The following is a 55,707-nucleotide window of genomic DNA, read 5'->3' on the forward strand; positions in this document are numbered from 1 at the left end:
CAGCGACCGCGATCTTGCACGGCTCGGCCGCCGTGACCTATGGCGAGCTCGACCTGCGCGCCAGGGCGCTGGCGGAGCGGCTGCTGGCGCTGGGGGTCTCTCCGGGAGACACGGTGCTGGTATGCCTGCCGCGCGAACCGACACTGGTGGCCGCCCTGCTTGCGGTCATGGCCGTCGGCGCGGCCTATGTGCCGGTCGATCCGGCCTATCCGCAGGACCGCAGGCGCATTGTGCTGGAAGACAGCGGCGCCCGGGTCATGATCTGCCTGCCGGATCGGCTTCCAGGCGATGTCCCGTCCGATGTCGCGCTGCTCGATCCCTCGGCCCTGCGCAGCGGGGCGCCGGCGGAGTGGCCGGAGCTGTCCGCCGACACGGGGCCGAACGATGTCGCCTGGGTCCTCTATACGTCGGGGTCCACCGGCAGGCCGAAAGGCGTCGAGATTCGCCATGGCGGTGCGGCCGCGCTGGTCCACTGGGCGCGTCAAGCCTATTCGGAGCGCGAACTGGCCGGCGTTCTCGCCGGAACCTCGGTGTGTTTCGATCTGTCCGTCTTCGAGCTCTTCGTTCCCCTGTGCGGCGGCCACACGGTCATTCTCGCCAACAGTCCTCTCGACCTGTTCGACCTGCCCGGCCGCGACCGAGTGACGCTGATCAACACCGTGCCCTCGGTCATGCGCACGCTGCTGGCGGTCCAGGGGGCGAGGTTTCCCGCCGGCCTGCAGACCGTCAATCTCGCCGGTGAACCGCTGAGCACCGAGCTGGTGAACGCGGTCCAGGCCCGGACCGGCGCGGCCAGGGTCTATGATCTGTACGGGCCGACCGAGGCGACCACCTATGCAACGCGCAAATTGCGGACAGGAACCGGCCCCCCGTCGATCGGCACGCCGATTGCCGGAACCCGCGCCTATGTGCTGGACCCGTCCGGCATGCCGCTGCCGCCGGGGGCGACGGGCGAACTCTTCCTTGCCGGCGAGACCCTGGCACGCGGCTATCTCGGCCGGCTGGACCTTACCGCGGAGCGGTTCGCCGCCCCGGCCGCGGACTGCATTCCGGAGGCGCGCCTGTACCGGACCGGCGATCTCGTCCATTACACAGGCGAGGGCGAACTGGTCTATGTCGGCCGGTGCGACGACCAGCTCAAGATCCGGGGCTATCGCATCGAACCCGGCGAGGTGCGGATGGCGTTGCTCGCCGTCGACGGTGTCGAAGACGCCGTCGTGACCGGTTCCCGCGACGACGGCGGCAACCTTTTCCTGGCCGCCTATGTGATCGGAGCGCCCGAGGCCGTGACCGCGCGACGGCTTCGCAGCGAGCTTGCCGGGGTGCTGCCCGATTTCATGGTTCCGAGCTTTTTCACGCGGGTGGATCGGTTTCCGCTGACGCCCAACGGCAAGGTCGACCTGGCGCGCCTGTCGCCGGACACGCGCCGTCCTGAACCGATTGCCGCCGCACCGCAAACCGCGACCGAACAGGCGATCGCCGAGATCATGACAGAGCTGCTGGGCCGCGAGGTCGGCCGGCACGACCACTTCTTCGAGAGTGGCGGCACGTCGATGTCGGCCATGTTGCTGATCGGCCGGATCAATGCCCGCTTCGAAACGCAATTGCCCCTGCGCGCGCTGTTCGAGCAGCCGAGCGTGGAGGCCCTGGCACGGCTGGTGGAGCATGCACCGCGCCGCAACTCGCTGCGTCCCGACGGGTCCTTCGAGGCCGCGAACGTGCCGATGACCTTGCTGCAACGTCATCTCTGGCTCGTTCACCGGGCCGCCGTCAATCCTGCCTTCCTGAACCTCTGGCAGACGATGCCGCTGTCGGGACCGCTGGACCGCGAGGCGTTCCGGAAGGCGCTGGCAACGGTCGTCGAACGGCATCCGATATTGAGCGCCCGGTTTCCCGTCGTCGAGACCTACGTGCGCCAGTCCTACCAAGGCACGGTTCCGACGCCGAGCGAACTCGACCTGTGCGGGATTGCCGATGAGGAGACCCGCCGCAAGCGGTTCGACGATTTCTGCTATCGGCTCGGGGCGCCGTTCGACCTCGAGGCGGGGCCGTGCCTGCGTATGGGGATCGTCGAGCTGTCGCCGGACCGTCAGCTCGTTCTGATCATCGTTCATCACATCATCGTCGATGAATGGTCGCTGGCCCGCCTTGCCGGCGAGATCCGCGATCATTATCTCGCCGGCCGCGAGGGCCGCCCGGCGCCGCCGGCGAAATCCTCGGTGAGGTTCGCCGACCATGCGCTCTGGGAGAGCCGGAGCCGCGCCGAAGGCCGCTTCGAGGACGAAATGGCCGCCTGGGCCGCCTATCTCAAGCGGCCGCTCGCGCGCCTTCCCCTGGACTGGACGCAAGAGGCCGATCCGGCCCTGGGCGGAACCTACCGGTTCGCGGTGCCGGCCGAGCTCTGGCAAGACCTCAAGGATCTCGCCGCCCGCGAGCGCTGCTCGCTGTTCGTTCTGACGCTCGCCATGCTGATGCTGCTCCTGCGCAGGCGCACCGGCGAGGCGGATATCCGCGTGTGCACAAACATCTCGCGCCGGCATCAGCATGACTTCGAGGGCACGATCGGGCCGCTCACCGATTCCCTGATCGTTCGCGGTATGCTGGAGGGTTCCGAGGCGCCCGAGGCCCTGCGTCTGGTGCGCGATAGCCTGCTCGACGTCTATACGATCCTGGCCATCCCGTTCGAGGAGATGGCGACCCGGCTGGCCCGGCAGCACGGGATCGCCCGCAGCGAGTTGGCGCAGGTGTTCTTCCTGCTGCATGAGGAGGACACGCCGGTCTCCTCGATGGCCTCCTCGTCGTCCGCGGACGACACGCCCGCGCTGCGCATGAGCCCCGATTTCTTTTCCAGTGCCGACCACGCCTATGACCTGGTGCTGTATCTGTCCCGGCTCGACGACAGGGTTGAAGGACATTTGACGCTGAAGGGCGGCGGGCTGGCGGTGCACGAGGCGATCGCGGCCGACTATCTCGATCTGCTGCGCGAACTGGTTCGGACCAAGGGACCGGGATGATGTTGCGGGAGCCCTTGACCGACAACGGAGTGGCCGGCCGAGGACTGGCGGATACGGCGGTGTTCCACGAGCGCCTGATGTCGGCCAGCCAGGAGGATCGCGGCCTGCCGCAAGCGGTGGCGGAGCTCTTCGGCGTGGCACCGGACGACACGCTCGACTATCGGGACTGGCGCCGGATCTCGGCGGGCTACACGCGCGAGGCCGGCGGCGACATGGACCCCTGCCAGGCGAGCCGACATGCCGCAGCCGTGTTCGACGCCCTGCGGGCCCCGCCGGTGCCGGCGACCGTGGCGGATCTGGTGCACAAGACCGAACAGCTTTATGCCGCAGCCGCCGACGATCTGTCCGATCTGGCGATTGCCTTCGTGAAATGGGCAATGGAGACGAGCGAAAGGCAACGGGCATCGGATCTGATGTTTCTGGCCCGCGACGCCATTCCCTTCTACGTGGTCGCCTGCCAGTTACAGGCCCGTGGCGTTGTCTGCGGCCGGCTGTCCCTGCTGGCGCTGAACCGGACCATGATGCCGCGCTCGCCTCTCGACGAGGCGTTTCCCGGCGACCTGCGCGGCACCGATGTCGAGCAGTTTCTGGCCGCCGCCTTCGCCACCCGGCACCGGCCGCTCCTCATCGACACCGGTCTCTACGGAACGCTGATCCAGCCGATCCTTGGATCGGCGGCCTTACCTGATCCATCCGTCGTGTTCCTGGCTTCGAAAAATCCGCGTATCGCCGGCTACTTGAACCACCTTGACGCGCCCGACAAAAAGACGGGTCACGCCCCCCTCGGGCCGCTCGGCGAAGCGTGCTGCGATGTGCTGGAAAACTGGCCCAAACCCTATACCCGGCCGCGCCTGTGGGAGCGCGACGGGGGCTGGGTCGCGGCTGCGCGGCTGACGGACCCGGTCTCCGCGACAGCCGCGCTGGTGCTCTACCGCACCCTTGCCCGGCGCGCCCGGACGCGCGATCTCGAGACGCTGGATCCGCACGCAGCGCTGCGGCGGGTCGCCGCGCTGTCCGGCCCGCGATTCCTGACCGAGAGCCTGCCCCGCTGGCCCCATGCGGACAGGTGGCAGGCGGCATGGTCGCACGGGTCCGTCGCCCCCCTGGGATCACGGTCGTGACCGGCTTCGACCTTGGCGAAGCCCTTGACAGACTCGACGCAGATCTCGCCGGCGCCCCTGCCGCCGCGAGGCACCTCCTTCGCGCCCTCGGATCGGGCAGCATCGGACCGCCCGGCGCGTGCCGGCCCGACCGCGCCGAGGCGGCCCGGATCGAGGATCTCGAGGACGGTCTGCGGACACGGTATGGCGCCGAGTTCGCCGATCCGGGCTGGCACGGACCGACCTCATTTCAGCGCCTTGTCTGGCAGGACACCCAGACGGCGGCGACATTCGCCCGCTCGGGCGCGGTTCGGGCGCTGCTGCGGCGGCGCGCGGACGGTTCCGAGCCTGTCCTTGCCCCAGGCATGACCCTGAGCAGGGCACTGATCGGTGGCCTTGCGCGCAATCGCCCGTCCTATCTTCTGTCCGCCTGCCCCAATTGGCGCAGCCGCCCGGCGCTGCTCCCGTTCGATCGCCTTGAGGACATGGCCGTCGGCGACCGGCTCCAGCACGCGCCCTACATGGTCGAGGCGGAGCGGCTGGACGCGGCACGCGCCCTGGCCCGTTGCGTCGTGGCCTGCTCCTGGGGCGAAGAGGAGGGGGCGGGGGCAGGGATCGAAGACGGCGAGGCCGAGGCGGGTTTCGGGAGGGCTTTGCGGTCGGCTTCGACCGCCGCCGTGCTGTCGGCGCTGGAGCGGCTTTGCACGCCCCGGATCGCCGCAAGACTGATGACGGGGGCGGACAACCCCAGCGTGACGCTGCCGCGCATGAACGGCCAGTGCCTGGAAGTGATGGCGGAGTATAACGACCTTGTCGCGGCCTGCGGCGGCGACCACGCAAGAGCACTGGGCTACGGCCTCGTCTCGCATGCGCTCGACGCCAAACATCTCATCGCGGTGCTTGCGGCGGCATCGGCCGGACCGACGGCCGCAGGCGCCACGGGCGGCACGGCCCATGCCCATGCCCGCGATAGCGTGCAGCGGCTCCTGCGTGGGGCGGCGCAAGGCACGCTCGGCGCGCAGGCCGGAGCGCTGATGCGGGCCCGCCTGCAGCAGGGCCTGTTTCTGCTGTGGCAGGACAGGAAAGACCTCGGCCTGCCGCAGGCCGATCTGGAGGACGCGCTCGCCTTGCCCGTCGGTAAGCCCCTGTGACGCGAGGCAACAGCGGCCGCCAGCAACGGCCGGGCGGCGCGAGGCACCCGCCGGCCTATCCCAAGGCGCGACGGCCGTGCCTCATCATGCGCTGCGCGGTGCCTCAGGACAGCGGCGCGGCAGCGGCCATCACCCGGTCGAGATGGGCGATGGTGGCATCCGCGAAACGCTCGCAGCCCGCGACCCGGTCGGCATGGGTGCAATGGTCGCTCATGGACTCGATCAGCGCGTCCACGATCTGGATGTGCTGGTCTTCGGACTCGCCCCCCTCCGTCATCAGGTGTTCGCACAGATAGGGCCACCACAATTCGGTGAAGCTCTTTCCGGTGAGCACCGCCCATTGGGCGACGAATTCGCCGATCCAGGCAGTTGTGAGCGGAGCGATCGACTCGATCATCTCGCAATAGCCCAGCACCTGCCCGACGCCGTTCTGATCAATGCCGAGATCGTCCAGATACCTGCGCTCGACAAGTTGATCCGCGGCCACCGCCCGGCCGGTGACGGCCGCCACGGTGCGCAGATAGGACTCCGCGTGATTGACTCCGGAAAACAGTTCCACGAACGCGTGGTCGCCGTTTTCGATTTCCTCGATCTGGCCCGCAAGTTTTTTCGCGTCCATGTAACCGTGATCGCCGGCGAAGGTCGCGACCCTGCCGAACGCCATCGGAGAGGACCGCGAAATCGGATGGAAGCCGTTCACGATAGCCTCGATGAAGCGTTGCTGCCGGTCTTCCGGCCCCTCCAGAACCGTCTTGAAATGGGTGTTTCCCTTCGGGGCGATCCGCATCAAGGACCAGAAAGGATGAGACAGAATACGGCCTGCTTCGGTTCCGACGTTTGCGTCAACGATGGCGGCTGTCTGCGGCATTACAGAACTCCTCCTCAAAGCAGCAAAACTATACTCCGGCAACTTAGAGTATTTGATTTCGGCGAGCCAGAGAAAACTCCCGATTGCAGGTCGCAGGCGATACTCGCGTGCCCGCAGGGGCGGCGGCCGAACACCTGGAGGCGAAAAATTGCTCGAGAACAATCTTGCCGCGTCATTGCGGATGGTTCACGTTTGGGTAGGCGCGGGGTTCCCGATGCATCGCCAGGCCTGGATGAAACCACGTGGAGGTTGAGATGCCCGAAGCAGCCTCAGGGGAATTCTGGAGCGACATCAAGCCGATCGAGGTCAATTTCAAGCCGGATGCCTTGCCCGCGCTGTTCCTGCGCGACCCGGCCGGCTATGACGAACGCTATGCCTTTCCGATCAGCGAAACCGTCTCAGCCATCCCCTTGTGGATCTCGCTCGACCGGAACATGTGGTCCAACATCCTGATTGCCCGATCCGCCGGCCTCGTGAACCGGCATTATCATCCGCACCCGGTCTTCGCCTATACGATTTCCGGAAAGTGGGGCTATCTCGAACATGAGTGGACGGCCCAGAAAGGGGATTTCGTCTACGAGCCTCCCGGCAGCAGCCATACGCTCGTCTGCTACGAGGCCGAGGAACCCATGCGCACACTGTTCATCCTGACCGGACCGCTGATCTGGCTCAACGAGGACGGCCGGACCATCGGTCACTATGACGTCCACGACTTTGTCAGCGACGCCCGCGCGCATTACGAGGCGAACGGACTGGGGGCGAGCCATGTCGAGTCCCTGTTCCGGTGACGGGCGCGCGCCACCCCCTGGGCGCGGCCCGGTGGGGACAGGGCGCCCGCAATGAGCACGCTCGGGCAGTTCGATATCGCCGGCCGCTCGGCGCTTGTCACCGGCGCGGCGTCCGGCTTGGGACTGGCCTATGCCGAGGTCCTTGCCGAGGCCGGCGCGGCTGTCACTCTGAGCGACATCGACGGGGCGAGGGCCTTTGAGGAAGCCGAGCGGCTCCGCAGCGAGGGCCGCGAGGTGCGAGCAGCGACGCTTGACGTCGCCGACCGCCGGGCCACGCAAGCGGCAGTCGCGGCGCATGTGGCCGCCTATGGCGGCCTCGACATCGCCTTTGCCAACGCGGGCATCGATTCCGGCGACGGCTTCTGGAACCCGGATGGACATCGCAATCCGGACGCCCAGATCGACACGCTCGACCCGGCCTGGTGGGACCGCACCCTTGCGGTCAACCTGACCGGAGTGTTCAACACCCTTCGCGAGGCGGCGCGGGTCATGAAGGATGCCGGCAAGGGCGGCTCGATTGTCGTCACCTCGTCGAACGCGGCGCAGATCAACGTGCCGGTCGTCGGGCTGGCCTATATGCCGGCCAAGGCCGGCCTCGCCCATCTGGTGCGTCATGCGGCGCTGGAACTCGCCGAATTCCGCATTCGCGTCAATGCGATCGCCCCCGGTCCCTTCGTCACAAACATCGGCGGCGGCAAGGTCAAGACCGATCCCGCCGCAAGGGCCTTCTGGGACCGCCAGATCCCGCTCGGCTCCATAGCCGTGACCGAACAGATAAAACCGCTCGCCCTCTTGCTGGCCTCGGACGCCTCAAGCTACATGACGGGATCTCACGTGGTCATAGACGGCGGCATGCAACTCGGCAATTTCCGCTAGGCGGCATCCTCTTGCCGGACACCGGCGAACGGCTGCACCGGTGTCGCTTGATGAGAGTTCCGTGGCAGGTTACCCCATTTGCGCAGCACAGTCTCCCGAACGTCGAAGTCACAGGCGGCCTGGACCACCGCAACACCTCGCTCCTTGACCAACTTCACCGCCTGAAGCTTGAACTCGCGGCTGAACTAGCTTCTTCGCATTCCCCCTCTCCAGTTCCGTCAAACACTTTATCTCGATGTTCACGAAACCGGCAGCAGGCCATTCCTCCCGAATCTACCAAGAAGCTTCAAGAACAAACGCCAAAATCAGTTATGAGTGGGGCGTTTGTGGCCGCTTCGCGATCTCCCATAGCGTATTGATGCTCCAGAAGGCGCTCAGTCCTTCCATTCGCTGCGGCGCGTCGCCCAGGGTGCTGAGGAGAACTGTGTCTACGCCATAGCCCTCCTTCCGCCAGCTTCGCACCCAGGATTTCAGCAAACCCGCGAAGTGTCCCGCTGCATAAAGCGGCCGGCGAAGGGGGCTCCACGCAGACGGGCAAAGTTTGAAGGTCTTAGACCAGCACTCGATGAGCTTGACTGATTGAGTGCTGGTCAAGCCCGTGCGGCGCATGAGCAATTTCAAGGCGTGATGCGTCCGCATCGAAAGCCTTGGTATTGAATGGCGCCGGCTGCGGAGTGCCCGCTTCAGGACGAGACGGCACGAAAGCTGCCGCTCGAATTCCCGCCCCGCGCGCAGATGCCTGCATGGCCGCCATGAGTGAGGCCACGGAGGAATGCCCCGCCCCCTGCAAGCACCTGCCAAATCGGCAGCTCCCACTGAGGGATTGCGTGCAGTTGAACGATCTTCATTGCCTACATATCCGGCTGGCTGGTTGCCGCGAAAGCCGTGACCACTGTATCGATCACCGCCTGAAGTCGCGGCTCCAGATCCAGACCAGCCGCGACGGCCTGCTCCACATGAGCAGGATGGACGAAGACCGTAACCGCGTCGCGCACCACACCGGCAGCCATGTCGAGGTCGGGGATACGGAACTCGCCCCGCGCTATCCCGTCTTGCAATATCTGCCGCACGAGCCCGGTCATCCGTCGCGCATAGTCGCCGACGAGGTCCGGGCGCTCTGCCATGATCCGGCGGTAGAGACCGTGGATCTCCGGATCGTCACCCAGCTTGGCCCGCTTGCTGCGGTGGAGCGCCAGGACAAGGCCGCGAAGCCGCTCTGCCGCCGGACCATCGGCCATTGCAAAGCGGGCCGCCAGATCGGCCTCCTCGGCCATCGTCCGCGCCGCAAGGGCGTCGAAGATCTCCGCTTTCGACCGGAAGTGCCGATAGAGCGCCGAATGCGACAGGCCCATGGCCTTGGCGATGTCGACGACGTTTGTCTTGGCCTCGCCGAACCGGCGGACCTGTTCGGCGGCGGTGTCCAGAATGCGATCGCGATGATCGTGGGCGTCGTTCGTCATGCGCAGCTTTTAGCCGACACATCGCAGGCGCACAACATGTAACAGATTTCATATTTTGTATTGTGTAACACCTTTGGATGTGACACGTTGGGACAACCGACGTTCAGGAGACAGTCATGAGCCAGTTCCCTTCCCCGCATACGCCCCGCCTCGCTCTCGTCACCGGAGGCTCCGGTTTCGTCGGCGGGCATCTCATCCGCCGCCTGCTGTCCGATGGCTGGCGCGTCCGCGCGCCTGGCCGCAGCGCCGAGGCGCGGGCGGAGGTTGAGGCGCTCGGCGCCGAACCGGTTGAAGGCGACCTCCTGGACTGCGCGGCGCTGGCCCGCGCGATGGACGGGGTCGAGGTGGTGTTCCACGTCGCGGCACATTTCAAGCTCTGGGGGCCGATGTCCCTGTTCCGCCGGATCAACGTGGAGGGCACGCGCAATGTCGTCGAGGCGGCGGAGCGGGCCGGCGTGCGCCGCATCGTCTATGTCAGCGCCGCCGCCGTCGTCATGGGCCGCCCCGAACCGATGCGTGGCGTGACCGAGGACATGCCCCTGCACAAGATGCCGTTTGCCCCTTACGCCGCATCCAAGGCCGAAGCGGAGGAAGTGCTGCTGGCGGCGAATGGCCGCCGTGCCGGCTTCTCCACGGTGGCCGTCCGGCCGCCTTTCATCTGGGGTCCGGACATGCCGGCGCTTGACCGCATGGTCGAGACCGTTCGCGCAGGGCAGTTCCAATGGGTTGCCGGCGGCGAACAGGCGCTTTCCACCTGCCATGTCGACAACCTGTGCCACGCGCTGATCCTCGCCGCCGATCGCGGGTCAGGCGGAGAGGCCTTCTTTGTGAGCGATGGCGAGGACACGACGCTGAAGTCGTTCCTGACGCGCCTGCTTGGCAGCCGCGGCGTGACGCCCAAGGACCGCGCCGTGCCGTTTGGCATTGCCTGGACGATGGCGGGTGTGATGGGTGCGGTCTGGCGGGTCTTCCGCCGCAAGGGCGAGCCGCCGGTCACCCGGCAGATGCTGCGGTTCATCGGCAAGGATTTCACCATCGACGTGAGCCGTGCGCGAAATCAACTCGGCTATGCTCCGGTCACCTCGACGGCTGACGGCATGCGCGCAATGCAGGCGAACAACCTTCGCTGACCTCAGCTTGCACCCTCGTCCCGAAACGGATGCTGCCTCTCCAATTCCGATGTTTCCGATCTTCCGGTACATCCCTTCGCGGATGGGCAGGGGCCCTATAGCAATTCTCGATGAGCTTGGCTCATCGAGAATTGGTCAAGCCCGTGCGGCGCCTGAGCAATTTCAAGGCGTGGTGCATCAGCAGCGACAGCCATGGCCTCACATCGTAACGAGCCGGAAGTTCGGGCCGGGCCGGTTAGCCACCTCTGTCAGCCATACATGCGAATGCGCAACACGCTGGAAGCCCCATCGCACTTGTGTCTTCTCACCAGCATGGCGAGCGGCCTTCGCCCGCTCCGCCCGCGAACGACTTCGGCTGGGAAATGACGGCTATCGCCGCGATCACCTGCGCGCCTTGGCGCAGCGTGTCGAGGTCGCGGACGACGAGGTTCGCATCATGGGATCGAAGTCGGAACTGCTCCGTACGCTCGTCGCCGCTTCAAGCGGGCAAACGGCGGCGTTCGGCGTTCAGAGTTCTGTACTGAAATGGCGCACCCGACAGGATTCGAACCTGTGACCTCTGCCTTCGGAGGGCAGCGCTCTATCCAGCTGAGCTACGGGTGCTTCCGGCGGGGGTGGGCCCGCGGACGCGGTGCCTGTTCGGCACCGGGGATGCGAAGCGTTCTTACAGGATCGCGCCAGCCGCTTCAACCAGCGAATTGGCCCCTCCCGCCGCACGGGATAACCGGCGGCACGCCGCCATGCCGCGCGGGCTGCGGCAAGGCCGGCAGGCGGACTGCCGTGGCCGGGCAGAACGACCGGCCAAGGCCCGCAGGGACCCCCCCCCTACAGATCAAGGACGATGCGGCCGCGGCCGCGGGAGACGCAGGGCATCAGCCGGGTCTTCCGGCGCCTCGTATCCAGCACCACGTCGCGGTGGACGATCTCGCCTTGCAGATAGCCGCATTCGCACGAGCCGCAGACGCCGGATTCGCACGAGGTCGGCAGCGCGATGCCGCCTTCCGCCAGCACGGCAACGAGGCTGCGCTCCGCCGGAACGGCAAGGACCGCGCCGGTGGAGGCAATCACCGCCTCGAAGGGCTCGGGCACGAGATCGCCAGCGGGAAGCGCCGCGAACCGCTCGGTATGGAAACACTCCGCCGGCCAGCCGCGCGCCGCCACCGCCGCCTCGACGGCCTCGGCCAGGCGCTGCGGCCCGCAGACGAGAACATCGGCCTCGGCAGGTTCGCCAGCGAGGAGGGCGGACGCATCGAACCGGCGCCCCTCATCCGGGAGCCAGGTGACGAGACGGGAGCCGCAGACGGCCGCGACCTCACTCAGCAGCGGGGCGGCGGCGCGCGACCTTGCGCAATAGTGGAAGGCGAAGTCGGCGTTCTGATGGGTGTTTTGGCGGGCGTTGTGGTGGGCGAGCCGGCGCGCCATCGCCAGCAGCGGCGTGACGCCGATGCCGCCGGCAACGAGAAGCGTGCGGCGGGGCACCTCCGGCAGCTCGAAATGGTTGCGCGGGGCAGCGACCGTCAGCAGCGCACCCAGTTCCAGCGCCTCATGCAGCCAGGCGGAGCCGCCGCGTCCGGCCTCCTCCCGCCGCACGGCGATATGATAGTGGCTGCGGTCGTCCGGATCGCCCCAGAGCGAATAGTGCCGCACGCCGAGCCCGGGCACATGCACATCCACATGCGCCCCGGCGGTCCACGCCGGCAATTGCGGCCGGCGCGGATGTTCCAGGCGGATCGCAAGGACATCGCCCGCCTCCCGGCGCAGCTCCGCGACCCGGAGCTTCATGACAAGCCTCGCGACCATGGCTCAGTCCAGCATCTCGATGGTGTCGCCGGGGCGGATGGTGCCGCCCTGCTCGATGCCGCAATTGAGGCCGGAGCGGTTGTAGAGCGGCAGGAAGACCTCCATGCCCAGCAGCGTCTCCAGATATTTGCACGGAAAGTTGAGCCGGCCGCCGCGCAGGATCACCTCGCCGACGCGAAAGCGCCGGCCGACCAGATGGTTGAGCGGCACGCCGCGCACCGTGAGATTGCGGCGGTGGTCGACCGGCTCCAGCACGAGCGGGCCGGACTGGAGCGGGGGATCGTTGCGGGCGAGCGCATCCAGCGCCTCCTGCTCGATCAATGTCACCTCGCGCACATCGGGACGGGCGGAATAGGTACCGGTGCCGAGGAAGTAGCGGTCGCCCTCGATGCCGCGCCCGGCAACGCAGACCGCCTCGTCCAGCTCCTCCATCTCGAAGCTGGCTTGCGGCGCGATGTGGATGTGCAGCAGCTCACCGGTCCAGCCGGTGACGCCGCCCTGCCGGCCCCGCGCCTCGATGGCGGCCGGATGACTGAAGGCTTCGACCATGTCGGGCTTCATTTCGGGTGCTTCGCTTGCCATGACGGACCTCATTCCGAGCTGCGGCGGCGAACCGGAGAAGGTGCCTGCCATCTTGCATCTGACCGTGGCAGCCTCAGCCTTTGCCACGGTCACGAACACGGTCGTCGCCAGACGCGCGATCGCGGCTTCATGCAGAGGTCCGGTGATCTTCATGTGGGCCGGTCCCCTGCGCGTCCGATTTTAGACAACGTTGTCTAATAGACAATCATAGAATCGACCGCCGGGCGTCCTCAAGGCCGATAGGCAGGATGAGCAAGGGACGTGAGGGACCTGCCGCGGTCCACCCCTCTGGGCATTGCAGACATCGTTGCCTATCGGACAAGGCTGGTGATTCGCCCGGTTCGGCGCGAACACCGCCGCGTCTGTTTTTCCGGCCGGGTGCCAGTATATTGGCCAGGGCCACGGGCTGCCCCGCAAGGAGGCGACCGATCCGGCAGGAGAGGATGACGTTTTCCATGGCACGCGATGCGGCAGAAAAGCTGACCCTGCCGACCGGGATCGGTCTCGGCAGGGCGATCAGGACGCTGCGGCAGGAGAAGAACCTGTCGCTGTCGCAGTTGGCGCTCGATGCAACGCTCGACAAGGGTTACCTGTCGCGGGTCGAGCGCGGCATCAAGGTGCCGTCGATCGCCATCATCCTGCGCATCGCGGCGGCGCTGGACGTCTCCGTCGCCCAGCTTTTCGGCGCGGCGGAGGAGCACAGGCTGGTCTTCGTCACACGCGCCGACGCGCGCGACGAGCTGACCGCCCGCGACGACAGCTATCACATGCGGCTGCTGACCCAGAGCCACGGCAACTCGGGGCTGGAAGTGTTCCTGATGTATCCGCCGGACGCGCCGCGCGAGGAGCCCGAGGCCGAGCACCGGGGCGAGGAACTGCTGTTCGTCGTCTCCGGGCGGGTGGAGATCTCCTTCCCGGAGGAGAACATCGTGCTGGGCACGGGAGACTCGGTGCAGTTTCCCGGCCCGCTGCGCCACCAGGTGCGGCGGCTGGAGGACAACACCTGCGTGCTGATCGCCGTCAGCGGCCCCTGAGCAGGCGCTTCGGCAGCGGACATACGAAGGCCCCGGCGACGGTCTCGCCGGGGCCTTTTTTTTCAAGGAACGATCAAGGGGATTACAGGTCGAAGCCGAGCAGCTTGCCGACCGTGAACACGTCCTTGTCGCCGCGCCCGCACAGGTTCATGACGATGATCTGGTCCTTGTCCATGGTCGGCGCCAGCTTCATCACCTGGGCCAGCGCATGGGCCGGCTCCAGCGCCGGGATGATGCCCTCGACGCGGGTCAGCAACTGGAAGGCCGCCATCGCCTCGTCGTCGGTCGCCGGCACATAGGTGACGCGGCCGGTGTCGCGCAGCCAGGAATGCTCCGGCCCGATGCCAGGATAGTCGAGGCCGGCGGAGATCGAGTGTCCCTCGAGGATCTGGCCGTCGTCGTCCTGCAGCAGATAGGTGCGGTTGCCATGCAGCACGCCGGGCTTGCCGGCATTGAGCGAGGCGCAGTGCTCGTCGCCATCCAGCCCCTTGCCGCCCGCCTCGACGCCGTAAATGGCGACGGCGGACTCGTCGAGGAAGGGATGGAACAGGCCGATGGCGTTGGAGCCGCCGCCGACGGCGGCGACGAGAGCATCCGGCAGCCGGCCTTCCGCCTGCAGGATCTGCTCGCGCGTCTCCGTGCCGATCACCGACTGGAAGTCGCGCACCATCTCCGGATAGGGATGGGGTCCGGCGGCGGTGCCGATCAGGTAATAGGTGTCGGCGACATTGGTCACCCAGTCGCGCAGCGCCTCGTTCATCGCGTCCTTCAGCGTGCCGGCACCGGCGGTGACCGGCACCACTTCCGCGCCGAGCAGCTTCATGCGGAAGACGTTGGGCTTCTGCCGCTCGACATCGGTGGCGCCCATGTAGACGACGCAGGGAAGGCCGAAGCGGGCGCAGACGGTGGCGGTGGCGACGCCGTGCTGGCCGGCGCCGGTCTCGGCGATGATGCGGGTCTTGCCCATGCGCCGGGCCAGCAGGATCTGACCCAGGCAGTTGTTGATCTTGTGGCTGCCGGTGTGGTTGAGCTCGTCGCGCTTGAAATAGACCTTGGCGCCGCCGAGCTCGGCCGTCAGCCGCTCGGCGAAATAGAGCGGCGAGGGCCGGCCGGTGTAATAGGTGTTGAGATGTTCGATCTCGGCGTGGAAGGCCGGATCGGCCTTGGCATCCTTGTAGGCCTGCTCGAGATCGAGGATCAGCGGCATCAAGGTCTCGGCGACGTAGCGGCCGCCAAAGATGCCGAAATGCCCGCGCTCGTCCGGACCGGAGCGAAAAGTGTTCTGCTGGATCGTCATGCGCTCCGTCCCTGTTCGGCGGCGGTCTCCGCCGCGCCCGGCACCGCCCGGCGCGCAGCCGCGACGAACGCCCTGATGAGTTCCGTATCCTTGACGCCGCGCCCGCGCTCCACTCCGGAAGAGACGTCGACGTCGCGGATGCCGCCGATGCGCACCGCCTCGCCGACCGTCGCGGCATCCAGCCCACCGGAAAGCATGAGCGGAACGCCGAGGTCAAGGCCCTTGAGCAGGCGCCAGTCGAAGCTGACGCCATTGCCGCCCGGCAGCACCGCCCCCTGTGGCGGCTTGGCATCGAAGAGCAGCCGGTCGACATGGGCGACATAGGGCGCCGCAGTGGCAAGATCCTCAGCCGCCGAGACGCCCAGCGCCTTCATGATCCTGATGCCGTGCCGCGCCTTCAGCTCGGCGCAGCGCGCCGGGCTCTCGTGGCCGTGCAGTTGCAGCCAGTCGGGCCGCACGGACGCCACGATGGCGTCCAGCAGCGCATCGTCCGCATCGACCGTCAGCACGACGATTTCGGCCCGGCCCCGCGCGCGCGCCGCCAGCCGCGCGGCAACCTCCATCGGCACGTTGCGCGGGCTCTTGTCGAAGAAGACGAGGCCGATCATGTCGGCCCCGGCCGCAAGCGCGGCCTCGAGTGTCTCCTCGGTCGACAGACCGCAGATCTTGACGAGGCCGCGTTCGCTCATCGTCTCCCTATTCCTCACGTCACGTTGTAGGCGGCAATCGCCGCCATGTTGACGATGTCGCTGTCCTTGGCGCCGATCGGCAGGATCTGCACCGGCTTGTCGAGGCCGACCAGCAGCGGGCCGATCACCGTCGAGCCGCCGAGCTCCTGCAGCATCTTGGTCGAGATCGAGGCCGAGTGGAACGCCGGCATGACCAGGACATTGGCCGGGCCGCTGAGGCGGCAGAACGGATAGGCCGCCATCTTGTCCATGTTGAGCGCGACATCGGCGCCCATCTCGCCATCATACTCGAAATCAACCCGGCGCCGGTCGAGGATCTTCACCGCCTCGATGACCTTTTCCGAACGCTCGCTGCGCGGATGGCCGAACGTGGAATAGGCGAGCAGGGCGATGCGCGGCTCGTAGCCGAGCCGGCGGGCGACATGGGCCGCCTCCTCGGCGATGTCGGCCAGTTCCTCGGAGGTCGGCATGTCGATCACCGCCGTGTCGGCGACCAGCACGGTGCGGCCCCGGCACAGGGCCAGCGACACGCCGATCACCCGGTGGCCCGGCTTGGTGTCGACCACATTGCGCACGGTGTCGAGCGCGACCGAATAGTTGCGGGTGAGGCCGGTGACCATGGCGTCGGCATCGCCGCGCGCCACCATGATCGCGCCCCAGTAGTTGCGGTCGTTGTTGACCAGCCGCTGGCAATCGCGCAGCAGGTAGCCGCGGCGCTGCAGGCGCGAGTAGAGATACTCGGCATAGTCGGAATTGCGCGTCGACAGGCGGGCATTGAGGATGCGGATGCCGCCACGCTCCAGGTCGACGCCGGCGCTGGCCGCGACCTCGCGCACCTCGTCCTCGCGGCCGATCAGGATCGCCTCGCCGAGCCCTTGCGCCACGAAGCTCGCCGCCGCACGGATCATCGGCTCCTCCTCGCCTTCCGCGAAGACGACACGCTTGGGCTGCTGGCGCACCTTGGAGAAGATCCGCTGCAGGGTGCCGGCGACCGGATCGCGCCGGGCCGAAAGCTGGTGGCGATAGGCCTCCATGTCGACGATCGGCCGGCGGGCGACGCCGCTGTCCATCGCCGCCTGGGCAACCGCCGGCGGAATGGTGGAGATCAGCCGCGGGTCGAAGGGCACCGGGATGATGTATTCGGGGCCGAACTTGGGACGGTTGCCGCGATAGGCGGCGGCGACCTCGTCCGGCACCTCCTCGCGCGCCAGATCGGCCAGCGCGCGGGCGCAGGCGACCTTCATCTCGTCGTTGATCGTCGTCGCCTGGACGTCGAGGGCACCGCGGAAAATATAGGGGAAGCCGAGGACGTTGTTGACCTGGTTGGGATAGTCGGAGCGCCCCGTCGCGACGATGGCGTCCTCGCGCACCGCATGGGCCTCCTCCGGGGTCACCTCCGGGTCCGGATTGGCCATGGCGAAGATGATCGGGTTCGGCGCCATCACCCGCAGCATGTCCTCGGTCAAGGCGCCCTTGACCGACACGCCGAGGAAGACGTCGGCGCCCTTCATCGCGTCGTAGAGGCTGCGCGCCTCCGTCTCCACCGCATGGGCTGACTTCCACTGGTTCATGCCTTCCGTGCGGCCCTTGTAGATCACGCCCTTGGTGTCGCAGAGGATGACGTTGTCATGCGGGACGCCCAGCGCCTTGATCAGCTCGATGCAGGCGATGCCGGCCGCGCCGGCGCCGTTGCAGACGACGCGGGCGGAGGCGAGATCGCGGCCGGTCAGATGCAGCGCGTTGATCAGCCCGGCGGCGGCGATGATTGCGGTGCCGTGCTGGTCGTCGTGGAAGACCGGAATGTCCATCAGCTCGCGTAGGCGCTGCTCGATGATGAAGCAATCCGGCGCCTTGATGTCCTCCAGGTTGATGCCGCCGAAGGAGGGGCCGAGATAGCGCACGGCGTTGACGAAGGCGTCGACCTCTTCCGTATCGATCTCCAGGTCGATGGAATCGACATCGGCGAAGCGCTTGAACAGCACCGCCTTGCCTTCCATCACCGGCTTGGAGGCGAGCGCGCCGAGATTGCCGAGGCCGAGGATCGCGGTTCCGTTGGAGATCACCGCCACCAGATTGCCGCGCGTGGTGTAGTCGAAGGCGCGGGACGGATCCTCGGCGATGGCGCGCACCGGCACGGCAACGCCGGGCGAATAGGCCAGCGACAGGTCGCGCTGGGTCGCCATCGGCTTGGTCGGGTTGACCTCCAGCTTGCCGGGCCGGCCCTGCTGGTGAAACTGCAATGCTTCCTGATCGGTAAAACTGACGTTGCTCTTGCCCGATTTGTCCGTCGTCGGCATGCGGTTTCCTCCAGTTCGTTGCACCGTCGCGACGGCGGAGGCAGACCTTATCCCCGGAGAATTCAAGGCTCAAGCGGGGTTGACGGCACATGCGACGAAAGCGGGGAGGACCGGCACCCGCGCGCGTGCGGCCTCTTCCGTCGCGCGCTTCGCCGCATTAGGGTCGGCCGCATGGCCGACGACATGCAGATCCCCCACGATACAACGCCGCCGCGCGAGGACGTCTTGGCGCCGGACAGCGCCGGCGCGGTCACGCCGGCACCCGACCTGTCCGCGATGACGCCGATGATGGCGCAGTATATCGAGATCAAGACGGCCAATCCCGACTGCCTGCTGTTCTACCGCATGGGCGACTTCTACGAGCTGTTCTTCCAGGACGCGGAAGAGGCCTCGCGGGCGCTGGGCATCACGCTGACCAAGCGCGGCAAGCATCTGGGCGAGGACATCCCGATGTGCGGCGTGCCGGTGCACGCGGCCGACGACTACCTGCAGAAGCTGATCTCGCTGGGCTTCCGCGTCGCGGTCTGCGAGCAGACCGAGGATCCGGCGGAGGCGAAGAAGCGCGGCTCCAAGTCGGTGGTGCGGCGGGAGGTGGTGCGGCTGGTGACGCCCGGTACGCTGACCGAGGACCGGCTGCTGGAGGCGGCGCGCAACAACTTCCTGCTGACGCTGGCGCGGGCGCGCAGCGGATCGCTGGAGGACGAGGCGAGCTATGGCCTGGCCTGGGCCGACATTTCCACCGGCGCCTTTCGCGTCGCCACCAGCGACGCGCGGCAATTGGCCGGCGACCTTGCCCGCATCGATCCGCGCGAGATCGTCGTTGCCGACGCGCTGCTCGACGAGCCGGAGCTGCGCCGGCAGCTTGCCGAGACGGGGGCGGCGCTGTCGCCGGTGCCGCGCAGCCTGTTCGATGGGGCCACCGCCGGCGACCGGCTGGCGCGCTATTACGGTGTTGCGACGCCGGAGGCCTTCGGCAGCTTCTCGCGGCTGGAGCTGACGGCGGCGGCGGCCGCCATCGCCTATGTGGAGCGCACGCAATATGGCGAGCGCCCGCCGCTCGACCCGCCCTCGCACGAGGCGACTTCGCGGCGGATGCTGATCGACCCGGCGACGCGGGCGAACCTGGAACTGATGCGCACGCTTTCGGGCGAGCGCGCCGGCTCGCTGCTGTCGGCGATCGACCGCACCGTCTCCGGTCCCGGATCGCGGCTGCTGGCCGCCCGGCTCTCCGGGCCATTGACCGAGGTGGAGGAGATCCGCAAGCGGCAGGACGCGGTGGCGCGGCTGGTCGGCGACACCTATCTGCGCGAGAGGCTGCGCGAGAGGCTCAAGGCCGTGCCCGACATGGCGCGGGCGCTGTCGCGCATCGCCATGCAGCGCGGCGGCCCGCGCGATCTTCTCGCCCTCGCCAGCGGTCTCGGCGCGGCGCGCGACATCGCCGGCCTGTTTCCGGACGCAGGCGGCGAGGGTGAGGAGATCGGCGCGGCGCTGGCGCGGATTGCGGCGGCACCGGCGGAGCTTGCCGGCGAGCTGGAGCGGGCGCTGGTCGACGAGCCGCCGCTGCTCGCTCGCGACGGCGGCTTCGTTGCCGAAGGCTATCTCGCCGATCTCGACGAGATCCGCCGGCTGCGCGAGGACAGCCGCAAGGTGATCGCGCAGTTGCAGGGCGCTCTGACCGACGAGCTGGCGATCCGGGCGCTGAAGATCAAGCACAACAACGTGCTCGGCTGGTTCATCGAAGTGCCGGCGACCCATGCGGAGAAGCTGACGGCCGATCCGGCGCGCTTCATCCACCGGCAGACGATGGCCGGGGCGATGCGTTTCACCACCACCGAGCTCGCCGATCTGGAAAGCCGCATCGCCAATGCGGCCGGACGGGCGCTGGCGCTGGAAAGCGAGGTGTTCCGCCGGCTGTGCGAGGCGGTGACCGAGGCGGGCGAGGCCATCAAGGGCGCCGCCGACGGGCTGGCCGTGCTGGACGTGGCGGCGGGGCTTGCGCATCTCGCCGAGGCGGAGAGCCAGTGCCGGCCGGTGGTCGACGACAGCCTCGCCTTCGACATTCGCGGCGGCCGGCATCCGGTCGTCGAGCAGGCATTGAAGCGCGAGAGCGGTGGCAGCTTCGTCGCCAATGACGCGGATCTGGGGCCGAGCGAGGGCGAGGCGGGCGGCCGCATCTGGCTGATCACCGGCCCCAACATGGCCGGCAAGTCGACCTTCCTGCGGCAGAACGCGCTGATCGCCATCCTGGCGCAGATGGGCGCCTTCGTGCCGGCGGCCTCGGCCCATATCGGCGTGGTCGACCGGCTGTTCTCGCGCGTCGGCGCGGCGGACGACCTGGCGCGCGGACGCTCGACCTTCATGGTGGAGATGGTCGAGACGGCGGCGATCCTGAACCAGGCGGGGGCGCGGGCGCTGGTGATCCTCGACGAGATCGGCCGCGGCACCTCGACTTTCGACGGGCTGTCGATTGCCTGGGCGGCGATCGAGCACCTGCACGAGGTCAATCGCTCGCGGGCGCTGTTCGCCACCCACTACCACGAACTGACCGCGCTTGCCGGCCGGCTGCCACGGCTCGCCAATGCCACCGTGCGGGTGCGCGAATGGCAGGGCGACGTGGTGTTCCTGCACGAGATCGTCGCCGGCGCCGCCGACCGCTCCTACGGCATCCAGGTGGCGAAGCTCGCCGGCCTGCCGGGGGTGGTGATCGAGCGGGCCCGCGCCGTGCTGGCGCAACTGGAAGAGCAGGACCGGCGCGCGCCGGGCGAGCAGTTGATCGACGACCTGCCGCTGTTCGCCGCCGCCGCAGCCCCGAGGGCGAGCGCGCCCCAGGCACAAGCCGCTGCCGATCCGGTGCTGGAGGCGCTCGATGCCATCGACCCGGACGACCTGACGCCGCGCGCGGCGCTGGAGGCACTCTACAAGCTGAAACAGGCGCGCCGCAAGGGCTGAGAAGCCGTCACACGCTCTCCAGCACGGGGCCGGCGAGCCCGGCCTCCCAGCCGAGGATGGCGCGCTTGCGCGTCAGGCCCCAGTGATAGCCGCAGAGCTTGCCGTTGCTGCCGAGCACCCGGTGACAGGGCACCACGAAAGAGATCGGGTTGCGCCCGACGGCCCGGCCGACGGCGCGCGAGGCGGTCGGCTTGCCCAGCCGCTCGGCGATGTCGCCATAGGTGGTGGCGCGACCGAGCGGGATGCGCAGCAGGGTTTCCCAGACGCGGATCTCGAAATCCGTGCCGATCAGCACCACCCGCAGGGGCTGCTCCGCCAACCATTGCGAGGGCGCGAAGATGCGCTGCGCCAGCGGCGCGGTGAAGGCGGTATCCTCGACATAACTGGCGCGCGGCCAGCGGCCGGTCATGTCCTCCAGCGCGGCGCGCTCCTCGCCCGGGTCGGCGAAGGCAAGGCCGGCAAGGCCGTGCTCCGTCGCCATCACCAGCGCCAGACCGAAAGGCGAGGGGTGGAAGCCGTAGCGGATTTCGACGCCTTCGCCGCGCGCCCGGTAGACGCCAGGGGTCATCGCCTCGTGGGTGACGAAGAGATCGTGCAGACGCGCAGGACCGGACAGGCCGACCTCGTAGCTGGCATCGAGCACGGTCGCCGACTGGCGCAGCAGGGCGCGGGCATGGTCGAGGGTGATCGCCTGGACGAACTGTTTCGGCGTGATGCCGGCCCAGCGCGAGAACACCCGCTGCAACTGGATCGGGTCCAGCCCCGCCTCGGCGGCCAGCATCTCCAGCCCCGGCTGCTCGCGCCAGGTCTGTGTGATCACCTTGAGGGTGCGGCGGACGATGTCGTAATCCTTCGCCGCCTCGGGAAGACCGGCCGCCGGCACGGCCGGCAGGACCTCTCCCATGTTGCGCATCACCGTCATCGCCGGATCTCCCGTCACGCCTGCAACCCATCATGGCACCGTCGTCATGAAGCGGCGAGCCTAGCCACGCGGGGAGGGCGCCGCCACCCGATTTGCGACGGCCGCGTCCCGTCTTGCTTCGGCCAAAAACACGGGCCACTGTGCCGCCGCCAGCGACGCCATAGCGCCGCCCGCGACGAGACCCACAGGGACATGCCGATGCACCAGTTCCGCCCAGTTGCCTACCGACCCGCGACCCGCCATCTGCCCCGGGTGACCGTTGCCGCCGGGCTGGCGATGCTGTTCGCCGCCCTGCTGCCGCCCCCGCCCGCCGGGGCGCAAGGCAGCGGGCAAGAGGCCGGCGGCCAATCCGGCCCGCGCCTGCAGCGCCGGCTGGTGATGATCCAGACCGACGACGACACCGCGATCCGCGAGGTCGAGATGGACGGCAAGCCGATGCAGGTGCGCCGCCGGGCGCAGGCCCGGGTCTTCGTCGAGGTCGAGGGCAATGCGAAGAACGACGGCCAGATCGACTGCCGGCGGTCGCTGCGGCTGGTGCTGGCCGACGGGCGGATCCTGCGCGACACGGTCGACATCTGCGGCGACTGGAAGGTGACGATGGCGACCAGCGGGCCCGCCGCGCGGCAGGCCGAGGCGAGCCGCGGGGTGCGGCAGGCGGTGCCGTCCGGCGAGGGGCCGGGCGCCCCGCCGCGCGCGGGCGGCATCCGCCGTCCGACGGTCAATGGGCAGCAGGACGGCGGGCAGCAGGACGGCGGATTGCGCGGCAGCCGCGACGACACCCGCCGGGAGACCGGCGATGCGGAAGTGGCGGCGCGGCCAGAGACCCGGCCAGAGACCCGGCCGGAGACGCGACCAGAGATTCAGCGAGAGACGCGGCCTGAGGTCGCGCCCGAGGCGATGGCACGGGCGGAAGCCCGCCCCTTGCACGACCTGCCGCTGTTCGAGGGCCGCAGGTGGTATGTGGAGGAGCGCGGCGGAGACCGGCTGCATCTGGTCTACGGCCTGCGCGAGACCGACGACCGGGCGCTGAGGGCGAGTTGCCGGCGCGGCTCCGACCGGATCGAGTTGCAGCTCGCCGCGACCGGCGACCGGCTGGCCGAAAACCAGCCGGTGGTGGTCGATCTGGCGGCGCGCGACGTCCGCCGCAGCTACACCGCGCGCGGCTCCAGCACCAATACCGAGTCCGGCCAGTCCGAGCCGGTGCTGACGCTCGCCGCCGACGATCCGATCTGGACCGGCATGATCCGCGGCGACACGCTGAGCGTCGGAGTTTCCGGCAACTGGCGCTACCGCATATCGCTGTCGGGAAGCGCCCAGCCGGTGCGCGCCTTCCAGCAGGCCTGCGCCACCCCGGCGCCCGTGGCAACGCTGCCGCCCGCCGAGCCCCTGCCCGGACCGCCGGCCGCAAGCGGCGGCCTGAGCTGCCGCGAGGAGGGCGAGATCACCTCGCTGCCAAGCAGCCAGCCGGCCCGCATGATCTTCGTCAACGAGCGCAACCGGCCGGTGGTGGTGCACTGGCTCGATTTCGCCGGCCTGCGCCAGACCCAGGCCGGCGTGCCGCCGGGCGGGCGGATGATCCAGGACACGCTCGCCGGCCATCCCTGGCTCGTCGCCACCCAGGACGGACGCTGCCTCGGCATCTACGTGGCCGGCGGCGGCACCCGCACGGTGACGATCGGCCGGGGCGGCGGACTGGCGGCCCCCGACCCGGTCTTCCCGCCGGCACCGCCGCCGCAGATCCTGCCGCAGCCCCTGCCTTCCGCGCCGCTGCCACCCTCCGGCGACCTGCTGTCGCTGTCCTATGATTGCGACAGCGGCACCTATCTCGACGTGACCATCGACAATGCGCGCGGCACCGCAACGGTGCGCGAACGCGGCCTGTCGCCGGTGACGCTGGCCGACCGCTCGGGCGGCGGCGGCGAACTGAACTATGTCGGGCGCGGTTACGCGCTGAGCGGCACCGGCAACACCGTCACCTGGCAGCGGCCGGGCGCGGCGCCGCAGTTCTGCCGGATCTTCTGATCCGGCAGCCGGCGCCTTCGCGCCATGCGAAGAGGGGTCAGGCGGGTTCCGGCAGATCCGGATGCGGACCGCCGGCCTTTGCCAGCGCGAGGGCGCGCCGCAGCGCGTCGGCGAAGCTGGTGCGGTCGTCCGGATTGAGGAAGCCGCCGATGTCGACCGACATGTCGCGAGCCGTCAGGGTGATGCGCAGGACGCCCTCGTCCTCCTCCTCGCGCACATGCAGCCGCGCCCAGAACGGATTGCAGGAATAAAGCTGCTCGCGCCCGGAGGCGAGCACCTTGCGCACGCGGATCTCGGTGCGCGAGACCTGCACCTCCTCGAAGGCCCGAGCCGCCCGGTAGTTCCAGCGGAAGGCGAGGAAAATCAGCAGGATATCAAGGCCGAGAAAGCCGAAGACCGGCCAGGCGCCGAGCGACAGGAAAACCAGGCCCGCCACCAGGCAGATGGCGCAGACCACCAGCATGAGAATGCGGAATCCCGCCGGCCCCAGCGACCGGTAGGGGGTCAGCAGGGCCGCGAAGAAGGGGGCGTCCGGATCCGGGAGATCGGGGGACTCGGTTTTCGGATTGCCGCTCGTCATGAGCGGTGATTATAGAGGAGGAATGACCGCGAACCAGCCTGATCCCCGCAAGACGCGCAAACCTGCCGCAAAGCCCATCGCCAAAGGCGGCAAGGCTGCCGCCAAACCGAAGCCGGCAAAGCCGCGCGCGCCGGTGCGCCCGCGCTACAGCAAGGACGAGCTTTACGCGATCTTCGCCCGATTCCACGCCGCCAACCCGGAGCCGACGGGCGAACTCTACTATGTCAATCCCTACACCCTGCTGGTCGCGGTGGCATTGTCGGCGCAGGCGACTGATGTCGGCGTCAACAAGGCGACGCGGCCGCTGTTCGAGATCGTCGACACGCCGCAGAAGATGGTCGACCTCGGCGAGGAGCGGCTGCGCGAGGCGATCAAGACGATCGGCCTCTACCGCAACAAGGCGAAGAACGTCATCGCCCTGTCGCAACTGCTGATCGACCGCTTCGGCGGCGAGGTGCCGCAGGACCGCGAGGCGCTGGAGACGCTGCCCGGCGTCGGCCGCAAGACCGCCAATGTGGTGCTGAACATCGCCTTCGGCCAGCCGACCATCGCCGTCGACACGCATCTCTTCCGCCTCGGCAACCGCATCGGCGTCGCGCCGGGCAAGACGCCGCTGGAGGTGGAGAGGGCGCTGGAAAAGGCGGTGCCGCCCGAGTTCCTGCTGCACGCCCATCACTGGCTGATCCTGCATGGCCGCTACATCTGCAAGGCGCGCAAGCCGGCCTGTGAGAAATGCCTGATCGCCGATCTGTGCAAGAGCTCGGACAACACCCGGCGGCAGGCGGCATAGCCATGCGGGCGCGATATCCGCGCCCGTTACTATCCAGATGCCGTGATCTGAAAACCCGGACCAGCAGGGGCAGGCCAAGGGCCCGCCGCGCGGTTCAGTCCTTGCGGCGCAGGCGGATCACCACGTCGACGCGGACGATCTCCATGCCTGCCGGCGCCTCGGGAAGCCGCGCCATGGCGACACCGGAGCCGGGAATGTCGATCACCTTGTTGTCGCCTTCGATAAAGAAGTGATGGTGGTCGTCGGTGTTGGTGTCGAAATAGGTCTTGGTGCCCTCGACGGCGACCTCGCGCAGCAGACCGGCCTCGGTGAACTGATGCAGCGTGTTGTAGACCGTGGCCAGCGACACCGGAACATTGGCAGCCTCGGCCTCTTCGTGCAGGAGTTCCGCCGAGACGTGCCGGTTGCCCCTTGAATAGAGCAGCTCAGCCAGTGCGACACGCTGACGCGTCGGCCTCAGGCCGGCGGACCGCAGCATTTCCTGGACTTCGATATGCCGGTGCAATTCACCCACTTGCGTGCGCTCGCTTTCCGTTTCTGTGCCTCCGCGGCACCGCCGCGGATCCTCATGTGGGGGCTCGACCCGCCGGGACGCAAGGTCCTTGGCTGTTTTCTGCCATGGATCGCGTCCGATTGGCAAGCTCGGGCCTTTCCCTATCCGTCAGCCTTGCCGGAAAAACGGTCAAAAAACGTCTGCCGAAGCTGCAGAAGGCGCAAAATGTCGGCGCGCGACCTGAAAGCTTGCGAAAAAGCTCATTCAGAGAGCCACTTCACGGGTTTCCGCAGGCCAAGATGCTATGTTAGTAAGCGCGGCAGAACCAGATCCCGGTCCGGCAGGACGGCCATGTCGGCTGCTTCGCGCATACGGGACACACCGACAACTGCGGGAATGGGAAGAACGTGCGGCAATCGAGCTACTCCTACGATGAATTGCTGGCCTGCGGACGCGGCGAGCTTTTTGGCCCCGGAAACGCGCAACTGCCGCTTCCGCCCATGCTGATGTTCGACCGCATCACCTCGATCTCCGAGGACGGCGGCGAGCATGGCCAGGGCCAGGTGCGGGCGGAGCTCGACATCCGCGACGACCTCTGGTTCTTCCCCTGCCATTTCCAGGGCGATCCGGTCATGCCGGGCTGCCTCGGCCTCGACGCGCTGTGGCAAATGACCGGCTTCTTCCTCGGCTGGCTCGGCGAGCCGGGCCGCGGCCGGGCGATCTCCACCGGCGAGATCAAATTCTCCAAGATGGTCACCCCGGAGACGAAGCTGGTCGAATACGGCGTCGATCTGAAGCGCGTGCGGCGCGGCCGCCTGGTGCTCGGGATCGCCGACGGCTGGCTCAAGGCCGACGGCGAGACGATCTACCAGGCGAAGGACCTCAAGGTCGGACTGTTCAAGGCCGAGTGAGGCCGACGGCGCCGACGCGGCATCCGGCCAACGCGGGCGATTGATCGCCGCCGCGGTTGCGCCTATTTGGTGGGGGCAGGTCCCACCGTGCAGGCGACGCGGGACCGCCAGACGGCTGGTCGCCGTCCGCGAATAGTACGCACATACCGGGCCGGTGGCAGCCGGCTCCGAAGACAGCATGGGAGACCGCGATGAGGCGGGTGGTGATAACCGGAATGGGCATCGTGTCGTCGCTGGGCGGCACCACCCAGGAAGTGACGGCGAGCCTGCGCGAGGGCAAGTCCGGCATCGTTCCGGCCGAGGACTATGCGCGGCTCGGCTTCCGCTGCCAGGTCCACGGTGCCCCGACCGTCGATCCCTTCGAGGTGCTCGACCGCCGCACGACCCGCTTCATGGGACCGGGCGCGGCCTGGACCTACATGTCGATGCAGCAGGCGATCGCCGATGCCGGTCTCGAGGAGAGCGACATCAGCAACGAGCGTACCGGCATCATCATGGGCTCCGGCGGCCCGTCGACCCGAACCATCGTCGAGGCGGCCGACATCACCCGCGACAAGGGTCCGCGCCGCATCGGACCGACCGCGGTGCCGAAGGCGATGAGCTCCACCACCTCGGCGACACTGGCGACCCCGTTCAAGATCCACGGCGTCAACTATTCGATCTCCGCCGCCTGCGCGACCACCAATATCTGCATCGGCAACGCCGCCGAGCTGATCCAGTGGGGCAAGCAGGACATCGTCTTCGCCGGCGGCGGCGAGGATCTCGACTGGACCATGTCGAACCTGTTCGATGCCATGGGCGCCATGTCGAGCAAATACAACGATACCGCCTACAATGCCTCGCGCCCGTTCGACAAGAATCGCGACGGCTTCGTCATCGCCGGCGGCGGCGGCGTGCTGGTGCTCGAGGAGCTGGAGCACGCCAAGGCGCGCGGCGCGAAGATCTATGCCGAGATCGTCGGCTATGGCGCGACCTCGGACGGCTACGACATGGTCGCCCCCTCGGGCGAGGGCGCAGCCCGTTGCATGAAGCTCGCCATGGCCAATGTCCGCGAGCCGATCGACTACATCAACCCGCACGCGACCTCGACGCCGGTCGGCGACGAGCGCGAGGTGGAGGCGATGCGCAGCGTGTTCGGCAAGAACCTGCCGCGGATCTCGGCGACCAAGTCGATCTCCGGCCACTCGCTGGGCGCAGCCGGCGTGCATGAGGCGATCTATTCGCTGATCATGATGCAGAACGACTTCATCGCGCCCTCGGCCCATATCGAGGAGCTCGACCCGATCTTCGCCGACGTGCCGATCATGCGCGAGCGCGTCGACAATGCCGGCCTCAACGTCATCATGTCCAACGGCTTCGGCTTCGGCGGCACCAACGCCACGCTCGTCTTCCGCCGTTACGGCAACTGATTTCACGCAAACCAGATCCGGCCGCTTGCGGCAGAACCGGACGGAGCGGGGCGGAACGCCCCCTCCGTGTCTCGCACAGGAGTTGTGAATGAGCGGGCTTATGAAGGGCAAGCGCGGTCTCGTCATGGGCGTCGCGAACGATCACTCCATCGCCTGGGGGATCGCCAAGGCGCTCGCGGCGCAAGGGGCTGAACTTGCCTTCACCTATCAGGGCGAGGCGTTCGGCCGCCGTGTCAAGCCGCTGGCCGAGAGCCTGGGCGCAGACCTGCTGATCCCCTGCGACGTCGAGGACATCGCGACGGTCGACAAGGTCTTCGAGACGCTGAAGGCCGAATGGGGCAGCATCGACTTTCTCGTCCATGCCATCGCCTTTTCCGACAAGTCGGAACTGCGCGGCCGCTATGCCGACACGACGCGGGAGAACTTCACCCGCACCATGCTGATCTCCTGCTTCTCCTTCACCGAGATCGCCAAGCGCGCCGCCGCGCTGATGCCGAACGGCGGCTCCATGGTGACGCTGACCTATGGCGGCTCGACCAAGGTGATGCCGAACTACAACGTCATGGGCGTCGCCAAGGCGGCGCTGGAATCCTCCGTGCGTTACCTCGCCATGGATTACGGCCTGCAGAACGTGCGGGTCAACGCGATCTCCGCCGGGCCGGTGCGCACGCTGGCCGGATCCGGCGTCTCCGACGCGCGGGTGATGTTCAACTATCAGAAGCAGCATTCGCCGCTCGGCCGCACGGTGACCATCGACGAGGTCGGCGGCTCGGCGCTCTACCTGCTGTCGGACCTGTCGTCCGGCGTCACCGGCGAGGTGCATTTCGTCGACAGCGGCTACAACACCGTGTCGATGCCGCGCCTCGACGCGCTGAAGACGCAGGAAGCGGAGGCCCAAGCCGCGCGGCACGCGCACGAGGACGTCTGACCGGCAGGTCATACTCCCTGCACGATGCGCAATCACGGCGGTCACGCGACAGCGCGGCCGCCGTTTCTTGTGCTTTCTTCGGAGGATCGCGGCCCCGACCGCTATTCGATCGTTTCGTCCGGATAGACGCCGAACAGCCGGGTCTGGTCAATCCAGCCGGAGAAGCGGTCGCCGCTGACGCGGCACCACCCCTGCCGGCAACTCCCGACATTGACCAGCACATTCGGTCCGAGCTCGGCGGCGAGGCGGGCATCGGAGCGCGGCTCGGCGCGCAGCGGCGTCGTGCCCGACTGTTCCCACGGCGTCACCAGCGCGGTCCTGCGCCCGCTCAGCAGCGAATGGAACACCCAGCCTTCCTCGCCCTGCCAGTCGCGAATGCGGCGCCAGTTCTCGAATTCCTGGACGATCTCCACCGGCAGGCCGGCGCGGACATAGGTCCAGCCGATGCGATGCTCCAGCGTCGGGCCGACGCGAACATTGACGCGTTCCGACTTCAGGCTGACGAAGCGCGGGACCGGAAAGCCGCTGGGGCCGCGCGCGGTGTTCTGGGCAAGGGCCGTGCCCGGCCCCGCCAGGCCCTGCAGCAGCACAAGCAGCCCGGCCGCGAGCACGCCAAGGAGGCGGAGCGGGCGCCGCACACGCGGCGGGTGCGCGCGCGTGTCGCAGCTCGGGTCACTGCGGTGGTCGCGGTGGGCGCCGCCAGCCACCGGCCGTCCGCCGGGATCTCCGCACCGCCTTGCCAGTCCACGCATCGAAGCCCCGTCCTTTCCGCCACGCCCCGTTATGCCCGCCTTCGCCAGCCCCTCCGCCAGCCTGGCAGGCGGGTCCAGCGAAAGACCGAGAATCGCACATTTTCAAGGCAGGCCCGCCCTGAGCCCGTCCTCCGGCGCCGAACGGCATTCCGATCCCTTGTTTTGACCGGACCATCTGGTAATGAGAACTGACGCGTCGGATCGACCGCTGCCGCGACGACGCAATTTCTGACAGGTAGGGTTAAGGAGCCCTCAACAGAGCGCGAAAAGGCGAGGAGCATGCCCAGGAAGAAGCCGCTGGTCGTCGTGACACGCAAACTGCCGGACGTCGTCGAGACGCGGATGCGCGAACTGTTCGAGACGCGCCTCAACGAGGCCGACAGGCCGCTGAGCCAGGCCGAGCTGGTCGAGGCGGTCAAGACCGCCGACGTGGTGGTGCCCACCGTCACCGACCGGATCGATTCCGCCGTACTGTCACAGGCCGGCCCCAATCTCCGCTTGATCGCCAATTTCGGCAATGGCGTCGACAATATCGACGTGATCACCGCCAACAATCGCGGCATCACCGTCACCAACACGCCGGGCGTGCTGACCGAGGACACGGCCGACATGACGATGGCGCTGATCCTCGGCGTGCCGCGGCGCATCGCCGAAGGCATCAAGGTGCTGGAGCATGGCGAATGGGCCGGCTGGTCGCCGACCTGGATGCTTGGCCGCCGCATCTGGGGCAAGCGGCTCGGCATCATCGGCATGGGCCGCATCGGCCAGGCGGTGGCCCGCCGCGCCAAGGCCTTCGGCATGTCGATCCATTATCACAATCGCCGAAGGGTGTCGGAAGCGGTGGAGGAGGCGCTGGAGGCGACCTACTGGGACAGCCTCGACCAGATGCTGGCCCGCATGGATGTCGTGTCCATCCACTGCCCGCACACGCCGGCGACCTATCACCTGTTGTCGGCGCGCAGGCTGAAGCTGATGAAGCCGGAGGCCTATATCGTCAACACCGCGCGCGGCGAGGTGATCGACGAGGCGGCACTGATCCGCCAGCTCGACGCCGGCCAGCTCGCCGGTGCCGGCCTCGACGTGTTCGAGCACGAGCCGGCGGTCAACCCGAAGCTCATCGCCTCCACCAAGGTGGTGCTGCTGCCGCATATGGGATCGGCCACCGTCGAGGGCCGTATCGACATGGGCGAGAAGGTCATCATCAACATCAAGACCTTCATGGACGGTCACCGGCCGCCGGATCGCGTGCTGCCGTCAATGCTGTGACCGGGGCAGCCCGGCTCAGGCTCAGCTCTCCCGGGGCTCAGGCCTCGCCCGGCTCGTAGCGTTTCCACAAAGCCTTGTCGCCGATGCCGGAAATGAAGGCGGCATGGGCTTCCCGTTCGGCCGCTGTCAGGCGCGGGGGGAGCGGCACCGGTCGCGGCTGCGCGCGCGAGCGCTCGCGCGGAACCGTGCCGACGGCCGGGCCGGCGTCTTCCTCCACGGCGAAGGCCAGACCCGCCTGCTTGCCGCCGATCAGCTCGATATAGACCTCGGCCAGGATCTCGGAATCGAGGAGGGCGCCGTGCTTGGTGCGGCGCGAATTGTCGATGCCGTAGCGCGAGCAGAGCGCATCCAGTGAGGCGGGCGAGCCGGGGTGCTTGCGCCGGGCGATCGCCAGCGTGTCGAGCACCTGGGCCGGGGGGATCGGACCCATCCCAACCCGCGACAGCTCCATGTTGATAAAGCCCATGTCGAAGGAGGCGTTGTGGATCACCAGAACCGCATCGCCGACGAACTCCAGGAACTCCTGCGCCACCTCGGCGAATTTCGGCTTGTCGGCGAGGAACTCGGTCGACAGGCCGTGCACGTTGAACGCCTCCAGCGGCACGTCGCGCTCCGGATTGAGATAGACGTGATAGGTGCGGCCGGTCGGCACATGGTTGATCAGCTCGACGCCGCCGATTTCCACCAGCCGGTCGCCGTTCCTGGGATCAAGACCGGTCGTTTCCGTGTCGAAGGCGATTTCGCGCAAGGGCAGGTCCCCGTCTTTGGTGCCCGGCAGCCTTTCGGCCGGCCGGTCGTCAGTGTCTCAGATCGTCACCCGCAACGACAGCAGGGGCGGCGGCAACACCGCCTTCGCGGCCGGTTTTCCCCAGACCATCCCCGTGTGATCCCCAGGCAGCCCACCTGGTAGGTCCCAACTTGTGCCCGCGGTTTTCCTCAGCCGAGAAACGCCGCCGCCCGCAGCACCGCACCGACGGTGCGGCGCGCCGCCTCCAGTCCCCTGCCGGTGTCGACCAGAAAATGGGCGCGGCGGCGCTTGTCCGCATCCGGCATCTGCTTCGCCAGAATGCCCTCGAGCCGCGCCTCGCTCATGCCGGGCCGGGCCAGCACCCGCTGGCGCTGAACCTCAGCCGGTGCAGTGACGACGACGGCGGCGCGGACCCGGCGCTCGCCGCCGGTTTCGAACAGCAGCGGAATGTCGAGCACGGCGACGCGGCAGCCCTGGCGCCTGGCGTCGTCAAGAAAGGCGGTTTCCGCCTCGCGCACCAAGGGATGCACGATCGCCTCCAGCCGCCGCATCTCATCCGGCTTGCCGATCACCCGCTCGCCGAGCCGGGCGCGGTCGACGGCACCACCCGTGACAGTGCCGGGAAACGCCGCCTCGATCAGCGGCGCGGCCTTGCCCGAATAGAGCCGGTGCACGGCTGCATCCGCATCATAGACCGCCGCTCCGGCTTCGGCGAACATACGCGCCGTGGTGCTCTTGCCCATGCCGATGGAGCCGGTGAGGCCGAGAACGATCACGCCGCCACTCCGAGATCGGCCAGCAGCAGGGCCCGCAATTCGTCGGTGACCTGCGGGCGCACGCCGAACCAGCGCTCGAAGGCGGGCACGGCCTGATGCAACAGCATGCCGAGCCCGTCGACCGTGACATTGCCGCGTGCCCTTGCGGCGGCCAGCAGCGGCGTTTCCAGCGGCGCATAGACCGCGTCGGTCACCAGCGCGGTGACAGGCAGCGGCGCAAGATCGATCTCCAGCGGCGGCTGGCCCTGCATGCCGAGGGAGGTGGTGTTGACGAGAAGGCCCGCTGTCCTCAGCAGATCCGGGATTTCTCCCCAGTCGGCAGCTTTCGAGTCGGGTCCGAAACGGGCGCAGAGTTCCTCCGTCTTTGACCGCGTTCGGTTGACAATGGTCACGGTTTTCACACCGCGCGACAACAGCGCCCAGACGATGGCGCGGGCCGCGCCGCCGGCGCCCAGGACCACCGCCTCGCGCAGGCCGCTGTCCCATCCCGGCGCCATCTGGTCGAGATTGCCGAGAAAGCCGAGCCCATCGGTGTTGGCGCCGTGTACCCGGCCATCCTCCGCCACCCACAGGAGGTTCGCCGCGCCCATGGCCCGTGCCGCCTCGTCCAGCGTGGCGCAGGCGGCGGCGGCCGCTTCCTTGTTCGGCACGGTGACGTTGCAGCCGACCAGCCCCTGGTCACCGAGCGTCCGGTAGAAGCGATCCGCCTCCTCCGGCGGCACGGCGATGCGCTCGTAGACGCCGTCGATGCCATGGCTCGCCAGCCAATGGGTGTGGATGAGCGGAGACCGCGAATGGGTGACCGGATAGCCGGTGATCGCCGCGCGCCGCGTCATGCCTCGATCGCTCCCATCTCGCGCAATTGCTGGAGAAGCGGCAACAGCGGCAGGCCGAGGACCGTAAAATAGTCGCCCTCGATCGCCTCGAAAAGCTGAACGCCGCGCCCCTCGAGCTGATAGGCGCCAACGCTGGACAGCACCACGTCGCCGGTGGCGGCAAGGTAGCGGCCGACAAATTCGGGGCCGAAGCGGCGCATCTTCATGTGCACGGTGGCCGCGCCGCACCACAGGGTCTCGCCATCGCGGGCAATCGCCGCCGCCGAATGCAATTCGTGGCTCTTTCCCGACATGGCGAGGAGCTGGCGGCGGGCCGCCTCCATGTCTTCCGGCTTGGTCAGCCGCTCACCGCCGAATTCCAGCACCTGATCGGCGCCGATGACCAGCGCGCCGGGATTGCGGGTGCTGGTTTCCTGCGCCTTGGCTTCCGCAAGGATGCGGGCGATGTCGGCCGGGGGAAAGCCGCTTTCCAGCAGCGGCGCCTCGACGGCGCGCTCGTCCACCTGCGCCGGATCGACCCGGAACGACAGGCCGGCATTGGCAAGCAGCTCGGCGCGGATCCGGCTGCCGCTGGCGAGAATGATGTCGGTCATAAACCCATCCGCAAGCTGTTGAAGGCCGCTTCAGGCGATATCAGGCCGCGCCCTCGTTTGCCAGAGCACTCTTGTGCGCGCGGTAGAGTGTCAGGATCTCCGCCGCCGTCTCCTCGATGGAGCGGCGGGTGACATCGATCAGCGGCCAGCCATGCTCGGCGCAGAGCTTGCGCGTCACCGCGATCTCGCGGGCGATCACCCGGCGGTCGACATAGGTCTCATTGCCGAAGGAACCGGCGCTCAAGGCGAGGATGCGGTTCTGCCGCACCTGCTGGATGCGCTCGACCGAGGCGATCACGGCAACGACCATGGCCCGGCGCAGTTCGGTGAGCTGACGGGGCAGGGGAATGTCCGGCACGATCGGGATGTTCGCCGCCTTGATGCCGCGATTGGCCAGATAGATGCAGGTCGGCGTCTTCGAGGTGCGGCTGACGCCGAGCAGCACCACATCCGCCTCGTCGAGGTTTTCCGGGATCTGGCCGTCGTCATGCAGCATGGTGAAATTGAGCGCCTCGATCCGGTGGAAATAGTCGGCGTCGAGCGCGTGCTGGCCACCGATCCGGCCGGTCAGGCGGACATTGAGATAGGACTGGAACACCGCAAAGACGGGCGAGAGGATGTTGACGCAGGGAACGCCATGGGCGCGCGCCGCCTGCTCCAGCCGTTCGGCAAGCTCCGGATCGACCAGCGTATAGAGGATGATGCCCGGCGCATGCTCGATCTCGTCCAGCACATGGTCGAGCTGCCGCGTCGAGCGCACCAGCGGATAGACGTGCTCGATCGCCTGGACATCCTCGTACTGGGCGCCGGCAGCGCGGGCAACGGTCATCAGCGTCTCGCCGGTCGAGTCCGAAACCATATGCAAATGGAAGAAGTTGCGAGTCTTACCCAAGCTGTTATCCCCTGCCGGCGGCGCATCTGCTGGTGAGTGTGGTCAAGTCGGCCATTTTGGCGCCTCGCCCTCGAAACCATGCCCGAAGCGCGAAAACAATCAACACTGCACAGGCGCGGGGGAACCGGCAGCGGAAGGATCGCCGATAACGGGGAAAACCGGTTTGTTCCTGAACGGTCCCCAGCCTGTTCAACCCCGCCTTAAAGGTTAACAGATGGTTAACAAACGTCCATATGCCTGTTTTAATTGACGGATCCGGGTTATCACCGAAGGCGGGGAAGACACTTATGCCCGAAACCCCTCGACAGGACGGGGGCGAACAGGTCATGTGGAGCCGTGTCGACAACCGATAATCCCGGCTGTCCAGTGACAAACAAAAACAACAGAATCCTCTTTCAAGGATTCTTTTCTTTTTTAAAGGGGGTCTCGTGTCTCAGATCGCGTCGCGACGGATCATGCAAGTTCTGGCTGGCGAAAGGCTGTGGCCACCACCGATCTGGATGATGAGGCAGGCAGGCCGCTATCTCCCCGAATATCGCGAGACCCGTTCAAAAAGGGTTAACTTTCTTGAATTTTGCTACGACGTGGAGCTTGCCACGGAAGTGACATTGCAGCCGATCCGGCGCTACGGCTTCGACGCGGCGATTCTCTTCTCCGATATTTTCGTCGTTCCCGACGCGCTCGGATATCCCGTGCGCTTCGAGGAAGGGCGCGGTCCTGTGCTGGAGCCGCTGCGCGACGCGCTGGTCGGCTCCCTCGACCAGGCACGGGCCACCCGGCATCTCGACCCGGTGATCGAGATCGTCGGCCGGCTGCGGCGCGAACTGCCCGAGGAGGTGACGCTGCTGGGCTTCTGCGGGGCGCCCTGGACGGTCGCCTGCTACTCCGTGGCCGGTCACACCACCCAGGAGCAGACGGCGGCCAGGATCGGCGCCTATCGCGATCCGGAGCTGATGCAGGCCTTCATCGACCAGTTGGTCACCGCGTCCATCGGCTATCTGGTGCGCCAGCTTGAGGCCGGGGCCGACGCGGTGCAGATCTTCGACACCTGGGCCGGCGTGCTCGACGACGAGGGCTTCCGGCGCTGGTCGATCGCGCCGACCCGCGCCATCGTCGAGGGCGTGCGGGCGGCCGTGCCGGGAGCGCGGATCATCGGCTTTCCGAAAGCCTCCGCCGCCCGGCTCGCGGACTATATTGCCGGAACGGGCGTCGATGCGGTCGGGCTCGACTGGACCGTGCCGGGGGCGCTCGCCCGCGAGGTGCAAAAGCTGGTTCCGGTGCAGGGCAATCTCGATCCGATGCGGCTGGTCGCCGGCGGCCGGGCGCTGGAGGAGGGCGTCGACCAGGTGCTTGCGACACTTGGACAGGGTCCGCTGGTCTTCAACCTCGGCCATGGTGTGACGCCGGACGCCGATCCGGAGAATGTGGCGCGGATGATCGCCCGCGTGCGACAGGCGCCCGATCCCCGCGAAGGCTCTCTGGAGACCCGGTGACCCATGCTCTATCTCTGGCTGAAGGTCCTGCACATCATCTCGGTGATCGCCTGGATGGCTGCGCTGTTCTACCTGCCGCGGCTGTTCGTCTATCACGTCGAGGCGGGACCGGGCACGCCGCAGAGCGAGACCTTCAAGGTTATGGAGCGGCGGCTGCTCAAGGCGATCATGACCCCGGCGATGATCTCGTCATGGATCTTCGGGCTCTGGGTCGCCTATGAGGGCGGGTTCTTTTCGTCCGGCTGGTTCCACGCCAAGCTGACGCTGGTTCTGGCGATGAGCGCTCTGCACGGGTATCTGGCGCGCTGTGTGCGCCAATTTGCCGCGGACACCAACGTCAGGAGCTCGCGTCACTACCGTATCGTCAACGAGGTGCCGACCCTACTTATGGTGCTGATCGTGATTCTGGTGGTGATCAAGCCATTCTGACTGGTTGATCTCGGCTAACCCTGCGTCCGAATGGCGTGGCTAACCTTTCCGGGCGCATGACAATATTGCGAGCACTCGCCGAATGGCGCTTGCTCTGGTGAATTTAAAAATGTAGATTCCGGCAACCTCACATCCTGCGGGCATGGTGTTGGCGACGTTCCGGGGCGACGAGTTTGGCCGCGCATCCGGGAACCGCAAAAGCACCAGGTCGGATCGGAAGGTCCGATTGTCGATCCGCAGCCACTCCCTTCCTTCCTGATCCAGGTTGCCAAGACGGCGACGCGGGATCATACGCATCCACCCCTAGCAGAAGACCATCCATTGCCCATGCGGGAAATGAAACTCTCAGATCTCAAGATCAAGACGCCGACCGAACTCCTCGCCTTTGCGGAGGAGCATGAGGTCGAGAACGCCAGCACCATGCGCAAGCAGGAGCTGATGTTCGCCATTCTCAAGCAGCTCGCCGCCCAGGACGTCGACATTATCGGCGAGGGCGTCGTCGAAGTGCTGCAGGACGGTTTCGGTTTTCTGCGCTCGCCGGACGCCAACTACCTTCCCGGCCCGGATGACATCTACATCTCACCGTCGCAGATCCGCCGCTTCTCGCTGAGAACCGGCGACACGGTCGAAGGCGAGATTCGTAGCCCGAAGGAGGGCGAGCGCTATTTCGCGCTGCTCAAGGTCAACAAGATCAATTTCGAGGACCCGGAAAAGGCGCGGCACAAGGTTCATTTCGACAATCTCACGCCGCTCTATCCCGACGAGCGGCTGAAGATGGAAGTCGAGACGCCAACCGGGAGCAAGGACCTGTCGTCGCGGGTCATCGACCTGGTTGCCCCGCTCGGCAAGGGCCAGCGCGGTCTGATCACCGCTCCGCCGCGCACCGGTAAGACGGTGTTCCTGCAGAACATCGCCAAGTCGATCACCACCAACCACCCCGAATGCTATCTGATCGTGCTGCTCATCGACGAGCGGCCCGAGGAAGTCACCGACATGCAGCGCACGGTGAACGGCGAGGTGGTGTCCTCCACCTTCGACGAGCCGGCGGTTCGCCACGTGCAGGTGGCCGAGATGGTCATCGAGAAGGCCAAGCGCCTGGTCGAGCATGGCCGCGACGTGGTGATCCTGCTGGATTCGATCACCCGGCTGGGGCGCGCCTACAACACCGTGGTTCCGTCCTCGGGCAAGGTGCTGACCGGCGGTGTCGATGCCAACGCGCTGCAGCGGCCGAAGCGCTTCTTCGGTGCGGCCCGTAACATCGAAGAGGGCGGGTCGCTGACGATCATCGCCACGGCCCTGATCGACACCGGCAGCCGCATGGACGAGGTCATCTTCGAGGAGTTCAAGGGTACGGGCAACTCCGAGATCATTCTCGACCGCAAGATCTCCGACAAGCGCGTCTTCCCGGCCATCGATATCCAGCGATCCGGCACCCGCAAGGAAGAGCTTCTGGTCGAGCCGGTGAACTTGAAGAAGACGTTCGTGCTGCGCCGCATCCTCAACCCGATGGGGACGGTCGACGCCATCGAGTTCCTGCTCGACAAGCTGCGCCAAACCAAGTCGAACGACGATTTCTTCGACAGCATGAACACCTGACGGCGCTGCGCGGCATCGCCGCGACGCGGATACGAGATTCACGTGAAACACCCGCGGAGGTCCGAGATCTCCGCGGGTGTTGCTTTTTGCAGGACGGGTGTTTCACGTGAATCAGGTCGATTCGGAGGTGCAACGATGGCAGGCGAGGGCGGGGCGGGCCCGGTGATCGAAACCGCGAGGCTGCTGTTGCGTCCGTGGCGGGAGGAGGACAAGGCGCCCTTCGCCGCGATGAACGGCGACCCTTGCGTGATGCGCTATTTTCCCTCGGTGCTCACCCGCGATGAGAGCGATGCGATGGTCGATCTGGCACGGGCCCGGGCGGCGGCGGATGGGATCTGTTTCCAGCCGGTGATCGAGAAGGCGGGCGGGTCCTTCATCGGTTTCGTCGGCCTCAACCGGCCGAGGCATCCGCTGCCTTTCCTGCCCTGTATCGAGATCGGTTGGCGGCTCGCCCGGTCGGCATGGGGACAGGGGTATGCCAGCGAGGCCGCGCAGGCATGGCTTCGATTCGGTTTCGAAACACAGGGTCTCGACGAGATCGTCTCCTTTACAGCCGTGCTGAACGCTCCGTCGCGGCGGGTGATGGAGCGGATCGGCATGCGGCGGGACACGGCCGCGGATTTCGCTCATCCGGCAATCGATGGCGCAAGCCCCCTATCGCCGCATGTGCTTTATCGCCTCGGCGTGAAGGATTGGGCCTCTCGCCGGGGCGGCGGATCTGGCAGCGCCGGCGACTGCCCGGACTGAGGCTGGGCCTTAATGTCGGGACGCGAAGTGGGCAAGCGCTGGTCCGACATCGGCGGCGCTGGTAAGCGGCGCGCTGCAGGCTCCCCGCCGGCAGAGATAGAGGGTGGGGCGCCCGGCGCGGGCGGTCTTGCCATGCAGCGGGTGGCTGGCCGGGAAATCGTGGCCGTCCGAAACTTCCAGGCGGATGATGGCGGGATCGGCCAGGCGGGCAACGGCCCGGCGCAACGCCATCGCGCACTCGGACCGGTCTCCCTCGAGCGGCGTCACCAGCACCGCGAGCACTGCGTTTTCGGCGGTGTCTAGGGCGCTCAACAGGCTCGCCGTGCCGAAGACGTTGCCGACGATGTCGGCGGCGAAACCGGCAAGGATCGCCTCTGAGGTCTCCGCCAGCCTATCGTCGCCGAGGAGGTGCGACAGGCGCAGGAAGGCCTCAGCCGCCAGCCCGTTGGCATTGGGAACGGCCTCGTCCATTGGCGAGAACGGCCGTATGATGATGTCGTTCGCCTCGCGTGAGGCGAGGTAGTAGCCGCCACCCTCATGGGCAAAGTCCCGATCGAGCCGGCGGCCGAGGTCGAGGGCGTCGGCGAGAAATCGATTCGCCTCCGACATGGACCACGAGGTTTCGGCGAGGGTGACGGCGGCCTTCATCATTGCCGCAAGGTCGCTGGCAAATCCCGGCCGGGTGAGGCGACCTCCGCACCAGGCGTGGGCGAGGCGACCCTCGTTGTCGCGCATGTGATCCATGACGAAGCCATAGGCATCGATGGCGAGCCGGCGCCAGGATTCACGTGAAACACCTTCCAGGCGGAAGAGATACTCGGCCTCCGCCAGCGCGGCGATGGTCAAGCCGTTCCAGTCGGCGAGGACCTTGTCGTCTCGCGCCGGGGGCACCCGGTTTTGACGGGCGTTGAGCAGCGCGGCGCGGGCGGCGGGATAGGGCGCGGCGCCCGCGCCTGGGCCGGCGCGCGGTGGCGACAGGCGGTTCGGAATGCTGGCGCCCTCGAAATTGCCACAGGCGCTGATGTCATAGGCCTGGCAGAAGGCAAGGCAGGCATCGCGGTCGAGGACCCTCGCCACCTGATCCGGCGTCCAGACATAGAAGCGGCCCTCCTCGCCCTCGCTGTCGGCATCGAGGCTTGCGGCGAAGGCCGGCCCGTTCATCATCTCCCGCTGCAGCCAGCCGACGGTCTCATCGAGTCGGATCCGGAACAACTCGGTGAGCGGTGGGGAAAGATCGGCGAGGGCGAGCGCGCGGGCGAGGTGAGCGATGTATTGGGCGTTGTCATAGAGCATCTTCTCGAAATGCGGCACCAGCCAGCGCTCGTCGACGGAATAGCGGGCAAGGCCGCCACCGACATGATCGTAGATGCCGCCGTTGCTCATGCGCTCCAGCGTCAGCACGCAGGCATCAAGAGCCTCGGCAGAGCCGCTGCGCAGGGCCGCGCGCCAGACGAGTTCGCTGACGCAGGCCTGGGGAAATTTGGGTGCGCCGCGGATGCCGCCATGCGTCGTGTCGTAAAGGCCGGCGAGGCGCAGGCCGGCGGTGACGGCAAGGTCCGGCGGCAGAGCGCCGGCCGCTTGGGGGTGGGCCGCCGCCAGATGGCTCATCAGGGCCTTGCGGTTGGTCTCGATTCGGCTCCGATCCATTCGATAGGCATGATTGATCGCCTCCAGGACCTCGATGAAACCAGGCCGCCCCCAACGAGAGGTTCTTGGGAAATAGGTGCCGCCCCAGAAGGGCTCTCCCTCGCTGGTGAGGAACATCGTCAGCGGCCAGCCACCCTGCTGGCCAAGGGCATGCAGCGCGGTCATGTAGATCTGGTCGATGTCCGGGCGCTCCTCCCGGTCGACCTTGATATTGACGAAGAGGCGGTTCATGACCGCGGCGACGTCCGGATCTTCGAAGCTCTCATGGGCCATGACATGGCACCAGTGGCAGGCGGCGTAGCCGACCGAGAGGAGGATGGGCTTGTCGGCGGCGCGGGCCTCGGCCAGCGCTTCCGGTCCCCAGGGACGCCAAGCGACCGGATTGTCCTTGTGCTGCAGCAGATAGGGGCTGGTGGCGCCGGCCAGACGGTTGTCGGTCATGGGCCTCTCCGATATCAGGGCGTGGCAGGCTCCGGCCGGGGAAGCGGGCGGAGCCGATGATGGTTGTTGAGGAAAGGCTAGGTCAGTCGATGTCTGGAGCCAAGGGAAAGCGGATGGGGGGAGGCAATGAGACGCTGCCCGGACGCGCTACGATCTTTGCCCTGTCCAGCGGGGCGGTGCCCGCTGGTGTGGCGGTGATCCGCCTGTCCGGAGAGGGGACCCGATTCGCCCTCGAAACGATGTGCGGGACCTGCCCGGCGCCGCGCCGCGCCTCCGTGCGCGAGCTGCGCCGGCCGGCGGATGGCTCTGTCCTCGACCGGGCGCTGGTGCTGTGGTTTCCCGGCCCCGCCAGCTTTACCGGAGAGGACGTTGCCGAGTTCCATTGCCATGGTGGACGCGCGGTGGTTTCCGCGGTGCTGGAGGTGCTTGGCAGCCTACCGGGATGCCGGCCGGCCGAGGCGGGGGAGTTTACCCGCCGGGCTTTCGACAATGACCGGATGGACCTGCTTGAGGTCGAGGGCCTCGCCGATCTGATTGCGGCGGAAACGGAAGCGCAGCGGCGGCTGGCGATGAGCCAGGCCGGTGGCGCGCTGGCGGCGGTCTATGACGGCTGGCGCGGTCGGCTGACCCGCGCGCGGGCTTTGGTGGAGGCGGAGTTCGATTTCGCCGACGAGGAGGACGTGCCCGACCATGTCTCCGTCGTGGTGTGGGAGGAGGTTGCTCGCCTGCGCGAAGAGATCGCCGGGCATCTTGCCCGGTCGCAGCGGGCCGAGCGGCTGCGCGGCGGCGTCCAGGTGGTGCTGCTCGGTGCGCCGAATGCCGGCAAGTCGAGCCTTTTGAACGCGCTGGCGCGGCGGGATGTCGCCATCGTCACGGAAGAGGCGGGAACCACCCGCGACGTCATCGAGGTGCATATGGATCTCGACGGTTATCCGATGACGTTGGTCGATACTGCGGGGCTGCGCGAGGCGGCGGGACTGGTCGAGCGGGAGGGCATCCGCCGGGCGCTTGCGCGGGCCGAGGATGCAGACCTGGTGCTGTGGCTTGTCGCGCCGGAGACGGACCCTTCCAGCGGAGAGCCATCTCCGCCGCCGCATGCAATGACTGCCCTCTGGCGGATCGAGACCAAGGCCGATACGGGAACGGGGTGGCCGGCGGCAGCAGCGGGGGAGCGAGACTTCCGCCTGTCCGTGCGCAGCGGCGAGGGGGTCGATGCGCTCCTTGCTGCGCTGGTGACGTTTGCGGCACAACATGTCGGCGGGGTGGACGAGCCGCTGGCCGCGCGGGAGCGGCACCGGCGGCATCTGGAGGACTGCCTGGCGGCGCTTGGTGAGGCGCTGGCGGAGTGCCGATCGCTGGAAATCCGCGCCGAGGACCTGCGGCGGGCTGGGGAGTCGCTGGGGCGGATTGCTGGACGCGTCGGCGTGGAGGACCTGCTGGACGTGATTTTCCGAGAATTTTGTATCGGGAAGTAAACGAGCGTTTCACGTGAAACAGCGGGAATCGAGGATCGATTCAAAACCGTAATGAAGACTCATCCGAAACGGATGTCAGACAGAGGCCGGTAACGCTGCTTATCTTTGACCGCTGCGCCGGTTTTCGGGTATCACCGGCCGCAAGAGGTATTCACGCAAGGCGGATCGCGGACCTTTCCCGTGTCGCCTGCAGGCCCCGAGCGCGATCTTCGCCGGCGCGGGCAGAGGCTGAAAGCACATGACCAGGACAAAGGGCGGCAATGTCGCCAAGCCTGTCTTCGATGTGATCGTCATCGGCGGCGGCCATGCCGGCTGCGAGGCCGCGAGCGCCAGCGCACGGCTGGGCGCCCGCACTGCGCTGGTCACGCATAGCTTCTCCACCATCGGCGTGATGTCCTGCAACCCGGCCATCGGCGGCCTCGGCAAGGGACATTTGGTGCGCGAGGTCGATGCGCTGGACGGATTGATGGGCCGAGTGGCCGACCGGGCCGGCATCCAGTTTCGTCTGCTCAACCGGCGCAAAGGCCCGGCGGTGCGCGGGCCGAGGGCTCAGGCCGACCGCAGGCTCTATCGCGAGGCGATGCAGGAGGCGATCCGCGAGACCGCCAATCTGGAGGTCGTCGAGGGGGAGGCGGCGGAGCTGACGGTCGAGGCCGGATATGTCGGCGGGGTGGTGCTGGCCGACGGGCGGCGGCTGGTCACCGGCGCGGTGGTGCTGACCACCGGCACCTTCCTGCGCGGGGTCATTCATATCGGCGAGCGCAAGATCGCCGCCGGACGGGCCGACGAGGCGCCGTCGAACCTGCTGTCGGCCTCGCTGCTCTCGCATGGGTTCGAGCTCGGCCGGCTGAAGACCGGCACGCCGGCTCGGCTCGACGGCCGCACCATCCATTGGGGCCGGCTGGAGGAACAGAAGGGCGATTCGGATCCGGAACCATTTTCGGAGCTGACGAGCGCCATCATCACGCCGCAGGTGTCCTGTCACATCACCCGTACGACGCTGCGGACCCACGAGATCATTCGCGACAACCTGCATCGCTCGGCGATGTATTCCGGCGAGATCGTCGGCCGCGGGCCGCGCTACTGTCCTTCGATCGAGGATAAGGTGGTCCGCTTCGGCGATCGCGACGGCCATCAGGTTTTCCTGGAGCCGGAAGGGCTGGACGACTCGACGGTCTATCCGAACGGCGTCTCGACCTCGCTGCCGGAAGATGCGCAGCTTGCCTTCCTGCGGACCATTCCGGGGCTGGAGGATGTCGCCGTGCTGCGGCCGGGCTATGCCATCGAATACGACCACATCGATCCGCGGGAGTTGGGTCGTACGCTCGAGACGCGCCGGATCGGGGGCCTGTTCCTGGCCGGCCAGATCAACGGCACGACAGGTTACGAGGAAGCGGCCGCGCAGGGGCTGGTCGCGGGGCTGAACGCGGCGCTGAAGGCGGGCGGCCGGGCGCCCGTCGTCTTCGGCCGCGAGAAGGGCTATCTCGGGGTGATGATCGACGATCTGGTGACCTGCGGCGTCAACGAACCCTATCGGATGTTCACCTCGCGGGCCGAGTACCGGCTGTCGTTGCGGGCGGACAATGCCGACCAGCGGCTGACGCCGATGGGCACGGAGATCGGCTGCGTCTCGGCGGAGCGTGCCTCGCGGTTCGAGGCAAAGTGCCGGGATCTGGCGCGGGCACGCGAGGTGCTCTCTGGCCTGGTGCTGACCCCGGAGGAGGGGCGACGCGCCGGCCTGCCGATCAACCAGGACGGGGTGCGGCGCTCCGCCTTCGAGTTGCTGTCCTACCCCGATATCGACCTCGACAAGCTGGCCGTCGTCTGGCCGCAGGAGATCGGAGCGCTCGCCCCGAAGATCGCGGCGCAGGTGGCGATCGACGCGCTCTACGCGGTCTATCTGAAGCGGCAGGAGGCGGACATCGATGCGTTGCGCCGCGACGAGGATCTGCTGCTGCCGGCTGGCCTCGACTATGCGCGGGTCAAGGGCCTGTCCAACGAGGCGCGGCAGAAGCTGGAGGCGGCGCGCCCCGAGACGCTGGGCCAGGCGGCACGCATCGACGGAGTGACGCCGGCGGCGCTGACGCTGCTCTTGTCGCATGTGCGCAAGGCGGAAAAAGCGACCTCGCGCGCTGGCGGCCGGGAGGCCGTGGCATGAGCCGGCCGGCGCGGCTTGCCGTCGAGGACGGCCCGGAGGTGCTTCACGGAATTTTCGAAGTTTCACGTGAAACAGTGGAGCGCTTGACCACTTATGTGAATTTGCTGCTGCACTGGCAGAAGGCGCAGAACCTGGTGGCGCCGTCGACCCTGCCGGAGGCCTGGCGGCGGCATGTGGCCGACAGTCTGCAGGTGGTGGCGATGCTGCCCGATGCGGCGCGTTGGGCGGATCTCGGCAGCGGCGCCGGCTTTCCCGGACTGGTGACGGCGATGGTGCAGATGGAGCGCCTGCCCGGTGCGCATGTGCATCTGATCGAGAGCAACAGCCGCAAGGTTGCCTTCCTGCGCACGGTGATCCGCGAGACGGGCTGTCCGGCGACGGTTCATGCGGCGCGTATCGAGGACGTGTCGGGGGACCTGGCCGGCGAGGTCGAGGCGGTGTCGGCGCGGGCGCTGGCCGATCTTTCCGAGCTGCTGGCCTATACGGAGCCCTTCTCGAATCACGGCGCACCTGCGATTTTCCACAAAGGAAAAAATTTCCGCGACGAGGTCGCGCGTGCCGCTCACGCTTGGGAGTTCGATCTGGTAGAAAGGGAGAGCCTCATCGATCCCGACAGCCGGCTCCTCAAGATCACGGGGATCCGGCCGCGCGGTGCGACAGGGAAAGGCCAGACCGGATGAGCATGCTTCCTCAGTCTCCGCGCGTCCTCGCGCTCGCCAACCAGAAAGGCGGCGTCGGCAAGACGACCACCGCAATCAATCTCGGGACCGCGCTCGCAGCGATCGGTGAGCGGGTGCTGGTCGTCGATCTCGACCCGCAGGGCAACGCCTCGACAGGCCTCGGCATCGACCGGCGCAGCCGCGACATCTCGACCTATGACGTACTGATCGGCGATTGTTCGCTGGCCGAAACGATCCAGGACACGGCGGTGCCGCGCCTGTGGGTGGCGCCGTCCACCATGGATCTGCTCGGCGTCGAGCTGGAGATCGCCAGTCGCCCGGATCGGGCGCACCGGCTGCGCAAGGCGATCCATGAACTGGCGGGGCAGGGGCGCCAGGCGGCGCCGGCGGACTTCACCTATGTGCTGATCGACTGCCCGCCCTCGCTGAACCTGCTGACGATCAACGCCCTGTCGGCCAGCCACTCGATTCTGGTACCGCTGCAATGCGAGTTCTTCGCGCTGGAGGGCCTCAGCCAGTTGCTCAGCACGGTCGAGCAGGTGAAGGCGGCGCTGAACCCGGAACTGTCGATCCACGGCATCGTTCTGACGATGTATGACAGCCGCAACAATCTCTCGGCCCAGGTGGTCGCCGACGTGCGCGAGACCATGGGCGATGCGGTCTACGAGACGATCATTCCGCGCAATGTGCGGGTGTCCGAGGCGCCGTCCTACGGCAAGCCGGCGCTGCTCTACGATCTGAAGTGTTCGGGCAGCCAGGCCTACCTGCGGCTGGCCTCGGAGATCATCCAGCGGGAGCGGACGCTGCGCGGCGTCGCGGCGTAACGATTCGGATGCGCAACGGTGCGCGCGGCCGACAACAAGAACAGGCAGTGACGATGGCGGATGACGACGGTGGAAAGAAAAAGCGGCTGGGCCGGGGGCTCGCCGCGCTGATCGGCGAGGTGGGGACGGAACCGCCGGCGGATCCGCGGCCACCCCGCGACACGCGGCGGGTGCCGATCGAGTTCCTGACCGCCAATCCGCGCAACCCGCGCAAGACCTTCACCGAAAAGGATCTGGAGGATCTGACCAATTCGGTGCGCGAAAAGGGCATCGTGCAGCCGCTTCTGGTGCGTCCGGTCGCCGGCCGCGACAACGCCTATGAGATCATCGCCGGCGAGCGCCGCTGGCGGGCGGCGCAGCGGGCGGGCCTGCACATGGTGCCGGTGGTGGTGCGCGAGGTCACCGATCAGGAAGCGCTGGAACTCGCCATCATCGAGAACGTGCAGCGCGCCGACCTCAACCCGATCGAGGAAGGGCTCGGCTACGATCAACTGGTGCAGGACTTCTCCTATAGCCAGAGCGAGCTGGCCAAGGTGATCGGCAAGAGCCGCAGCCATGTCGCCAACACGCTGCGCCTGCTGAAACTGCCGAATTCGGTCAAGGACTATCTGGCGGAAGGCCTGCTGACCGCCGGTCACGCGCGAGCGCTGATCACCGCGGAAGATCCGGCGGCGCTGGCCGAATTGATCGTCGAGAAGGGGCTGAATGTTCGCGAGGCGGAAAAGCTGGCGCAGGACCCGCAGGCACTGACCCGCTCGCGCGCTGCGAAGACGGAAAGGCCGGACAAGGACGCGGATACCAAGGCGCTGGAGAAGCGGCTGACCGATACGCTGGGGCTGAAGATCGCCATCGCCCACAAGCCGGACAAGGGCGCCGGTGAGCTGAAGATCAAATACGCTTCGCTGGAGCAGCTCGACGAGATCTGCCGGTTGCTCGGCGTCCAGGGCTGAACGATCGATTCGGCTGCGGTCCGATCCCGCTGACCTGCGAAGCGAAGCCTGGCGGCGCCCCGAACGTCAGCGGGTCTTGCATTTAACTCATTGATTTTCAAATCATAATGGAGATTGTTCCACCTCCGGTGGAGGTCTTGCGTCAGTCGGTGTCGACCGCCTCGTCGGCTTCCAGGATGCGCCGCAGACGGGAGAAGGCAAGGCGGATGCGCGATTTCACCGTGCCGAGCGGCAGACCGGTTTCCTCGGCGATCTGGCTGTGCGACAGGCCGGAGAAGAAGGCGCGGCGGATCAGGTCGGCCTGCTCCTGCGGCAGCGCCTGCATGGCCTCGCGGACCCGATCCTCGCGCTGACGGGCGTCGAGTTCCTCGTCCTGGTCTTCCGGCGCGGGGGGGCGCAGGGTCGGGTCTTCGGCATCGATGAGGGCGGAGCGGTCGCGTCGCAGGGAATCGATGCGCCGATTGCGGGCGATGCGAAACAGCCAGGTCGCGGCGGTGGCCCGGCTTGCGTCAAAAAGTCCCGCCTTGCGCCAGAGGGTGATCATCACCTCCTGGGTCAGCTCCTCGGCAGTCGCGGCATCGGAGCCGAGCCGCATCAGATAGGACTTGATGCGCGGGGCGAAATGGTCGAACAGCGACGCGAAGGCAGTTCGGTCGCGATCTCGGGCCACCTGCAGGATCAGAAGCGAGAACCGGTCCTCAACGGCCACGATCACGCAGCTCCCGTCCGCATCGAAGGGATGCGCATCCGGTGTGTCGGGTCGGTCTGGTCCATGTGTCCTTCTTCGTTCGAAACTGCGAGGCGGTTCGGGGAGGCCCCCGGCAGGCGACGTCGGCAACTGTCCAAATAGCCCATGTCGCGCGTCCCGTCGACGTGCGCGTGCCGCTGCGACGCGCTCCTGCAACATCAGACCGGGCCGGGCGGTTTCGTCAATCCCCGGAAGGGGTAAAGACAGCTTGGCAAAAGTGTCACACTCTTGCCCGATTTGTACCGGCAGCGTGCGCCATCCAGCGATCGTAGCGGGTTTGCGAAGCCGTCTGACGGCTTTTCGAGAATATCAACCCTTTCGTAACCTGCTGGGCGATAACCTTAAGACAAGGTGACGATTGCTCAGCAAATTCGATCCATTCCGGATGGTTAGCAGTAGCGGTTTAGGAGATGATGCAAGCAAGAACGCTCTTCCCGGCTCTTCTGGCACTCGTCCTCACGGGTGTGTCGGCGCACGCCCAGACGCCGACCCTTGTCAGTCAGCACAATAACTGGGACGCCTATTCCTATGGTGGTTCCAAGGGCAAGGTTTGTTATGCCTTGTCCAAGCCGACCAAGCTCTCGCCGAGCGATCGCAATCACGGAGACGTGTTCTTCTTCGTGTCGAACCGACCCGGCGAGAACGTCAACAACGAACCCAGCGTGATCGTCGGCTATGCCTTCAAGGAGCAGTCGTCGGTGTCCGTCGACGTGGATGGCCAGAAGTTCACGATGTTCACCAAGAACGACGGCGCCTGGATGGCCAATGCGACCGAGGAGCGTCAGCTCATCGCCGCGATGAAGGCCGGTCGTGGCATGGTCGTTACCGGCGTTTCAGCGCGCGGCACGCAGACCACCTACGACTTTTCGCTGTCCGGCGTGACGGCGGCGATCACGGCGGCGGATCGGGCCTGCCAATAAGGCCCGCCGCCACGCGCTGATCGCACCCCGGGATCTGCTCCCGCCGAGCCTGCGCTGCGAAGCGGAGCGGCTTCGCGCGGGGCGCATGTGCTTTGGGGCTCACAAACGGCCCGGCTTGCTGTATAAGATGCCGTGATCCGAACCGTCCCGCCCCGACAAGGCGCGGGACGGTTCGGGCTTTTCGGGCGGTGGCCGCATTGGCGCCGCCTTTTCGGCGTTTCCCTTTCGGGATTCGTTCTTTCGGGGTTTGCCCTTTGGGAATTTGCGCCGGGCGGCGGTTTGAACTGTGCCCCGCAAGGCCGCGGCGCCCCTGTCTCACGGACCGACGACATGAGCCTGATGCAGCACGACTCCGCAACCAGCAGCCTGATGGCCGCTCCGGCACCGCAAGCGCGACCTGCGGCGCCGGCGGGCGAGGACAAGCCGGTTCTGGTCGGTCTCGACCGGGAGGAACTGGCCGAGGCGCTGGCCGGCATCGGCGTGCCACAGCGGCAGTTGCGCATGCGCGTTGCCCAGCTCTGGCACTGGCTCTATGTGCGCGGCGCGTCCGACTTCGCCGAGATGACCAATATCGCCAAGGACCTGCGCGCACAGCTTGCCGAGGCCTTCAGCATCCGCCGCCCCGAAATGGTGTCGGAGCAGATTTCCAGTGACGGCACCCGCAAGTGGCTGTTCCGCTTTCCCCCGCGCGGGGCCGGGCGGCCGGTCGAGATCGAGACCGTCTATATTCCCGAGGAGGGACGCGGCACGCTCTGCGTCTCCTCGCAGGTTGGCTGCACGCTCACCTGCACCTTCTGCCACACCGGCACCCAGCGGCTGGTGCGCAACCTGACGGCGGAGGAGATCCTCGCGCAGATCCTGGTCGCTCGCGACCGTCTCGGCGACTTCCCCAAGGGCGAGACGCCTGCCGGGGCGGCGGTGCCGAGCGAGGGCCGGCTCGTCACCAACATCGTGATGATGGGCATGGGCGAGCCGCTCTACAATTTCGACAATGTCAAGAAGGCGCTGCTGATCGCTTCGGACGGGGAGGGGCTGTCGCTGTCGAAGCGGCGAATCACCCTGTCGACCTCGGGCGTGGTGCCGATGATCGAGCGCACGGGCGCCGAGATCGGCTGCATGCTGGCGATCTCGCTGCATGCGGTGCGCGACGACTTGCGCGACGAACTGGTGCCGATCAACAAGAAGTGGAACATCGCCGAGCTGCTCGATGCCTGCCGGGCCTATCCGGGGCTGAACAATGCCCGCCGCATCACCTTCGAATACGTGATGCTGAAGGACGTCAACGACAGTCTCGCCGACGCGCGCGAACTGGTGCGCCTGCTCAAGGGCATTCCGGCGAAGATCAACCTGATCCCGTTCAATCCCTGGCCGGGCTCGCCCTACGAATGCTCCGACTGGGAGCAGATCGAGGCCTTTGCCGAGGTGGTCAACCGGGCGGGCTATGCCTCGCCGATCCGCACGCCGCGCGGCCGCGACATCTTCGCCGCCTGCGGCCAGCTCAAGTCGGAATCCGAGCGCATGCGCGCCCGCGACCGGGCCGCTGCCGAAACCGCTGCGAGCTAGGCGATGATCGACGGCGGCAAGCTTCTTGCCCAGTGCATCCGGATCGTCGTGGGGCTGGTTCTGGCCTTCGTGGCCGCCGCCGCCTTCGTCGCGTTCGGCCTCTTGCGCGGGCTGCAGGATCCCGCCGGCGATCCGGTGGTGATCGGCCTCAGCTTCGGCTGGTCTCTGGTCGGGGCCAGCCTCATCGGTGGACTGGCCTTCGCCCCGGCGCTGGCCGCCGTGGTGCTGGCGGAGGCGTTGCGGCTGCGCGGAGTGGTCTTTCATCTTGCCGCTGGCGGCGCCATCGCGACCGTCCTGTGGTGGTCCGGCGAGGGCCCGGCCCACTTGCAGGCGGATGTCCGGCCCGGCACGATCGTTGCTGCGGCGACGGGCTTCCTGGCGGGCTTCGTCTATTGGGTGGTCGCCGGGCGCCAATCGGGATGCTGGCGGATCTCGGCGCGGGACGTGCGCGAGGACTGACGCCGCAATCGGTTTTTGATCACATCGCCTTCAATCACACCGTTTTTAATCACGCCGTTCTCAATCAAACTGGCAGGCCGCGCGCCGCGCGGCGCGCGCGGACCTGGCGCAGGGTCGGCAGGGCGGGCGACGTCCTCGCCGTCTCGTCGATCAGCCGGTCGGAGGTGTCTTCGATCGTCTCGACCATATGTGTGTGGAACGTCTCGATGTCGAGGCCGGGTGCGATCGGCGGCAGGAACTCGACAAGCACGGTGCCGGGATAGAGTCGCCAGCCGCGGCGCGGCCAGAACAGGCCGGAATTCAGCGCCACGGGCAGGACCGGCGCCTCCAGCGACCGATAGAGATGGGCGACGCCGTGCTTGTAGCGCGGCTCCTCGCCGGCTCCTCGCCGGGTGCCTTCCGGAAAGATCAGGATCTGCCGGCCTTCGGCCACCGCCTCGCGGGCCCGCTGGGTCATGGCGGCCAGCGCCAGGGCGCGCTTGCCCCGGTCGACCGGGATCTGGCGGAATTTCGCCGTGTACCAGCCGAAGATCGGAATGTAACGCAGCTCCCGCTTCAGCACATAGGTTGGCGAGGAGAAGAGCGGCAGAAGCGCAAAGGTCTCCCAGGCCGACTGATGCTTGGCGGCGACGATGCAGCCGCCCCGCGGAATGTTCTCCAGCCCGCGGAACTCGACCTTCATGCCGACGATCCATTTCAGCAGGAACAGCTCGACCCTGGCCCAGAATGGCACCAGCGGCCAGCCGCGCCGCCGCGGCATCAGGAAGACCGGCAGGCCGGCGATCATCAGGACCAGGGTGCTGATGTAGAATAGCGCCTGAAACAGCAGCGAGCGAAGAAGCAGCATCGATCTCAACCGGTTGCGGTGTGGAACTACCGGACGCGCCGCAAGCGGCGCCCGCCAGGATCCCGTGCGACTTGCCTCCGACGCAAGCCGCATGGACGGCACCGTTACGGCGCCGACGTTTCCATAACCGCGATCCGCAGCCAGGCAAGCAGATATTTCAGGTGCTCGCGCGCCAGCAGCAGCGCCGTGCGCGGCTCTTCATGCCAGCGCTCGGGGGCGAGATCGGCTGTCTGCACCGGCACGGGCACGAGGTCGAAGTCGCTCATGGTCGAGCGGAGCTCGAGCAGGGCGCGCGGCATGTGATAGGCGCTGGTAACGACGAGAAGACGGGCAAAGCCGTTCTCGCGAGCCCATTTCGCCGTCTCGGAGGCGTTTTCCAGGGTGTTGTTGGCGTTCCTGTCGAGGTCGACGCAACAGGAGAACAGCGACAGGTCGCTGGCGGTGGAGATGACGATCTGCTGCGGCGTGGTTTCGGGATGGACGCCGGAAATCAGCAGGCGCTCGGCATTGCCGGCCTGCAGCAGGGCCAGTGCATGCTTGACGCGCTCGCTGCCGCCGGTAAGGACGACGATGGCGTCGGCGCGGGCCGCGTCGTTGCTGTCATAGCCGGCGACGGTGGCGGCGAAGCGCAGGAAGGAGCCCGCATAGAAGCCCAGGCCGGCAACGAGAAGGCCGCTTGCCAGGATGCGCAGCAACCGTCGGCCGCGCGAGCGGGCTCGCCCGTCTGCCGGCGGCGTCGCCCCGGCCGTCCCACCGGCCGTGGTCTGCTGGTCGTCCTGCGAACTCATCGGCTGAGCCTGCCCCTCGGCCTTCCTTTCACGCGGTCTGATATCCGCCCGGTCGGCGGATGCAAGAGGGCGAATCGCCTGCATGCGTCTCTCGGCTAACTAAGGCGCAAGCCGGCCGGTTTTTCCACCCCCGCGCGGTACGGTCGGACGGGGCAAAGGTGGCCGGTGGCCGCTGCGCTGGTTCACCCCGCATGGCAGATCTTCGCGGCAGCAAGATGTTGCAAACGCGGCACGGCAATGGGCAGGCACGGTATCGGTCTTTCCCGGGCAGCTTCAGCGCATCATTGCGGCGAAAGCACGCAGCGAGGCGGCAAGGCGGCGGCGCAGGCCGGCGGCCCGGCGGCGGACGGCGGCCGAGAGCCGGTCATAGCCGCCGCGCCAGCGCCGGGCGCGGGCTTGGGCGCCCGGCAGCCGCCAGAGCAGATGGCGAACGCCGAGGATGACCAGAAGGGTCAGGCACCAGGAAATCAGCGTGTCGGACAGGAAGTGGCCGCCGAAAGCGACGCGGTTGGCGGACAGCACAAGGACCAGCGGCAGGATCACGGCGAGGACAGTGCGGCGCCAGGCCGGGGGAGCGAGAATGGCAAGGGTGATGAGCCAGAGGCTGGAGGAGGCCTCGCCGGAGACGAAGGAGCAGTTGCTGCCGCAATGGTCGCTGATCCGCCAGACGCTCACATAGGGCGCGTCCCCGCCGAACAGGTCCACCGCATTGGGGCGCGGCCGACCCCAGTTGTCCTTGAGGAGGGCGTTGACCAGCAGGCCGGGGCCGAGCGCCAGGGTCGACAGCAGGAAGACGGGCGCCCGCAGCGGCAGGCGTTCGGGCAACGGGCCGGCGACGAAGGGCCACAGGAGGACGGCAAGACAGAGGCCGGCGATCAGCTTGACGAGGAAGGGGCCGAGCTCGCGCAGGCGCTGCAGGAACGGGTCCTGCGCCAGGATGAAGCCGGCGTCGGGATGGTGGAAGAGCCGGGAGGCGGCGATATCGAGGCCGGGGAAGGCAAGGAAAAGGCCGGTGACGATGAGGAGACAGGTGCAGACGACAAGGGCGAGGGCGCCCGTTTCGCCGGCGGCAAGGCGCGCCGGGAAGCGGAAGCCGCGCGAGGCCGTGGAGGGGGGGGTGTCGGTCATCGCGCCTGCATTAGCGGTTGTCTTGCGGGTCCGGTTGAGGGGTTATAGCGATCTGGCTCCTCCTGTCCAAGGGCGGCGCCGTGCCGATGCGGCTGCCGGTCGCAGCCGCCGCGAGGAAAGGAAGCCGTCATGTCGCGTCCGATCGTCCAGTTCTGGTACGAGTTCGCCTCCACCTACAGCTATCCGGCCGCCATGCGGATCGAGGATCTGGCGGAACGGCGCGGCGTCGAGCTGCGCTGGCGACCGTTCCTGCTCGGTCCGATCTTCGCGCAGGTCGGCTGGACCACCTCTCCCTTCAACCTGCTGCCGGCGAAGGGGGCCTATATGTGGCGCGACTTGGAGCGGATCTGCTCTGCCGCGGGACTCCCGTTCCGCCGGCCCGAGCCGTTTCCGCAGAACGGCCTCAAGGCCGCACGCATTGCCACGGCGCTGGCACCGGAGCAGGTGGCGCGGTTCTCGCGGGCGGTCTATCTGGCGCAATTCGGCGAAGGCTGGCGGATCGACAATGAGACGGTGCTCGCCACTCTGGCCGCCCATGCCGGGGCGGAGGCGGATGCGATCCTCGCGCGTGCCGCCAGCGACGACGTCAAGGCACGGCTGCGCGGCAGCGTCGAGGAGGCGAAGAGGCTCGGCATTTTCGGCGCGCCGAGCGTCACCTGTGCGGATGGCGAGCTGTTCTGGGGCAACGATCGGCTGGAACAGGCGTTGGACCATGCGCTGGACACCCATGCGGCCGGCTGAGCCCCACCTCGTGCACCCGGCGGTGCCCCGGTTGCCCGCGGCCATGGCCGCGACATCTTCCCGCCACCATTTTCGGCAAGATGACAGCATCCCGGGAACGGGAACGAGGATCGGAAGGACGTGTCCCGCAGCGATGGCGATACGCAGTGACAATGCAATGGCGGCAGGATCCGCGCCGCGCGGCGCGGACCGGCTTGCCTTTGCCCTTGGACTTGCCTGTGCCTTGGGGCTGGCTGGAACCCTTGCCGGAGCGTTTGCCGCGGGACCTGCCTTCGCCGAGGGGCGGGACGGTCTTCCGGACGCCTGCCGGAACACGGCGGGCGACGAGATCCTGGACGCGCGCGCCGAACCCGGCGAGCCGCATGTGTGGCGCAGCGCCAGTGGTGAACTGCTGCGTCAGGCCGAGCTTGTCATGGTGACGGATGAGGCTCCAGCCACCGGTCAGGCCGGCGCGCGGTTGCGCTTCGTGGCGCTTGGCGAGGGGACGGATCGGTGGGAGCGCCGCTCCGGCCATCTGGTGCTCGATCCCGGCGAGCGGTGGCTCGCCCGCGAACTGGTGCGCGCCGGACAGGCGATCGTCGGTCCCAGGCTTGCCGGGCGCGACTGTCTCGAATACCTGCTGCGCGAGGAACAGACGGCACGCCGTCGCAAGGTCGGTCTCTGGCGGCACGAAAGGGTGTGGTCGGCGCATGACCCGGACGTGCTGTTGGCCGAGCGCAACGGCCGCTATACGTTGGTGTCCGGCCGCGTGGCGTCGGTCGGGGAGACCCGTTCGATGATCTACCTGAATTTCGGCGGCCGCTGGAGCCGCGATTTCACCGCGACGATCCGCGCGGAGCGCAAGGCTGTCTTCGCCGCCGCCGGGCTTGACCTTGCGTCTCTTGGCGGGGCAGCTATTCGCTTGCGCGGGATGATGCGGCAGTCGGGTGGCCCGTCCATCGATCTGGAGCATCCCGCGCAGATCGAGCGGCTCGACAGGAATGGCGATCAGCGGTGAAGAGGCTCTTCAGAACAGCAACGCGTCCGGACCGATCCCGGCGGCCGCGCCCCCTGCGGCTCGCGGCGGCGCTGGCCTCGGCGCTGCTCCTGTCCGCGTGCCAGTTTTCCGGCACCACCCCGA

At 67.5% G+C, this 55,707-nt stretch carries 50 protein-coding genes, 1 tRNA gene and 1 pseudogene (2 of these 52 running past the window's edge); 29 read left to right on the forward strand and 23 right to left on the reverse strand.

Features of this window, described 5'->3' with window-relative positions; genetic code table 11:
- The 3 genes in view from TSB10GB4_RS12220 to TSB10GB4_RS12230 are tightly spaced (at most 14 nt apart) and all read left to right on the forward strand, a layout consistent with a single transcriptional unit that may run on beyond the window.
- Positions 1–3,014, forward strand: the 3' portion of a protein-coding gene (locus tag TSB10GB4_RS12220) for a non-ribosomal peptide synthetase (protein WP_186395982.1). 1,627 nt of this gene lie to the left of the window's left edge; only the last 3,014 of its 4,641 coding nucleotides appear in the window; its start codon lies beyond the left edge, outside the window; the stop codon is at positions 3,012–3,014.
- A 14-nt stretch (positions 3,015–3,028) separates the two neighbouring features.
- Positions 3,029–4,135, forward strand: a complete 1,107-nt coding sequence (locus tag TSB10GB4_RS12225; protein WP_186387774.1) for a hypothetical protein — start codon at positions 3,029–3,031, stop codon at positions 4,133–4,135.
- Positions 4,132–5,265 carry a hypothetical protein gene (locus TSB10GB4_RS12230; protein ID WP_186395983.1) on the forward strand — a complete coding sequence of 378 codons (1,134 nt, stop codon included), beginning with the start codon at positions 4,132–4,134 and terminating at the stop codon, positions 5,263–5,265. Before TSB10GB4_RS12225 ends, TSB10GB4_RS12230 begins: the two co-directional genes overlap by 4 nt.
- Positions 5,266–5,368: 103 nt before the next feature.
- On the opposite strand, the gene TSB10GB4_RS12235 is transcribed toward TSB10GB4_RS12230, so the two are convergent.
- A complete protein-coding gene (locus TSB10GB4_RS12235; RefSeq protein WP_186395984.1) occupies positions 5,369–6,133 on the reverse strand; it encodes a hypothetical protein in 765 nt (254 codons plus the stop codon).
- A gap of 254 nt (positions 6,134–6,387) precedes the next feature.
- Here TSB10GB4_RS12235 and TSB10GB4_RS12240 point away from each other — a divergent pair, with 254 nt between their 5' ends.
- Together TSB10GB4_RS12240 and TSB10GB4_RS12245 are read left to right on the forward strand one after the other, a co-directional pair.
- Positions 6,388–6,921, forward strand: a complete 534-nt coding sequence (locus TSB10GB4_RS12240; protein WP_186395985.1) for a 2,4'-dihydroxyacetophenone dioxygenase family protein — start codon at positions 6,388–6,390, stop codon at positions 6,919–6,921.
- Positions 6,922–6,972: 51 nt separating this feature from the next.
- The gene (locus tag TSB10GB4_RS12245; protein ID WP_186395986.1) at positions 6,973–7,797 is read left to right on the forward strand and encodes an SDR family NAD(P)-dependent oxidoreductase; all 825 of its coding nucleotides are present in this window, start codon (positions 6,973–6,975) and stop codon (positions 7,795–7,797) included.
- On the opposite strand, the pseudogene TSB10GB4_RS23970 reads toward TSB10GB4_RS12245, so the two are convergent.
- Both TSB10GB4_RS23970 and TSB10GB4_RS12255 read right to left on the reverse strand, forming a co-directional pair.
- Positions 7,794–7,982 (reverse strand): annotated as a pseudogene (locus TSB10GB4_RS23970) (transposase); the annotation flags it as partial. The gene TSB10GB4_RS12245 and the pseudogene TSB10GB4_RS23970 overlap by 4 nt on opposite strands.
- Positions 7,983–8,648: 666 nt before the next feature.
- Positions 8,649–9,257, reverse strand: a complete 609-nt coding sequence (locus TSB10GB4_RS12255; protein ID WP_186395987.1) for a TetR/AcrR family transcriptional regulator — start codon at positions 9,255–9,257, stop codon at positions 8,649–8,651.
- A 116-nt stretch (positions 9,258–9,373) separates the two neighbouring features.
- Here TSB10GB4_RS12255 and TSB10GB4_RS12260 point away from each other — a divergent pair, with 116 nt between their 5' ends.
- Positions 9,374–10,387, forward strand: a complete 1,014-nt coding sequence (locus TSB10GB4_RS12260) for an NAD(P)-dependent oxidoreductase (protein ID WP_186395988.1) — start codon at positions 9,374–9,376, stop codon at positions 10,385–10,387.
- A gap of 526 nt (positions 10,388–10,913) precedes the next feature.
- Here the strand turns inward: TSB10GB4_RS12260 and TSB10GB4_RS12265 are convergent.
- The 3 genes from TSB10GB4_RS12265 to TSB10GB4_RS12275 form a co-directional block, all read right to left on the reverse strand.
- Positions 10,914–10,990: transfer RNA gene (locus TSB10GB4_RS12265), tRNA-Arg, on the reverse strand.
- 222 nt (positions 10,991–11,212) lie between these two features.
- Positions 11,213–12,187 carry a PDR/VanB family oxidoreductase gene (locus TSB10GB4_RS12270; protein ID WP_186395989.1) on the reverse strand — a complete coding sequence of 325 codons (975 nt, stop codon included), beginning with the start codon at positions 12,185–12,187 and terminating at the stop codon, positions 11,213–11,215.
- 3 nt (positions 12,188–12,190) lie between these two features.
- Positions 12,191–12,769 carry an MOSC domain-containing protein gene (locus TSB10GB4_RS12275; protein WP_371328900.1) on the reverse strand — a complete coding sequence of 193 codons (579 nt, stop codon included), beginning with the start codon at positions 12,767–12,769 and terminating at the stop codon, positions 12,191–12,193.
- 455 nt (positions 12,770–13,224) lie between these two features.
- Here TSB10GB4_RS12275 and TSB10GB4_RS12280 point away from each other — a divergent pair, with 455 nt between their 5' ends.
- Positions 13,225–13,803, forward strand: coding sequence for a helix-turn-helix domain-containing protein (locus TSB10GB4_RS12280; RefSeq protein WP_186395990.1), 579 nt, complete (start codon positions 13,225–13,227; stop codon positions 13,801–13,803).
- Between the two features lie 82 nt (positions 13,804–13,885).
- Here the strand turns inward: TSB10GB4_RS12280 and trpB are convergent, their stop codons facing one another.
- From trpB to TSB10GB4_RS12295, 3 genes are read right to left on the reverse strand one after another with little or no spacing between them, the layout of a single operon-like run.
- Positions 13,886–15,100: a tryptophan synthase subunit beta gene (gene trpB / locus TSB10GB4_RS12285; protein ID WP_186395991.1), complete on the reverse strand. Its 1,215-nt coding sequence runs from the start codon at positions 15,098–15,100 to the stop codon at positions 13,886–13,888.
- A complete protein-coding gene (locus TSB10GB4_RS12290) occupies positions 15,097–15,789 on the reverse strand; it encodes a phosphoribosylanthranilate isomerase (RefSeq protein ID WP_186395992.1) in 693 nt (230 codons plus the stop codon). The genes trpB and TSB10GB4_RS12290 overlap by 4 nt, the downstream gene beginning before the upstream one ends.
- A gap of 14 nt (positions 15,790–15,803) precedes the next feature.
- Positions 15,804–18,086 (reverse strand): NADP-dependent malic enzyme, encoded by a 2,283-nt coding sequence (locus TSB10GB4_RS12295; protein ID WP_186387765.1) that lies wholly within the window; start codon positions 18,084–18,086, stop codon positions 15,804–15,806.
- A gap of 183 nt (positions 18,087–18,269) precedes the next feature.
- On the opposite strand from TSB10GB4_RS12295, the gene mutS reads away from it, so the two are divergent.
- Positions 18,270–21,035, forward strand: coding sequence for a DNA mismatch repair protein MutS (mutS, locus tag TSB10GB4_RS12300; RefSeq protein ID WP_371328904.1), 2,766 nt, complete (start codon positions 18,270–18,272; stop codon positions 21,033–21,035).
- 7 nt (positions 21,036–21,042) lie between these two features.
- Here the strand turns inward: mutS and TSB10GB4_RS12305 are convergent, their stop codons facing one another.
- Positions 21,043–21,939 (reverse strand): methylated-DNA--[protein]-cysteine S-methyltransferase, encoded by an 897-nt coding sequence (locus tag TSB10GB4_RS12305; RefSeq protein WP_186396045.1) that lies wholly within the window; start codon positions 21,937–21,939, stop codon positions 21,043–21,045.
- Positions 21,940–22,155: 216 nt separating this feature from the next.
- Between TSB10GB4_RS12305 and TSB10GB4_RS12310 the strand changes: the two genes are divergently transcribed.
- A complete protein-coding gene (locus tag TSB10GB4_RS12310; RefSeq protein ID WP_186395994.1) occupies positions 22,156–23,979 on the forward strand; it encodes a hypothetical protein in 1,824 nt (607 codons plus the stop codon).
- 37 nt (positions 23,980–24,016) lie between these two features.
- On the opposite strand, the gene TSB10GB4_RS12315 is transcribed toward TSB10GB4_RS12310, so the two are convergent.
- Positions 24,017–24,559 (reverse strand): DUF2244 domain-containing protein, encoded by a 543-nt coding sequence (locus tag TSB10GB4_RS12315; protein ID WP_186395995.1) that lies wholly within the window; start codon positions 24,557–24,559, stop codon positions 24,017–24,019.
- Positions 24,560–24,581: 22 nt separating this feature from the next.
- On the opposite strand from TSB10GB4_RS12315, the gene nth reads away from it, so the two are divergent.
- A complete protein-coding gene (gene nth, locus TSB10GB4_RS12320) occupies positions 24,582–25,349 on the forward strand; it encodes an endonuclease III (RefSeq protein ID WP_186395996.1) in 768 nt (255 codons plus the stop codon).
- Positions 25,350–25,443: 94 nt separating this feature from the next.
- Here the strand turns inward: nth and irrA are convergent, their stop codons facing one another.
- Positions 25,444–25,863 (reverse strand): iron response transcriptional regulator IrrA, encoded by a 420-nt coding sequence (gene irrA / locus TSB10GB4_RS12325; RefSeq protein ID WP_371328901.1) that lies wholly within the window; start codon positions 25,861–25,863, stop codon positions 25,444–25,446.
- A gap of 386 nt (positions 25,864–26,249) precedes the next feature.
- On the opposite strand from irrA, the gene fabA reads away from it, so the two are divergent.
- The 3 genes from fabA (at position 26,250) to fabI (ending at position 29,090) form a co-directional block, all read left to right on the forward strand.
- Positions 26,250–26,753: a 3-hydroxyacyl-[acyl-carrier-protein] dehydratase FabA gene (gene fabA, locus TSB10GB4_RS12330; RefSeq protein ID WP_186387759.1), complete on the forward strand. Its 504-nt coding sequence runs from the start codon at positions 26,250–26,252 to the stop codon at positions 26,751–26,753.
- Positions 26,754–26,944: 191 nt separating this feature from the next.
- On the forward strand, positions 26,945–28,162 hold the full coding sequence (gene fabB / locus TSB10GB4_RS12335) for a beta-ketoacyl-ACP synthase I (RefSeq protein ID WP_186387758.1): 1,218 nt from the start codon (positions 26,945–26,947) through the stop codon (positions 28,160–28,162).
- An 88-nt stretch (positions 28,163–28,250) separates the two neighbouring features.
- Positions 28,251–29,090 (forward strand): enoyl-ACP reductase FabI, encoded by an 840-nt coding sequence (gene fabI, locus TSB10GB4_RS12340; protein WP_186395998.1) that lies wholly within the window; start codon positions 28,251–28,253, stop codon positions 29,088–29,090.
- Between the two features lie 101 nt (positions 29,091–29,191).
- On the opposite strand, the gene TSB10GB4_RS12345 is transcribed toward fabI, so the two are convergent.
- On the reverse strand, positions 29,192–29,728 hold the full coding sequence (locus tag TSB10GB4_RS12345; RefSeq protein WP_244570895.1) for an SH3 domain-containing protein: 537 nt from the start codon (positions 29,726–29,728) through the stop codon (positions 29,192–29,194).
- A gap of 393 nt (positions 29,729–30,121) precedes the next feature.
- On the opposite strand from TSB10GB4_RS12345, the gene TSB10GB4_RS12350 reads away from it, so the two are divergent.
- Positions 30,122–31,108 (forward strand): D-glycerate dehydrogenase, encoded by a 987-nt coding sequence (locus tag TSB10GB4_RS12350; protein ID WP_186387755.1) that lies wholly within the window; start codon positions 30,122–30,124, stop codon positions 31,106–31,108.
- 37 nt (positions 31,109–31,145) lie between these two features.
- Here the strand turns inward: TSB10GB4_RS12350 and dnaQ are convergent, their stop codons facing one another.
- The 5 genes from dnaQ to TSB10GB4_RS12375 form a co-directional block, all read right to left on the reverse strand.
- Positions 31,146–31,856, reverse strand: coding sequence for a DNA polymerase III subunit epsilon (gene dnaQ / locus TSB10GB4_RS12355; RefSeq protein ID WP_186387754.1), 711 nt, complete (start codon positions 31,854–31,856; stop codon positions 31,146–31,148).
- Between the two features lie 188 nt (positions 31,857–32,044).
- Positions 32,045–32,632: a dephospho-CoA kinase gene (gene coaE, locus TSB10GB4_RS12360; protein ID WP_186387753.1), complete on the reverse strand. Its 588-nt coding sequence runs from the start codon at positions 32,630–32,632 to the stop codon at positions 32,045–32,047.
- Complete coding sequence (locus TSB10GB4_RS12365) at positions 32,629–33,468, reverse strand: shikimate dehydrogenase (RefSeq protein WP_186396000.1); 840 nt, start codon at positions 33,466–33,468, stop codon at positions 32,629–32,631. The genes coaE and TSB10GB4_RS12365 overlap by 4 nt, the downstream gene beginning before the upstream one ends.
- Complete coding sequence (locus TSB10GB4_RS12370) at positions 33,465–34,061, reverse strand: Maf family protein (protein ID WP_186396001.1); 597 nt, start codon at positions 34,059–34,061, stop codon at positions 33,465–33,467. The genes TSB10GB4_RS12365 and TSB10GB4_RS12370 overlap by 4 nt, the downstream gene beginning before the upstream one ends.
- 40 nt (positions 34,062–34,101) lie before the next feature.
- Positions 34,102–34,953, reverse strand: coding sequence for a pyruvate, water dikinase regulatory protein (locus TSB10GB4_RS12375; protein ID WP_186387750.1), 852 nt, complete (start codon positions 34,951–34,953; stop codon positions 34,102–34,104).
- Between the two features lie 455 nt (positions 34,954–35,408).
- On the opposite strand from TSB10GB4_RS12375, the gene hemE reads away from it, so the two are divergent.
- From hemE to TSB10GB4_RS12395, 4 genes are all read left to right on the forward strand, one after another.
- Positions 35,409–36,446: a uroporphyrinogen decarboxylase gene (gene hemE / locus TSB10GB4_RS12380; RefSeq protein ID WP_186396002.1), complete on the forward strand. Its 1,038-nt coding sequence runs from the start codon at positions 35,409–35,411 to the stop codon at positions 36,444–36,446.
- A 3-nt stretch (positions 36,447–36,449) separates the two neighbouring features.
- On the forward strand, positions 36,450–36,875 hold the full coding sequence (gene hemJ / locus TSB10GB4_RS12385) for a protoporphyrinogen oxidase HemJ (RefSeq protein ID WP_186396003.1): 426 nt from the start codon (positions 36,450–36,452) through the stop codon (positions 36,873–36,875).
- Between the two features lie 327 nt (positions 36,876–37,202).
- Positions 37,203–38,471: a transcription termination factor Rho gene (rho, locus tag TSB10GB4_RS12390; protein WP_186387747.1), complete on the forward strand. Its 1,269-nt coding sequence runs from the start codon at positions 37,203–37,205 to the stop codon at positions 38,469–38,471.
- A 135-nt stretch (positions 38,472–38,606) separates the two neighbouring features.
- A complete protein-coding gene (locus tag TSB10GB4_RS12395) occupies positions 38,607–39,218 on the forward strand; it encodes a GNAT family N-acetyltransferase (protein WP_186396004.1) in 612 nt (203 codons plus the stop codon).
- Positions 39,219–39,227: 9 nt separating this feature from the next.
- Here the strand turns inward: TSB10GB4_RS12395 and TSB10GB4_RS12400 are convergent, their stop codons facing one another.
- On the reverse strand, positions 39,228–41,306 hold the full coding sequence (locus TSB10GB4_RS12400) for a thioredoxin domain-containing protein (RefSeq protein ID WP_186396005.1): 2,079 nt from the start codon (positions 41,304–41,306) through the stop codon (positions 39,228–39,230).
- 113 nt (positions 41,307–41,419) lie between these two features.
- On the opposite strand from TSB10GB4_RS12400, the gene mnmE reads away from it, so the two are divergent.
- The 5 genes from mnmE (at position 41,420) to TSB10GB4_RS12425 (ending at position 47,393) form a co-directional block, all read left to right on the forward strand.
- Complete coding sequence (gene mnmE, locus TSB10GB4_RS12405; protein WP_186396006.1) at positions 41,420–42,781, forward strand: tRNA uridine-5-carboxymethylaminomethyl(34) synthesis GTPase MnmE; 1,362 nt, start codon at positions 41,420–41,422, stop codon at positions 42,779–42,781.
- 238 nt (positions 42,782–43,019) lie between these two features.
- Positions 43,020–44,939, forward strand: coding sequence for a tRNA uridine-5-carboxymethylaminomethyl(34) synthesis enzyme MnmG (mnmG, locus tag TSB10GB4_RS12410; protein WP_186396007.1), 1,920 nt, complete (start codon positions 43,020–43,022; stop codon positions 44,937–44,939).
- A complete protein-coding gene (rsmG, locus tag TSB10GB4_RS12415; RefSeq protein WP_186396008.1) occupies positions 44,936–45,619 on the forward strand; it encodes a 16S rRNA (guanine(527)-N(7))-methyltransferase RsmG in 684 nt (227 codons plus the stop codon). Before mnmG ends, rsmG begins: the two co-directional genes overlap by 4 nt.
- The gene (locus TSB10GB4_RS12420; protein ID WP_186387742.1) at positions 45,616–46,443 is read left to right on the forward strand and encodes a ParA family protein; all 828 of its coding nucleotides are present in this window, start codon (positions 45,616–45,618) and stop codon (positions 46,441–46,443) included. The genes rsmG and TSB10GB4_RS12420 overlap by 4 nt, the downstream gene beginning before the upstream one ends.
- Before the next feature lie 53 nt (positions 46,444–46,496).
- Positions 46,497–47,393: a ParB/RepB/Spo0J family partition protein gene (locus tag TSB10GB4_RS12425; RefSeq protein ID WP_186396009.1), complete on the forward strand. Its 897-nt coding sequence runs from the start codon at positions 46,497–46,499 to the stop codon at positions 47,391–47,393.
- A gap of 142 nt (positions 47,394–47,535) precedes the next feature.
- Here TSB10GB4_RS12425 and TSB10GB4_RS12430 read toward each other — a convergent pair whose 3' ends face one another.
- Complete coding sequence (locus TSB10GB4_RS12430) at positions 47,536–48,102, reverse strand: sigma-70 family RNA polymerase sigma factor (protein WP_305849846.1); 567 nt, start codon at positions 48,100–48,102, stop codon at positions 47,536–47,538.
- Positions 48,103–48,551: 449 nt separating this feature from the next.
- Between TSB10GB4_RS12430 and TSB10GB4_RS12435 the strand changes: the two genes are divergently transcribed.
- The 3 genes from TSB10GB4_RS12435 (at position 48,552) to TSB10GB4_RS12445 (ending at position 51,083) form a co-directional block, all read left to right on the forward strand.
- Positions 48,552–49,061 (forward strand): invasion associated locus B family protein, encoded by a 510-nt coding sequence (locus TSB10GB4_RS12435; RefSeq protein ID WP_186396010.1) that lies wholly within the window; start codon positions 48,552–48,554, stop codon positions 49,059–49,061.
- 369 nt (positions 49,062–49,430) lie between these two features.
- On the forward strand, positions 49,431–50,624 hold the full coding sequence (rlmN, locus tag TSB10GB4_RS12440; protein WP_244293068.1) for a 23S rRNA (adenine(2503)-C(2))-methyltransferase RlmN: 1,194 nt from the start codon (positions 49,431–49,433) through the stop codon (positions 50,622–50,624).
- A 3-nt stretch (positions 50,625–50,627) separates the two neighbouring features.
- Positions 50,628–51,083, forward strand: coding sequence for a translation initiation factor IF-3 (locus TSB10GB4_RS12445; protein ID WP_186396011.1), 456 nt, complete (start codon positions 50,628–50,630; stop codon positions 51,081–51,083).
- Between the two features lie 64 nt (positions 51,084–51,147).
- On the opposite strand, the gene TSB10GB4_RS12450 is transcribed toward TSB10GB4_RS12445, so the two are convergent.
- The 3 genes from TSB10GB4_RS12450 to TSB10GB4_RS12460 all read right to left on the reverse strand — a co-directional run bounded on the left by TSB10GB4_RS12450 (position 51,148) and on the right by TSB10GB4_RS12460 (position 53,846).
- The gene (locus tag TSB10GB4_RS12450) at positions 51,148–51,930 is read right to left on the reverse strand and encodes a 1-acyl-sn-glycerol-3-phosphate acyltransferase (protein WP_186396012.1); all 783 of its coding nucleotides are present in this window, start codon (positions 51,928–51,930) and stop codon (positions 51,148–51,150) included.
- A gap of 104 nt (positions 51,931–52,034) precedes the next feature.
- Positions 52,035–52,718: a YdcF family protein gene (locus tag TSB10GB4_RS12455; protein ID WP_186396013.1), complete on the reverse strand. Its 684-nt coding sequence runs from the start codon at positions 52,716–52,718 to the stop codon at positions 52,035–52,037.
- A 273-nt stretch (positions 52,719–52,991) separates the two neighbouring features.
- On the reverse strand, positions 52,992–53,846 hold the full coding sequence (locus TSB10GB4_RS12460) for a phosphatase PAP2 family protein (protein WP_186396014.1): 855 nt from the start codon (positions 53,844–53,846) through the stop codon (positions 52,992–52,994).
- 129 nt (positions 53,847–53,975) lie between these two features.
- Here TSB10GB4_RS12460 and TSB10GB4_RS12465 point away from each other — a divergent pair, with 129 nt between their 5' ends.
- The 3 genes from TSB10GB4_RS12465 to TSB10GB4_RS12475 form a co-directional block, all read left to right on the forward strand.
- Entirely contained in the window at positions 53,976–54,587 is a 612-nt protein-coding gene (locus TSB10GB4_RS12465) for a 2-hydroxychromene-2-carboxylate isomerase (protein WP_186387733.1), read from the forward strand.
- Positions 54,588–54,744: 157 nt separating this feature from the next.
- A complete protein-coding gene (locus TSB10GB4_RS12470; RefSeq protein ID WP_186396015.1) occupies positions 54,745–55,584 on the forward strand; it encodes a thermonuclease family protein in 840 nt (279 codons plus the stop codon).
- Positions 55,581–55,707: the beginning of a M48 family metalloprotease gene (locus TSB10GB4_RS12475; protein WP_208984733.1), read on the forward strand. 1,367 nt of this gene lie beyond the right edge of the window; the window shows 127 of its 1,494 coding nt (coding positions 1–127); the start codon lies at positions 55,581–55,583; its stop codon lies beyond the right edge, outside the window. The genes TSB10GB4_RS12470 and TSB10GB4_RS12475 overlap by 4 nt, the downstream gene beginning before the upstream one ends.

This window comes from Stappia sp. TSB10GB4 (assembly GCF_900185745.1).
Classification (GTDB): Bacteria; Pseudomonadota; Alphaproteobacteria; order Rhizobiales; family Stappiaceae; genus Stappia.

Coding starts and splice junctions, on each gene's coding strand:
- TSB10GB4_RS12235 (WP_186395984.1), bottom strand. CDS start 6,133: ATGCCGCAGACAGCCGCCATCGTTGACGCAAACGTCGGAACCGAAGCA.
- TSB10GB4_RS12240 (WP_186395985.1), top strand. CDS start 6,388: ATGCCCGAAGCAGCCTCAGGGGAATTCTGGAGCGACATCAAGCCGATC.
- TSB10GB4_RS12245 (WP_186395986.1), top strand. CDS start 6,973: ATGAGCACGCTCGGGCAGTTCGATATCGCCGGCCGCTCGGCGCTTGTC.
- TSB10GB4_RS12255 (WP_186395987.1), bottom strand. CDS start 9,257: ATGACGAACGACGCCCACGATCATCGCGATCGCATTCTGGACACCGCC.
- TSB10GB4_RS12260 (WP_186395988.1), top strand. CDS start 9,374: ATGAGCCAGTTCCCTTCCCCGCATACGCCCCGCCTCGCTCTCGTCACC.
- TSB10GB4_RS12270 (WP_186395989.1), bottom strand. CDS start 12,187: ATGGTCGCGAGGCTTGTCATGAAGCTCCGGGTCGCGGAGCTGCGCCGG.
- TSB10GB4_RS12275 (WP_371328900.1), bottom strand. CDS start 12,769: ATGGCAAGCGAAGCACCCGAAATGAAGCCCGACATGGTCGAAGCCTTC.
- TSB10GB4_RS12280 (WP_186395990.1), top strand. CDS start 13,225: ATGGCACGCGATGCGGCAGAAAAGCTGACCCTGCCGACCGGGATCGGT.
- trpB (WP_186395991.1), bottom strand. CDS start 15,100: ATGACGATCCAGCAGAACACTTTTCGCTCCGGTCCGGACGAGCGCGGG.
- TSB10GB4_RS12290 (WP_186395992.1), bottom strand. CDS start 15,789: ATGAGCGAACGCGGCCTCGTCAAGATCTGCGGTCTGTCGACCGAGGAG.
- TSB10GB4_RS12295 (WP_186387765.1), bottom strand. CDS start 18,086: ATGCCGACGACGGACAAATCGGGCAAGAGCAACGTCAGTTTTACCGAT.
- mutS (WP_371328904.1), top strand. CDS start 18,270: ATGCAGATCCCCCACGATACAACGCCGCCGCGCGAGGACGTCTTGGCG.
- TSB10GB4_RS12305 (WP_186396045.1), bottom strand. CDS start 21,939: ATGGGAGAGGTCCTGCCGGCCGTGCCGGCGGCCGGTCTTCCCGAGGCG.
- TSB10GB4_RS12310 (WP_186395994.1), top strand. CDS start 22,156: ATGCACCAGTTCCGCCCAGTTGCCTACCGACCCGCGACCCGCCATCTG.
- TSB10GB4_RS12315 (WP_186395995.1), bottom strand. CDS start 24,559: ATGACGAGCGGCAATCCGAAAACCGAGTCCCCCGATCTCCCGGATCCG.
- nth (WP_186395996.1), top strand. CDS start 24,582: ATGACCGCGAACCAGCCTGATCCCCGCAAGACGCGCAAACCTGCCGCA.
- fabB (WP_186387758.1), top strand. CDS start 26,945: ATGAGGCGGGTGGTGATAACCGGAATGGGCATCGTGTCGTCGCTGGGC.
- fabI (WP_186395998.1), top strand. CDS start 28,251: ATGAGCGGGCTTATGAAGGGCAAGCGCGGTCTCGTCATGGGCGTCGCG.
- TSB10GB4_RS12350 (WP_186387755.1), top strand. CDS start 30,122: ATGCCCAGGAAGAAGCCGCTGGTCGTCGTGACACGCAAACTGCCGGAC.
- TSB10GB4_RS12365 (WP_186396000.1), bottom strand. CDS start 33,468: ATGACGCGGCGCGCGGCGATCACCGGCTATCCGGTCACCCATTCGCGG.
- TSB10GB4_RS12370 (WP_186396001.1), bottom strand. CDS start 34,061: ATGACCGACATCATTCTCGCCAGCGGCAGCCGGATCCGCGCCGAGCTG.
- hemE (WP_186396002.1), top strand. CDS start 35,409: ATGCAAGTTCTGGCTGGCGAAAGGCTGTGGCCACCACCGATCTGGATG.
- hemJ (WP_186396003.1), top strand. CDS start 36,450: ATGCTCTATCTCTGGCTGAAGGTCCTGCACATCATCTCGGTGATCGCC.
- rho (WP_186387747.1), top strand. CDS start 37,203: ATGCGGGAAATGAAACTCTCAGATCTCAAGATCAAGACGCCGACCGAA.
- TSB10GB4_RS12395 (WP_186396004.1), top strand. CDS start 38,607: ATGGCAGGCGAGGGCGGGGCGGGCCCGGTGATCGAAACCGCGAGGCTG.
- TSB10GB4_RS12400 (WP_186396005.1), bottom strand. CDS start 41,306: ATGACCGACAACCGTCTGGCCGGCGCCACCAGCCCCTATCTGCTGCAG.
- mnmE (WP_186396006.1), top strand. CDS start 41,420: ATGGGGGGAGGCAATGAGACGCTGCCCGGACGCGCTACGATCTTTGCC.
- mnmG (WP_186396007.1), top strand. CDS start 43,020: ATGACCAGGACAAAGGGCGGCAATGTCGCCAAGCCTGTCTTCGATGTG.
- rsmG (WP_186396008.1), top strand. CDS start 44,936: ATGAGCCGGCCGGCGCGGCTTGCCGTCGAGGACGGCCCGGAGGTGCTT.
- TSB10GB4_RS12420 (WP_186387742.1), top strand. CDS start 45,616: ATGAGCATGCTTCCTCAGTCTCCGCGCGTCCTCGCGCTCGCCAACCAG.
- TSB10GB4_RS12425 (WP_186396009.1), top strand. CDS start 46,497: ATGGCGGATGACGACGGTGGAAAGAAAAAGCGGCTGGGCCGGGGGCTC.
- TSB10GB4_RS12435 (WP_186396010.1), top strand. CDS start 48,552: ATGATGCAAGCAAGAACGCTCTTCCCGGCTCTTCTGGCACTCGTCCTC.
- rlmN (WP_244293068.1), top strand. CDS start 49,431: ATGGCCGCTCCGGCACCGCAAGCGCGACCTGCGGCGCCGGCGGGCGAG.
- TSB10GB4_RS12445 (WP_186396011.1), top strand. CDS start 50,628: ATGATCGACGGCGGCAAGCTTCTTGCCCAGTGCATCCGGATCGTCGTG.
- TSB10GB4_RS12450 (WP_186396012.1), bottom strand. CDS start 51,930: ATGCTGCTTCTTCGCTCGCTGCTGTTTCAGGCGCTATTCTACATCAGC.
- TSB10GB4_RS12455 (WP_186396013.1), bottom strand. CDS start 52,718: ATGAGTTCGCAGGACGACCAGCAGACCACGGCCGGTGGGACGGCCGGG.
- TSB10GB4_RS12460 (WP_186396014.1), bottom strand. CDS start 53,846: ATGACCGACACCCCCCCCTCCACGGCCTCGCGCGGCTTCCGCTTCCCG.
- TSB10GB4_RS12465 (WP_186387733.1), top strand. CDS start 53,976: ATGTCGCGTCCGATCGTCCAGTTCTGGTACGAGTTCGCCTCCACCTAC.
- TSB10GB4_RS12470 (WP_186396015.1), top strand. CDS start 54,745: ATGGCGGCAGGATCCGCGCCGCGCGGCGCGGACCGGCTTGCCTTTGCC.